Source organism: Paenisporosarcina sp. P4_D4 (genome assembly GCF_056401835.1).
Window position 1 is genome coordinate 1 of sequence record NZ_JBFUIO010000006.1, and the last position, 57,671, is coordinate 57,671.

54 protein-coding genes and 1 pseudogene (1 of these 55 running past the window's edge) are annotated in these 57,671 nt (G+C 38.6%); 16 read left to right on the top strand and 39 right to left on the bottom strand.

Annotated features, from left to right (window positions below):
- Positions 1–567: 567 nt before the first annotated feature.
- A complete protein-coding gene (locus AC1DSL_RS03140; protein WP_477531134.1) occupies positions 568–1,599 on the bottom strand; it encodes a phosphotransferase enzyme family protein in 1,032 nt (343 codons plus the stop codon).
- A gap of 56 nt (positions 1,600–1,655) precedes the next feature.
- Complete coding sequence (locus tag AC1DSL_RS03145) at positions 1,656–2,084, bottom strand: DUF1801 domain-containing protein (RefSeq protein ID WP_477531135.1); 429 nt, start codon at positions 2,082–2,084, stop codon at positions 1,656–1,658.
- Between the two features lie 271 nt (positions 2,085–2,355).
- On the opposite strand from AC1DSL_RS03145, the gene AC1DSL_RS03150 reads away from it, so the two are divergent.
- Entirely contained in the window at positions 2,356–2,589 is a 234-nt protein-coding gene (locus AC1DSL_RS03150) for a hypothetical protein (RefSeq protein WP_342542565.1), read from the top strand.
- A 72-nt stretch (positions 2,590–2,661) separates the two neighbouring features.
- Here AC1DSL_RS03150 and AC1DSL_RS03155 read toward each other — a convergent pair whose 3' ends face one another.
- The 6 genes from AC1DSL_RS03155 to AC1DSL_RS03180 all read right to left on the bottom strand — a co-directional run bounded on the left by AC1DSL_RS03155 (position 2,662) and on the right by AC1DSL_RS03180 (position 10,140).
- Entirely contained in the window at positions 2,662–3,534 is an 873-nt protein-coding gene (locus AC1DSL_RS03155) for a proline iminopeptidase-family hydrolase (protein ID WP_477531136.1), read from the bottom strand.
- A gap of 396 nt (positions 3,535–3,930) precedes the next feature.
- Positions 3,931–4,710 carry a hypothetical protein gene (locus AC1DSL_RS03160; protein WP_477531137.1) on the bottom strand — a complete coding sequence of 260 codons (780 nt, stop codon included), beginning with the start codon at positions 4,708–4,710 and terminating at the stop codon, positions 3,931–3,933.
- A gap of 138 nt (positions 4,711–4,848) precedes the next feature.
- Entirely contained in the window at positions 4,849–6,231 is a 1,383-nt protein-coding gene (locus tag AC1DSL_RS03165; protein ID WP_477531138.1) for an MATE family efflux transporter, read from the bottom strand.
- 129 nt (positions 6,232–6,360) lie between these two features.
- A complete protein-coding gene (locus AC1DSL_RS03170) occupies positions 6,361–7,548 on the bottom strand; it encodes a NupC/NupG family nucleoside CNT transporter (RefSeq protein WP_477531139.1) in 1,188 nt (395 codons plus the stop codon).
- 1,183 nt (positions 7,549–8,731) lie between these two features.
- Positions 8,732–8,857 (bottom strand): hypothetical protein, encoded by a 126-nt coding sequence (locus AC1DSL_RS03175; protein ID WP_477531140.1) that lies wholly within the window; start codon positions 8,855–8,857, stop codon positions 8,732–8,734.
- A gap of 233 nt (positions 8,858–9,090) precedes the next feature.
- Positions 9,091–10,140: an LLM class flavin-dependent oxidoreductase gene (locus AC1DSL_RS03180; RefSeq protein ID WP_477531141.1), complete on the bottom strand. Its 1,050-nt coding sequence runs from the start codon at positions 10,138–10,140 to the stop codon at positions 9,091–9,093.
- 205 nt (positions 10,141–10,345) lie between these two features.
- Here AC1DSL_RS03180 and pgeF point away from each other — a divergent pair, with 205 nt between their 5' ends.
- The 3 genes from pgeF (at position 10,346) to AC1DSL_RS03195 (ending at position 13,092) form a co-directional block, all read left to right on the top strand.
- A complete protein-coding gene (pgeF, locus tag AC1DSL_RS03185; protein WP_477531142.1) occupies positions 10,346–11,119 on the top strand; it encodes a peptidoglycan editing factor PgeF in 774 nt (257 codons plus the stop codon).
- Positions 11,120–11,813: 694 nt separating this feature from the next.
- On the top strand, positions 11,814–12,305 hold the full coding sequence (locus AC1DSL_RS03190; RefSeq protein ID WP_477531143.1) for a hypothetical protein: 492 nt from the start codon (positions 11,814–11,816) through the stop codon (positions 12,303–12,305).
- A gap of 232 nt (positions 12,306–12,537) precedes the next feature.
- Positions 12,538–13,092 (top strand): ECF transporter S component, encoded by a 555-nt coding sequence (locus AC1DSL_RS03195; RefSeq protein WP_477531144.1) that lies wholly within the window; start codon positions 12,538–12,540, stop codon positions 13,090–13,092.
- A gap of 103 nt (positions 13,093–13,195) precedes the next feature.
- Here the strand turns inward: AC1DSL_RS03195 and AC1DSL_RS03200 are convergent, their stop codons facing one another.
- The 3 genes from AC1DSL_RS03200 to AC1DSL_RS03210 form a co-directional block, all read right to left on the bottom strand.
- The gene (locus AC1DSL_RS03200; protein ID WP_477531145.1) at positions 13,196–14,587 is read right to left on the bottom strand and encodes an amino acid permease; all 1,392 of its coding nucleotides are present in this window, start codon (positions 14,585–14,587) and stop codon (positions 13,196–13,198) included.
- A gap of 516 nt (positions 14,588–15,103) precedes the next feature.
- The gene (locus tag AC1DSL_RS03205; RefSeq protein ID WP_477531146.1) at positions 15,104–16,597 is read right to left on the bottom strand and encodes a malate:quinone oxidoreductase; all 1,494 of its coding nucleotides are present in this window, start codon (positions 16,595–16,597) and stop codon (positions 15,104–15,106) included.
- Between the two features lie 396 nt (positions 16,598–16,993).
- A complete protein-coding gene (locus AC1DSL_RS03210; RefSeq protein ID WP_477531147.1) occupies positions 16,994–20,167 on the bottom strand; it encodes an ATP-binding cassette domain-containing protein in 3,174 nt (1,057 codons plus the stop codon).
- Between the two features lie 279 nt (positions 20,168–20,446).
- Here AC1DSL_RS03210 and AC1DSL_RS03215 point away from each other — a divergent pair.
- From AC1DSL_RS03215 to AC1DSL_RS03225, 3 genes and pseudogenes are all read left to right on the top strand, one after another.
- A pseudogene (locus AC1DSL_RS03215) lies at positions 20,447–20,730 on the top strand (DUF421 domain-containing protein); the annotation flags it as partial.
- A gap of 78 nt (positions 20,731–20,808) precedes the next feature.
- The gene (locus tag AC1DSL_RS03220; RefSeq protein ID WP_477531148.1) at positions 20,809–21,261 is read left to right on the top strand and encodes a helix-turn-helix transcriptional regulator; all 453 of its coding nucleotides are present in this window, start codon (positions 20,809–20,811) and stop codon (positions 21,259–21,261) included.
- A gap of 24 nt (positions 21,262–21,285) precedes the next feature.
- On the top strand, positions 21,286–21,681 hold the full coding sequence (locus AC1DSL_RS03225; protein ID WP_477531149.1) for a hypothetical protein: 396 nt from the start codon (positions 21,286–21,288) through the stop codon (positions 21,679–21,681).
- Positions 21,682–22,294: 613 nt separating this feature from the next.
- Here the strand turns inward: AC1DSL_RS03225 and AC1DSL_RS03230 are convergent.
- Complete coding sequence (locus tag AC1DSL_RS03230) at positions 22,295–22,741, bottom strand: ATP-binding protein (protein WP_477531150.1); 447 nt, start codon at positions 22,739–22,741, stop codon at positions 22,295–22,297.
- A gap of 527 nt (positions 22,742–23,268) precedes the next feature.
- Complete coding sequence (locus AC1DSL_RS03235; RefSeq protein ID WP_477531151.1) at positions 23,269–25,347, bottom strand: GAF domain-containing protein; 2,079 nt, start codon at positions 25,345–25,347, stop codon at positions 23,269–23,271.
- Positions 25,348–25,597: 250 nt separating this feature from the next.
- Between AC1DSL_RS03235 and AC1DSL_RS03240 the strand changes: the two genes are divergently transcribed.
- The 3 genes from AC1DSL_RS03240 (at position 25,598) to AC1DSL_RS03250 (ending at position 26,987) form a co-directional block, all read left to right on the top strand.
- Positions 25,598–25,792 (top strand): MBL fold metallo-hydrolase, encoded by a 195-nt coding sequence (locus tag AC1DSL_RS03240; protein WP_477531152.1) that lies wholly within the window; start codon positions 25,598–25,600, stop codon positions 25,790–25,792.
- A gap of 411 nt (positions 25,793–26,203) precedes the next feature.
- On the top strand, positions 26,204–26,806 hold the full coding sequence (locus AC1DSL_RS03245) for an SET domain-containing protein (RefSeq protein WP_477531153.1): 603 nt from the start codon (positions 26,204–26,206) through the stop codon (positions 26,804–26,806).
- Positions 26,796–26,987 (top strand): ATP-binding protein, encoded by a 192-nt coding sequence (locus AC1DSL_RS03250; RefSeq protein WP_477531175.1) that lies wholly within the window; start codon positions 26,796–26,798, stop codon positions 26,985–26,987. The genes AC1DSL_RS03245 and AC1DSL_RS03250 overlap by 11 nt, the downstream gene beginning before the upstream one ends.
- Before the next feature lie 250 nt (positions 26,988–27,237).
- Here AC1DSL_RS03250 and AC1DSL_RS03255 read toward each other — a convergent pair whose 3' ends face one another.
- Entirely contained in the window at positions 27,238–28,431 is a 1,194-nt protein-coding gene (locus AC1DSL_RS03255) for a DUF4317 domain-containing protein (RefSeq protein ID WP_477531154.1), read from the bottom strand.
- Between the two features lie 1,046 nt (positions 28,432–29,477).
- Here AC1DSL_RS03255 and AC1DSL_RS03260 point away from each other — a divergent pair.
- The 3 genes from AC1DSL_RS03260 (at position 29,478) to AC1DSL_RS03270 (ending at position 31,509) form a co-directional block, all read left to right on the top strand.
- A complete protein-coding gene (locus AC1DSL_RS03260) occupies positions 29,478–29,957 on the top strand; it encodes a DUF2975 domain-containing protein (RefSeq protein ID WP_016428901.1) in 480 nt (159 codons plus the stop codon).
- A 10-nt stretch (positions 29,958–29,967) separates the two neighbouring features.
- Positions 29,968–30,189, top strand: coding sequence for a helix-turn-helix domain-containing protein (locus AC1DSL_RS03265; RefSeq protein WP_477531155.1), 222 nt, complete (start codon positions 29,968–29,970; stop codon positions 30,187–30,189).
- A 72-nt stretch (positions 30,190–30,261) separates the two neighbouring features.
- Positions 30,262–31,509, top strand: a complete 1,248-nt coding sequence (locus AC1DSL_RS03270; protein WP_477531156.1) for a DUF4153 domain-containing protein — start codon at positions 30,262–30,264, stop codon at positions 31,507–31,509.
- A gap of 113 nt (positions 31,510–31,622) precedes the next feature.
- Here the strand turns inward: AC1DSL_RS03270 and rlmH are convergent, their stop codons facing one another.
- The 9 genes from rlmH to AC1DSL_RS03315 form a co-directional block, all read right to left on the bottom strand.
- On the bottom strand, positions 31,623–32,102 hold the full coding sequence (rlmH, locus tag AC1DSL_RS03275) for a 23S rRNA (pseudouridine(1915)-N(3))-methyltransferase RlmH (protein WP_477531157.1): 480 nt from the start codon (positions 32,100–32,102) through the stop codon (positions 31,623–31,625).
- A 90-nt stretch (positions 32,103–32,192) separates the two neighbouring features.
- Entirely contained in the window at positions 32,193–32,357 is a 165-nt protein-coding gene (locus AC1DSL_RS03280; protein ID WP_016428905.1) for a CxxH/CxxC protein, read from the bottom strand.
- A 201-nt stretch (positions 32,358–32,558) separates the two neighbouring features.
- Entirely contained in the window at positions 32,559–33,782 is a 1,224-nt protein-coding gene (locus AC1DSL_RS03285) for a S1C family serine protease (protein ID WP_477531158.1), read from the bottom strand.
- 368 nt (positions 33,783–34,150) lie between these two features.
- On the bottom strand, positions 34,151–34,939 hold the full coding sequence (locus tag AC1DSL_RS03290; protein ID WP_342542582.1) for an MBL fold metallo-hydrolase: 789 nt from the start codon (positions 34,937–34,939) through the stop codon (positions 34,151–34,153).
- A 12-nt stretch (positions 34,940–34,951) separates the two neighbouring features.
- Positions 34,952–35,767, bottom strand: a complete 816-nt coding sequence (locus AC1DSL_RS03295; protein ID WP_342542583.1) for a two-component system regulatory protein YycI — start codon at positions 35,765–35,767, stop codon at positions 34,952–34,954.
- On the bottom strand, positions 35,754–37,085 hold the full coding sequence (locus AC1DSL_RS03300) for a YycH family regulatory protein (protein ID WP_342542584.1): 1,332 nt from the start codon (positions 37,083–37,085) through the stop codon (positions 35,754–35,756). The genes AC1DSL_RS03295 and AC1DSL_RS03300 overlap by 14 nt, the downstream gene beginning before the upstream one ends.
- The gene (gene walK, locus AC1DSL_RS03305) at positions 37,076–38,893 is read right to left on the bottom strand and encodes a cell wall metabolism sensor histidine kinase WalK (RefSeq protein WP_477531159.1); all 1,818 of its coding nucleotides are present in this window, start codon (positions 38,891–38,893) and stop codon (positions 37,076–37,078) included. Before walK ends, AC1DSL_RS03300 begins: the two co-directional genes overlap by 10 nt.
- 5 nt (positions 38,894–38,898) lie before the next feature.
- Positions 38,899–39,606, bottom strand: coding sequence for a response regulator YycF (gene yycF / locus AC1DSL_RS03310; protein WP_016428911.1), 708 nt, complete (start codon positions 39,604–39,606; stop codon positions 38,899–38,901).
- A gap of 227 nt (positions 39,607–39,833) precedes the next feature.
- Complete coding sequence (locus tag AC1DSL_RS03315; RefSeq protein WP_477531160.1) at positions 39,834–41,309, bottom strand: peptidoglycan DD-metalloendopeptidase family protein; 1,476 nt, start codon at positions 41,307–41,309, stop codon at positions 39,834–39,836.
- Between the two features lie 355 nt (positions 41,310–41,664).
- Between AC1DSL_RS03315 and AC1DSL_RS03320 the strand changes: the two genes are divergently transcribed.
- Positions 41,665–42,570 (top strand): YitT family protein, encoded by a 906-nt coding sequence (locus AC1DSL_RS03320; protein WP_477531161.1) that lies wholly within the window; start codon positions 41,665–41,667, stop codon positions 42,568–42,570.
- Positions 42,571–42,629: 59 nt separating this feature from the next.
- On the opposite strand, the gene AC1DSL_RS03325 is transcribed toward AC1DSL_RS03320, so the two are convergent.
- The 10 genes from AC1DSL_RS03325 to rpsF all read right to left on the bottom strand — a co-directional run bounded on the left by AC1DSL_RS03325 (position 42,630) and on the right by rpsF (position 52,280).
- Positions 42,630–43,214 (bottom strand): hypothetical protein, encoded by a 585-nt coding sequence (locus tag AC1DSL_RS03325; protein WP_477531162.1) that lies wholly within the window; start codon positions 43,212–43,214, stop codon positions 42,630–42,632.
- Positions 43,204–44,127, bottom strand: a complete 924-nt coding sequence (locus tag AC1DSL_RS03330) for a hypothetical protein (RefSeq protein ID WP_477531163.1) — start codon at positions 44,125–44,127, stop codon at positions 43,204–43,206. The genes AC1DSL_RS03325 and AC1DSL_RS03330 overlap by 11 nt, the downstream gene beginning before the upstream one ends.
- 90 nt (positions 44,128–44,217) lie before the next feature.
- Complete coding sequence (locus AC1DSL_RS03335; RefSeq protein WP_477531164.1) at positions 44,218–45,504, bottom strand: adenylosuccinate synthase; 1,287 nt, start codon at positions 45,502–45,504, stop codon at positions 44,218–44,220.
- A 333-nt stretch (positions 45,505–45,837) separates the two neighbouring features.
- Positions 45,838–47,199 (bottom strand): replicative DNA helicase, encoded by a 1,362-nt coding sequence (gene dnaB, locus AC1DSL_RS03340; protein ID WP_477531165.1) that lies wholly within the window; start codon positions 47,197–47,199, stop codon positions 45,838–45,840.
- A gap of 12 nt (positions 47,200–47,211) precedes the next feature.
- The gene (gene rplI / locus AC1DSL_RS03345) at positions 47,212–47,661 is read right to left on the bottom strand and encodes a 50S ribosomal protein L9 (RefSeq protein ID WP_016428918.1); all 450 of its coding nucleotides are present in this window, start codon (positions 47,659–47,661) and stop codon (positions 47,212–47,214) included.
- On the bottom strand, positions 47,658–49,634 hold the full coding sequence (locus AC1DSL_RS03350) for a DHH family phosphoesterase (protein WP_016428919.1): 1,977 nt from the start codon (positions 49,632–49,634) through the stop codon (positions 47,658–47,660). Before AC1DSL_RS03350 ends, rplI begins: the two co-directional genes overlap by 4 nt.
- A gap of 12 nt (positions 49,635–49,646) precedes the next feature.
- Positions 49,647–50,588: a YybS family protein gene (locus AC1DSL_RS03355; RefSeq protein ID WP_342542590.1), complete on the bottom strand. Its 942-nt coding sequence runs from the start codon at positions 50,586–50,588 to the stop codon at positions 49,647–49,649.
- Positions 50,589–51,003: 415 nt separating this feature from the next.
- Positions 51,004–51,240, bottom strand: a complete 237-nt coding sequence (rpsR, locus tag AC1DSL_RS03360) for a 30S ribosomal protein S18 (RefSeq protein ID WP_016428921.1) — start codon at positions 51,238–51,240, stop codon at positions 51,004–51,006.
- A 186-nt stretch (positions 51,241–51,426) separates the two neighbouring features.
- Entirely contained in the window at positions 51,427–51,933 is a 507-nt protein-coding gene (gene ssb / locus AC1DSL_RS03365) for a single-stranded DNA-binding protein (RefSeq protein WP_016428922.1), read from the bottom strand.
- 56 nt (positions 51,934–51,989) lie between these two features.
- Complete coding sequence (gene rpsF / locus AC1DSL_RS03370) at positions 51,990–52,280, bottom strand: 30S ribosomal protein S6 (RefSeq protein ID WP_016428923.1); 291 nt, start codon at positions 52,278–52,280, stop codon at positions 51,990–51,992.
- Positions 52,281–52,452: 172 nt separating this feature from the next.
- Here rpsF and AC1DSL_RS03375 point away from each other — a divergent pair, with 172 nt between their 5' ends.
- Positions 52,453–53,001 (top strand): metalloprotease family protein, encoded by a 549-nt coding sequence (locus AC1DSL_RS03375; protein WP_477531166.1) that lies wholly within the window; start codon positions 52,453–52,455, stop codon positions 52,999–53,001.
- 28 nt (positions 53,002–53,029) lie between these two features.
- Here AC1DSL_RS03375 and AC1DSL_RS03380 read toward each other — a convergent pair whose 3' ends face one another.
- The 4 genes from AC1DSL_RS03380 to AC1DSL_RS03395 all read right to left on the bottom strand — a co-directional run bounded on the left by AC1DSL_RS03380 (position 53,030) and on the right by AC1DSL_RS03395 (position 55,879).
- On the bottom strand, positions 53,030–53,419 hold the full coding sequence (locus AC1DSL_RS03380) for a gamma-glutamylcyclotransferase family protein (protein ID WP_477531167.1): 390 nt from the start codon (positions 53,417–53,419) through the stop codon (positions 53,030–53,032).
- A gap of 70 nt (positions 53,420–53,489) precedes the next feature.
- Positions 53,490–54,590: a redox-regulated ATPase YchF gene (gene ychF, locus AC1DSL_RS03385; protein WP_342543801.1), complete on the bottom strand. Its 1,101-nt coding sequence runs from the start codon at positions 54,588–54,590 to the stop codon at positions 53,490–53,492.
- 126 nt (positions 54,591–54,716) lie between these two features.
- Positions 54,717–54,926, bottom strand: coding sequence for a DUF951 domain-containing protein (locus AC1DSL_RS03390; RefSeq protein ID WP_016428927.1), 210 nt, complete (start codon positions 54,924–54,926; stop codon positions 54,717–54,719).
- On the bottom strand, positions 54,926–55,879 hold the full coding sequence (locus AC1DSL_RS03395; protein ID WP_477531168.1) for a mechanosensitive ion channel family protein: 954 nt from the start codon (positions 55,877–55,879) through the stop codon (positions 54,926–54,928). Before AC1DSL_RS03395 ends, AC1DSL_RS03390 begins: the two co-directional genes overlap by 1 nt.
- Positions 55,880–55,920: 41 nt before the next feature.
- Between AC1DSL_RS03395 and yyaC the strand changes: the two genes are divergently transcribed.
- Positions 55,921–56,529, top strand: a complete 609-nt coding sequence (gene yyaC / locus AC1DSL_RS03400) for a spore protease YyaC (RefSeq protein ID WP_016428929.1) — start codon at positions 55,921–55,923, stop codon at positions 56,527–56,529.
- On the opposite strand, the gene AC1DSL_RS03405 is transcribed toward yyaC, so the two are convergent.
- Both AC1DSL_RS03405 and AC1DSL_RS03410 read right to left on the bottom strand, forming a co-directional pair.
- Positions 56,449–57,183 carry a DUF554 domain-containing protein gene (locus AC1DSL_RS03405; RefSeq protein ID WP_477531169.1) on the bottom strand — a complete coding sequence of 245 codons (735 nt, stop codon included), beginning with the start codon at positions 57,181–57,183 and terminating at the stop codon, positions 56,449–56,451. The two genes, yyaC and AC1DSL_RS03405, sit on opposite strands and share 81 nt — an antisense overlap.
- A gap of 72 nt (positions 57,184–57,255) precedes the next feature.
- Positions 57,256–57,671, bottom strand: the 3' end of a protein-coding gene (locus AC1DSL_RS03410; RefSeq protein WP_016428931.1) for a ParB/RepB/Spo0J family partition protein. 424 nt of this gene lie beyond the right edge of the window; only the last 416 of its 840 coding nucleotides appear in the window; its start codon lies beyond the right edge, outside the window — the gene reads right to left on this strand; it ends in the stop codon at positions 57,256–57,258.

A 57,671-nucleotide genomic window follows, 5' to 3' on the forward strand; every position in this document is an offset into this window, starting at 1 on the left:
GTATGAAAGGAGGAAATAGTATGAAAGGAGGAAATAAATAGATTCGTTATTGTTTCAAGCGGATAGTAGTTGGAACAGAAGAACTTTTGAAAATTCTGCACCCCTTTATCAGCTGTTCAAAAAGAACGATCGTAAATGTAATCGATATAAGAAGGACCGTCTTAGATATTCTAATGTAGCTTTGAAATAAAGATTGATCAAAATGGATTCTTTTCTGGTGATTTAGTATACAGTTTTTATAAAACAGTTTGATTTTTTTAGTGATTCTTATAGAACTAAACATGCTTCTACAAGTAGGGGGTGAACAGTTTAGTTCACGGGATCATCGTCCCACGCACCCGTATATCCTACCCTGGCTACTGATATCTTAAATCCTATAAAAATAAGGTCAACCAGTAAAAACTGGTTGACCTTATAATACGAACGCACCCGTTAGCATGTTATTTATTAAATTCTTCTAATTCCTTTTCTATTTCTTCGTTAGAATACTCATGCTCAGCTTCAAATGGCGACACCACACACCAGATACACCCGCCCGCAAACGTAGCGAGTTTCGTATATTAGTTTCTATTTGTTTAATTGGGCCTGTAATGATTGTTCCCAAATCGCCCGGTAATCCAAGTCGACAATCGGTTCGTCCTTAATTAGACGATTGCGGATACCGACTACGAGCTCATTTACACGTTCATTATTGGCTAGGTCGACCTTCTTGTGGAAAACGCCATACAATGTATAGTCGCGCATCTTCAAGAATAAAGGCAAACGCTCAATCCATTCTAGCGGTATGGCTCTTACATTCATATAACCTTTAAGGAAATGAGTCAATACTTCAGTCCCAAAAGCTGAACGTGTTTCAAGCGATTCTTCTCCGTACTTCCCCCACGTTGTGTAATAGACCGGTATGGCAATATCGCTCACAAAATAAAAATACATCGCATCATCAAAATCAAATACGTGAATGTCGCCGTCATGGTAGAAGAAGTTGCCAGGATGTATGTCCGAGTGAATCAAACCAAATGTTTCCTTTGTTTGTGGCAATTGTTGAATCTCCGCGACAAGATTGCGATTGCCTTCAACAATTGCTTGATCTTTTACGGGATCAATATATTTGTCGAGCTCAATTAAATCATCCTGTTCCCAACTTAAACGCTCTGTCCCCGACGCTTCATAATCTTCGGTGACTAAGTGCATTTTCGCTGTAATAGCTCCCCATTTTTCAAAAAGTTCCGGCCCAAATTGAGGATCCTTCATTTTAACTGGAGTTCCAGGTGCCTTATCAAACAAGCAGACATAGAAATAAGAATCACCAACCGATAATTCTTCGACGAGTTCACCTTTTACAGACTTATGTACAAGTGACACGTTGATTCCGTGACCGTTTAGAAAGTTAATCCACGTCAGTTCGCCTTCTACTTCCGATTTTGAACGATGCGAGGAGTGTGTCAGCCTCAATATAAATGGCTTGCCATCCCTTTTCACCTCATACACATAATTCTCGAAATCCCCTAGCTTCTTGGCGTCCGTTGCATCCGCTCCGTATCGTGTTGCCGCATCCTCCAAAACCTCTTTTGTAAAAAGATTTTCCACCCATTGTTCCATAATTATTCCCCCGTTAATCTTTATTTATTGTTGTGATGAACCATCACAATAACCATTCATGAATTTTCAGGATACATGTTTTGCAAAAATGTGATGGATTGATAGATCAACTCTTTCATTACGTCCACGTCAATATCGTCTAGTTTATTAATATACACGCAAGCTTTTCCTGACGTGTGTTTGCCAAACTTTTCGAGCAGCTGCTCACGTTCGGTATCACCCGTCGCAAAGTACAAGCTGATTTTCGCTTTGCGTGGTGAAAATCCTACGAGAGGGGCATCACCTTCATGTCCTGTCGGATATTTATAATGGTAACTACCGAATCCAATTATGCTTGGTCCCCACATTTTCGCCTCATAGCCTGAAGCTTCTGTGAAGATGTCGAGCAATTTGTATGCATCTTCCCGCTTTTTCGGATGATCCACTCCTTCAATGAACTCAATTACACTGCGGTCAGTTTCCTTCGTTTTCAATTCATATGTCATCTATGTTCGTCCTTCCTTTTCACTAAAAACATGCGCCTTCAAATCTGGTTATGTACTTCCTTTTCGATTTTACAAGTATGAAATCCTTTATTTTTGAAACATACCTTTCAGAAATCTGACAAAAGATTTCTTCTTATTGTATTTTCACGAAAACCTTTGCTACTAGAATTTCAAATGCTCTGAAGTTGGATATGGGTTATACTTTTTAATATTAAAGTGTTGAATCTTTTCTGAGATTCACCGAATTCGGCAAAGGAAGGATGATGTTGAAATGGAAGATAAAAAAAATCCGAACGACAAAGGATTAAGATTACTGTTAATCGGACCGAACATTCTTATGTGGGTGTTATTTTTAGGACTGTTATTGTGGTTTGGACTACATTTGGAAGAAATCAAAGAAAACAATCGCTTAATTGTTTATTTAATTTTGCTTGGCGCACTGTTATTCGTTTCGATATTTGGTGCCTTTCGTAATTGGCTTTGGATTAAAGAAGGCAAAATGTAAGATTTTCTGTATCAAACGATAGAAAATATTAAATCCCTCCAATCATTTACTGATTGGAGGGATTTTTTGTGCTTATTTTGCCTGACTGTTTAAAAACGCTCTTACTACTTTTGAATATTCTTGAGGCTCTTCAACTCCTGGCATATGAGAGCTGTTTTCGAATACATGAAACTCGGAATCTGGAACTAATCTCGAATAGTATTCCGTTGTATTCGGTGTTGCTTCATCATAGCGTCCACACGTAAAGAGGCTTGGCATGTAGATTTCATGCAATCTATCGGTGACATCAAAGCTTTTTAATGTTCCTGTCACTGTAAATTCTGACGCGCCCCACATGTAGCCATAGATTTGATGATTGCTTTTCGACATATTTGCCAGAAGTTCTTCAGGCCAAGGCAACAATCTGCAGACATGTCCCTCATAAAATTGAATCATCGCTTGATGGTACTCTGCTGAATCAGTTGTATTCTCCCGTTCGCTTCTTTCGATGATATCCTGTAATTCTTGAGGTAACTGTTTCAAGTATTCGCGCTGGTCGCGTTCCCACATGCTTGAATTAAGACACGGGCTTGAGAAAATAACACTTTTAACGCCTTTCGGTTGTTCAAGAAGGTATGCAGCGGCAAGCATGGTTCCCCATGAATGTCCGAGAATATGCACTTCATCCAATCCAAGAGCTTCTCTCACTTGAGCTAATTCTTCCACATAGCGTTCAACCGTCCATAATGAAAGATCTTCCGGACGATCTGAATTTCCACATCCCAATTGGTCATAATGAATGACCGGTCTGTCGTCACCCAGTTCTCTAAGCGGATCAGATTCCCGGCTCATTCCGCCTGGTCCCCCATGTAAAACCAGCAGTGGAACTCCAGGTCCATCCCCTGTCTTTCGATAATAAACATTTCCTCCTGTAACAGGAACGAATCCTTCTGAGAGATGCTTCATGTGATAACCCCTTTTGTATTTGTTTCTGTTAAGTTACTACTATTTTTAGTATAGAACAATAGCTGCAAACGTTTTATAAGGTCTTCATGAAAAATTAACCATCAACAGTAATACGCCAAGACCCGCAACCCATAGCATTGGAATCAAATTGATGATAATGGCGGTTCGTTTTCTCTGTATATGCAGAATCCAGGAAAAAATGGAACAGAGGATAACGGCTATCGGGTAAAATCCAATCGCGAGAACAAATGAAACGTTCCATACGCTAAACCCATTATCAAAACTCATAAACGACAAGCCCCAAATCACGAACCAAGGAATCAGACACAGCACATAAAAAATCTGACTGCCAATTAAAAACCCCTTCATTCTACTCTCCTTACCTATTTGAAATCTTCACTCAGCTACACATAAATTGGCCAAACGTCTAATTTCTTCACCCATCCTCTGATTGATAGGAAAAACATCTTCTAAATACTTTAATATATGCAACGCTGATTCAGGGACATGGTGATACCCTTGCATCATGTCACCAATCGTCTGTGCAAAACGTGGAAATCTTTTTTCCAAGCGTCTTTCATTGCTAAATACGTCTGGAAAGTACTCTACCTCTGGTTCAATCAAATGCAGCACATTCAGAATATTATCGATGGCCTCACCTTGAACAAACTTCAAAGCAGATAGTTTCTCCCCTCTTGCATAACGGCACAATCCCACATACAAATTAGTTAGCGCCTCATTCAATGAATAGTTCAGTGAGTGATCTTTTTTTGGCGAAACATTTTGAACGATAGGTATGTGCAAACCTTTATTAATGAAATGTGCCTCTTGCCAAACAATTCGTCCCTCTGAAAACGAAAAATGGTCCATTTCTTTTTCTTCAAAAATGGCAAACTCTGCATAAATCCCGTCTTCAAATAAGATTTTATGCCCGTCTTTCGTATTCTTAAAAGAAAACGCTAACGGATGAACCGCTTCTAACCAATCCAAACGGTCAATAAATCTGGATTTTAACTCGGGTCTTGCAATCACGAAGAAATCCAAATCCGAATAGTCATCGAGCCGCTCAAGCTCAATCCCCACTGAACCGAGTCCAAGCAGTAACAACGCACCTCCCGTTGATTCCAAACTCTGACCAATTTCATCTAATCTGCTTAACAATTTCTGTTTTCTCAATCGCGCACTCCTCCTATTTGAATAGAAAAAGGGTCCAACCACCGTATTTGCGAGGTTGAACCCAATTGTTACATTGCCTTTAGTTTTCTTAACTTGAAATTATCATTGTGCGTAAAGTCTGTCAACTTCATAAATATATTACGTTTGTGTTGTCTCTGAAACTTCAGGAGGAACAAGGGCATATTTCTCCCAAGCCCTGCTCTTCCATCGGAAATACATAATGATGCCTCGTGTCCATTCATCTGCAGCAATGGCCAACCAAATTCCTGGCAGCCCCATATTCAAATGAAAAACGAAGAAATAGCCTAAAGGCAAACTCATCAACACCATTGAAAAGACTCCTATTAGTACTGGGAATTTAGCATCTCCTGCAGCGCGCAAGGAATTGATGATGACGATATTCATTGTCCGTCCCGTTTCCAGAAGGATACTGAGCAACAGAACAGTGGACGCTATTTTGATGACTTCTGGATTATCCGTAAACAACCCGATCAGCTGATTGCGGAAAATCATAACAAGAATGACCATACATAGCGTAAAGATAAGAGCTGATTTTAAACTCTTCCATAATCGCGAATAAGCTTCTTCTTTTTCATTCGCCCCGACCAATCGCCCAACGATGATGGCAGTTCCCATACCAATCGCGATGGCAAATAAGAATGTAAACATGGAAATATTCATCGCATATTGTCTGGCAGCTAAAGCTTCCGCTCCTAGATAAGTCGCATAATACAAGAAGACAATTTGACACGCTTGATACATGACTTGCTCAAACGCTGCCGGAATCCCGATGTGCAGGATTTTGCCAATGTATTCTTTGGACAGGTTAATGTAATAGTGAAATTTCACTCGATATTCCATGACTTGATAGAGTAACCAGAAGAACACAATGAGTGCAAGGAATCGACTGATGACTGACGAGATGGCGGCACCTTGAACCCCCAATTCTGGGAATCCGAATTTCCCGAAAATCAGCAAATAGTTACCGATTACGTGAATGATGTTCATGCCCAACGACACATACATCGTTTGTTTGGTCCACCCGTGTACACGTATAATGGCCGCTAACGAATTAATGATGGCCTGAAGAAAGATTGCGCCTCCTACAATGGACAAATATTGTTCTGCATACACCAATACCTCGCCTTGTAAATTCATGGCCGACATCATGCTTCGCGCAAACAACAAGTATCCCGCGCTTATTACAAGACCAATCCCAAGATTTAATGTAACGGCTAGCCCGGATATTTTTGATGCTTCGATATACCTCTTGGAACCGAGATATTGTGAAACCACAATCGCAGCACCTGTTCCGACAACTTCGAGTACTAAAATGGCAATGTGTATATATTGGTTTGCTGCACCGACTCCCGATACGGCATCATCCGAAAGGGCACTCAGCATGAACGTATCTACAATTCCCATTAACATAAAAAGAAAGATTTCTAAAAAAATAGGCCATGTCAGGCTGAATAATTTCAACTTCTCCATTGGCTTGTTCTCTGCTTTAATTGTTGCCATTTTTTCACCTACTTCCCAAGTAACAATATGTTATCTTATCAATTACTAGGACAAAAAGAAAGACAAGTAACACAGTGGTTACTTGTCTCAACTATTTTTCAGATAGGTCATTTCTTCAGCAAAGTTGTGTTAGAGGAATAGTCCAACGACGGTAGCTGTTAGTACCGATGCCATTGTAGCAACTAACAACATCTTGAGGCCAAACTTGGCTACAACCCCTGATTGTTTTTCATCAATTGCCTGTACTGTTCCGATGATGATTCCAATGGAACTAAAGTTAGCAAATGAGATTAAGAATGCTGATACAACGCCTACAGTTTTAGCAGACAAGTTAGGGATCATTTCTTGGAAGCCCAACATGGCAACAAACTCATTAGAGATGATCTTTGTTCCCATTACACCGCCTGCTTGTACCATTTCATTAGCTGGTACACCCATTAACCAAGCTACAGGTGATAATACAAACCCCATAATTGTAGTCAAGTCTATACCAATAGTTGATGTAAGAACAAAGTTAACCATTGCAATAAGAGAGATGTATGCAATAAGCATAGCTCCTACAATTCCTGCAACTTTCATCCCATCGATGGCACCATTGCCAATTGCCTCGAATAGAGACTTATCATTAATCATATCTTTAACTCTTATTTCTTCACCTTCAACTGATTGAGCCGGAGCCACCATAGAGGCAAGTAGTAATCCTGACATTATATTAAGAGGTAGAGCTACCAGTACGTATTCAGAAGGTATCATCGTCATATAAGCTCCTACAATGGATGCTGATACACTTGTCAGAGACGCTGTTGTAGCAATAAATAATCTGTTCTTATTCATTTTAGGAATATGGTTTTTTACTGCGATTAAAGCTCCTGTATCTCCAAAGATTGAAGAGGCCACAGTAGAGAAAGATTCAATTACAGGAAGACCTGTTAATTTAGAAACTGCTCCTCCAAGATACTTAATCATAAGAGGTAAAATTCTGATGTAAGTCAATACACTTAGCAAAGTGGATGTAAATACTATCAGCAATAAAACCGAGATAAAGAATACTGGTCTGTCATTCTCAAACACAAAGCCACCAAAGACAAAAGCGATCCCTTCATTACCAAATACCATCAACTTAGCGAAAAAGTCAGTGACTGCTTTTACTACCTGTCCACCAATTGCTGTATTAAGCATGGCATAAGCTGTAACAAGCTGAGCTACAAACAAGATTACTACTGCTCTATAGTTGATGTTTTTCTTATCATTCGACATTAAGAACGCCGCTCCAAGTAATACAATAACTGATAAGATTGCTGTTAATATTCCTGTCATGTTGATTACTCCCCGTTTCATCAGTTTATTATTTTACATCCTCTGATTTGTTAAACAATGTGTGACATTATTCAAAAACTGTATATCCAATGTAGATTATCCATGTCACCATGGAATTTTCAATTCCTATGATATCCCTTAAAATTTAGCTTTTCCCATACTTTTAACTAAATACATTGATAAATGAAATCGTTTTCTTAAAACGGTACACGATTGAAAATGCACAATTTTTTAAAAAAAAATTAAGTGTTGGTACAGAGCATTTTACACACTCGTTAGGATTACGACGAATCGCTGAATAGAGTTATGTTTAACATAATCAAGAGGTTTTATATACGTGCTCCAAAAACCAAAGCTACGGACGATAATAAAAAAGTGACAACAAAAAAAGCATCTCTAGAGAGACACTTAAACAATATACTATATCAAATTGGATTCTCTTTAATTTTGAAAACTTATACTTAACTGATTTTAATTGCCGTTTCAATTAGGAAATGGACATATTGACAACAACCGAGCAGAAAGAACAGGTGCCAGAACACTGTTTCTCTTTAAAAACCCAATGCCTCATCTTTTACTTTGATTGTTGACATTTTTCCATATATTTCTTAGTTAACAAGATTTTACCTTTAAATTACTCGGTTTTTTTTATGATTTTAACTTTTTAACAATCAAACTTTCTTCCTTAACGATCGAGCAATCGAAGAAGACACAACCAATTATTTTCAGTATATGATCCTCATCCAGAACTCAGAGGAAGCAACTCCTTATTAGGCGTTCGAACGATTTCGCATAACTCCCCATACTTTGTCATAACGTGAAGATATGGGGGGAATAAAATTACAAAGGTACAGAAAACTGCAGATGTCGTAAAGAAAGGAATCGGTTTTGGAACTTGCCTTTCGATGGTTATCTCGTACACAGCTTATAAGTCTATTGGTTGGGCCATTGTACACGGGTTTTTTAGTTGGTTTTATGTCCTTTATTATTTAATAAAGAATTAAACAGATTTATTTTATAAAACCAAAGACAGACTTCTGCAAACGAAGTCTGTCTAGACTGTAGACAAAAAATAAAAAGAGTGAATATAACTGTATACTAATGAAAAAGAGCGTATGCAAGACAATGTTGATTTCCTTTGCGACGGACGCGTTTCGCGGGCACGGCTTYAGTCTCCTCGTCACTACGTTCCTGCGGGGYCTTCAGCTCGTGCTGTTCCCGCTGAAGTCGCCGCCTCCACTCCAATCAACGGATTTCGCTTCTGTTTGCGTATCTCTTCATATGATTTCATTAGTAAGATGGTCGGCAATTTCTGAAGACTCCTGCGAAAAAACGAAATAAGAAGAAAATTCGACACTAATCCATAATGCAAAAGCGGTTAGACTTTCAAAGTGAATTTAGGCAACTTTTTAAGGCCGTAATATACAAGGATTGTTCTGAATCCTGTATATTACTGCCTTTTTAATTTATTTATATGATGATTTCGTACACAAAGGACATAAACAAATATTCTCTAGACCATGAATCTGTAGCAATAGATGCTTACTGTGTGTCTTCCCATTTGGTGACTTCTTCCCGAACGATCGGTGCCACTTCCGTTCCTAACAGTTCAATGGCCTTCATCACATCAGCATGAGGCATCGTCCCAACGGGTACATGTAGCATAAAGCGTGTAATCCCTACATTTTTACGCAGGTGTATGATCTTTTGGGCAACGGTTTCCGAATCCCCTACATACAATGCCCCTTTAAAACTCCTGGCTGCATCGAATGCCGCACGGTCGTAATGACCCCAGCCTCTCTCCCGTCCAAGGACGTTCATGACTTGCTGGGTCGGTGGGAAAAATTTATCTGCTGCCGTCTCATTATCCTCTGCAATAAACCCGTGTGAATGGGAGGCAATCGGTAATTTTGATACGTCATGACCTGCCTTAGCCGCCGCTTGTTTATAGAGCTGAACAAGTGGGGCAAACTGCACGGGGCGTCCTCCTATTATTGCCAAAACCAGTGGCAGTCCCAAAAGTCCTGCGCGGACGACTGATTCACTATTACCCCCACTGCCAATCCATATAGGCAAAGGATCTTGAACAGGACGCGGATATATACCAACATTATCAATGGCTGGGCGATGCTTTCCAGACCATGACACGATTTCGGACTTCTGTAATTTCAGCAGCAAGTCCAACTTTTCTTCAAACAGTTCGTGATAGTCCTCTAAATCATAGCCAAACAGCGGAAAGGATTCGATAAAAGAACCCCGTCCAGCCATAATTTCCGCACGCCCATTCGAGATACCATCAAGTGTGGCAAAGTCCTGGAATACCCGGACTGGATCTGCAGATGAAAGCACAGTGACCGCACTCGTCAATCGGATTCTCTTTGTCTGTGATGCTGCAGCTGCCAACACTACTGCTGGAGAAGAGGCCGCAAAATCATGACGATGATGCTCTCCAACCCCAAATACATCCAATCCAACTTGATCGGCAAACACAATTTCCTCCACGACTTCACGCAACCGTTGTGCGTGGCTGATTACTTTACCGGTTTTAACATCAGGTGTTGTTTCTACAAACGTGCTGATTCCTATCTCCATTAACAAGACCTCCTATATAATTCACCGTTTTCTCAAATGAATAAATTTTATATTTTCTTTAATATACTTCATTTTCGAGATATTTTCCTTTCGAGGAATTTCTTTCAGATACACGTAAATGTCAATATCCTACTTAGGAAAAACCATACTTATACTGTCCTATACATTAGTAATTCACTGCTATATAGTAAAATCAGGTGATGATATGAAATCAAACATATACTTAAACAATGAAAAATTCATTGCAGGAATGACCATGAAAAATGAAGTCGAACTGGAATACAACAATATGGCTCTCCACGCCTGTGAATCCACGGCTGATATAGTAGAAAACCGCAAGAAATTAGCTGCCTTCTTACATTGCGAACTGGATAATTTCGTTTGTGCGAATCAGACACATAGTGCGAATTTCCATCGGGTAACGCTTGATGATAAAGGACGCGGCGCGAAACAGGTTGATACAGCCATTGCGGATACAGATGCCCTGTATACGTATGAGCCTAATATCTTGCTAAGTAGCTTCACAGCTGATTGTGTCCCTGTGATTTTTTACAATGAAGTGACTGGCCTGATAGGCGTTATTCATTCCGGCTGGCAAGGTACCGTCAAAGAAATCTCATTAAAACTTTTTGAGCATTTAAATCAAGTTGAACGTTGTAACCCAAGTGATTTACATGTCCAGATTGGTGCAGCGCTGAGCCAGGAAAAATTTGAAGTTGATGAAAATGTGTATGTAAAATTCAAAGACCTTGGCTACGCCGATGATTTTATGTATTACAATGATCAAACTCACAAGTATCACATTGACAATCAGTTGACCGTGAAAAAACAATGTGAATTAGCTGGCATCCCGTCAGAGCAAATTACGATTGACCGTACGTGCACGTTTGTTAGTCCGGATGGCTTCTCTTATCGCCAAGACAAACAAAGCGGAAGACATTTGAGCTTTATTATGAAAAAAGGGAATGACCCGGAATAATTTTAAAAGCACATCAACATTAAAAAGTTGATGTGCTCAGCTTGTTGACAAAAGAATATTGATCAATATAAAAGTATAAAAATTGAGTTCTTATTTTTTGCACTCTATCGAAAAAGATTGTGGTCGGCTATTTCTTTCGCTTTCCGCGGACGAAACGCTAGCCTCCTCGGCTTAGCTGTCTATGACAGCTGAGCCTGCGGGGTCTAGCTTGTTTCGTTTTTCCGCAGGTGTCTTCAGAAATAGCCAACCACCTTCCAACTTAAATATTTTGCAGAAACACGCTTACAGAAGCTATATCTGTTGATTGGAGTGGAGGCGGCGACTTCAGCGGGAACAGCACGAGCTGAAGRCCCCGCAGGAACGTAGTGACGAGGAGACTRAAGCCGTGCCCGCGAAACGCGTCCGCCGCAATGGAAATCAATATTTTCTTGCATAGGCACTTTTTCATTAGTATACAGTTATATTCACTCTTTTTATTTTTTGTCTACATTCTAAGCACATCAACATTAAAAAGTTGATGTGCTTTCTTATTGTTACAGCTCAACCTTGCTTAATACTCCTATTTCAATGGAAATTCATCTTGTTTGACAGTCATTTAATTCCCATTTTTCAAAATGGAATAAAAATACATTTCACACACCGACAAGTGTACGCATAGCATAAGAGATAATTTCATAACGACGGAGGTACAAATTTGGTCAATTTTTTATCTTTCCAGGGAACGGTCACGGAAATCAGTGATTTCATGATAGGAGCAAATGGTGAAGGAGAAGGTTGCTATACGTTGATGTCAGTAGATAATGGTGCTGGAGCTTCAGTAAATTTCGTGGTATCGCCGACCACTTATTTTGTTAACTCGGAGATGGTCGCTGTGGGAGACCGGGTAACCGGGTACTATGATGGAAATGCCCCTGTTCCTCTCATTTATCCACCGCAATACCGGGCACTTATCATCGTGAAAGATAATCCTTATCAAGATGTGAAAGTCGATTACTTCAATAGCCAATTGGAAAGCAAGGATGGACAATTAAAATTAAATCTTACTCCTTATACTCCGATTATATCTAGGAATGGGCAACCATTCACACGGAGTATTACGAACCGAAACCTGATTGTCATCTATGGTCCAACTACGAGAAGCATTCCGGCACAGACCACGCCATATGGAATTATTGTTTGGTGTTGAATTTAAAGGAATCCGCATGGAACTTGCGATTTTTATTTTATCGTTTATGGTAGGGTTCATCGAAATAATATAAGAGGTAAAAAAGACGGGAGATTTTTTCTTCCGTTTTTTTGTATGCCGGTAGTACCTTAATCTGACCCCTACATTTTGCTATAAACTGATACTTTTAAATAGTCCAGCCCTTTGCTACTGTTATCAGTGAATTCAAAAAAACGCAAAGAAGGGTTAAACTATGCAAAATACACAAAGTTATTCAAGCTCAATCTCACGCACACGCACATTTGATTTAATTTTAACGTCTATGTTAATTGCACTTGTATTCGTTGCTACACTCTTATTAAATATCAAACTACCGATTACGGCGAATGGCGGTTTAGTTCATCTTGGAACAGCTATGCTCTTCATTGCCTCCATCTTATTTGGTCCTAAAAAAGCAGCCATCGCTGGTGCTGTTGGGATGGGGTTATTCGATTTAGTCTCTAGTTATACATTGTGGGCACCCTTCACCATTGTGGCTCGCGGATTACAAGGATATATAGTTGGAAAAATCGCTTGGTCGAATGGCCGCAATGGCAGCAATGGCAGCAGCGTTGCTTTCAATCTACTCGCTACTATTGTTTCTATTCCTGTGATGTTAGCGGTTTATTACCTTTGTGAAGGGGTTCTATATGGTAACTGGATTGCACCTGTGGCCTCTATTCCTGGAAACATCGTTCAAAATGTTGTCGGGATCATTGTAGCCATTCCTGTAGCTATTGCACTGAAAAAGGTTCCTTTTTTTAAGTAGTACTATTGTTAAACACCATATACCAATTTTTATATAACCTAAAAAAAGGGGAAGGCTAAGTATATCAAGCCTTCCCCTTTACTATTGTTTTTTAGAAAGTGAATTATCGGTTAGTCACTTGATCATCATTTTGAGTATCTATTGGAACACGCTTGCCGATTCGAAAAGCGTAAAAACTAATGACAACAAGAAATAAGAACACAATACCTGCAATAAGCGACATCCGTGTGTCCTCATTAAACCACATGCCAACTAAAACTATAATTAAAAAGGCGATGGTAATGTAGTTTGTCACCGGTGCAAAAGGCATTTTGAATGGATGATTATCCATTTCAGCCCCTTTTCTTTTTCGGAATTGAATTTGACTAATTAGAATGACAAACCACGGAATCATACCAGGCAGTACACTTGCACTGTATACATATACAAATAAATTTTCTGGTGCAATGTAACTTAGCACAACGCCAACTATTAAACCAAGCATTACACCAAGCAAACTAAATATAGGCACTCCATTACGAGTTAGTTTTGTAAAGAACTTTGGTGCTTGTCCATTTATCCCTAATGTATAAAGCATACGTCCTGCACTATAAATACCACTGTTACAGCCTGACAACGCCGCTGTGATGACGACAAAGTTAATAAGTCCGGCGGCGGCTGTAATACCCACTTTCGCAAAAGTTGCTACAAATGGGCTACCAATCGAACTCAGCTGATCCCAAGGATAAACTGTTACTATAACAAAAATCGCACCAATGTAGAAAATTAAAATACGCCAAATAAGACTTTGAATGGCTCTCGTTAATGTTTTTTGCGGATTTTTCGCTTCACCAGCTGTAATCCCAATTAGTTCGACACCTTGATAAGCCCCAATAACTAGTGATAGCGCAAAGAAGAAGCCTGTCCAGCCACCTGTAAAGAAGCCGCCATGTTCCCAAAGGTTAGATAATCCGATTGCATTTCCTCCATTACCAAATCCGAAGAAAATAAGGCCAAACCCAGCAATAATCATCAATACAATTGTAACGATTTTAATCATCGCAAACCAAAATTCAAATTCACCAAATACTTTAACAGAAACTAAGTTAGCTGCACCCAGAATCACTATTGCGATAAGACCTGGTATCCAAGCAGGCAGGTCTGGGAACCAGTACTTCATGTATGCCCCAACAGCTATAATTTCTGACATCCCAACAATTACCCACTGGAACCAGTTACTCCATGCCGTCATATACCCCGCTAAGGGATGAATGTATTTATGGCCAAATGTCGCATATGAACCTGTACTTGGCTCTAAATATAACATTTCTCCCATTGCACGCATTATGAAAAAGATAAAAATTCCTGTGATTGCATAAGCAAGCATTACAGACGGACCCGTCCATTTAATTGTGCTGGCTGAACCCATAAATAAACCAACACCAATTGTACCGCCCAAAGCAATCATCTGAATATGACGCGCTTCCAAGCCTCTCTTTAATTCTTTGTTTGACATTTCATTTCCTCCTCTTAGACTATAAAATTGCTTCAATTACCAGCAAGCTACTAATATCTATATTCGGTATTAAAATGATGAAGGGAGCGTCACTTTCAATATATTTTAAAAGTAATTTACTTGTCTTATAATAATAAATTATCCGACAGAATACAAATGTATTTTTCAGGAAAACACTGGTATAATCAGTATTTTTCGATTATTTATACAACAGTAACTATGTTAGAATTAAAATAATTTTTATTTCGAAATAGTAATAATATTATAGGGATTCTTTCTATTGTATTCTTTCCCTCGATATATATCTTTTCTTTATTGGATAAAAAATCAAACTGAAAAACTATATTGAATTTCACTTTCAGTAAACAGACATAGCTCCAGAGTTGTCGGAATCATTGTAGTTATTTTAGCTAAAATAAAAAAGGGGAAGGCTTAGTATATCAAGCCTTCCCCTTTTTTATTGTTTTTAAATGCTATTTTAAAGAAAGTATGAAAATTCCATATCTAAAATTAACTTTAGACTTGTTCTTTTTCACTTAGACCAAGCTTCTCTGCTATTGAAATATTTATTTCGTTCAGAAGCTCTGGATTTTCCATTAGTGACACGCCATAAGAAGGAATCATTTCTTTGATTTTTGGTTCCCATTCTTCCATATGTTGCGGGAAGCATTTTTTAATTACTTCGAGCATAACGTGAACTGCCGTAGAAGCACCGGGAGAAGCCCCTAGTAATGCTGCAATCGAGCCATCAGCAGCACTAACAACTTCCGTACCAAATTGAAGCGTTCCTTTGCCTTCAGAAGTATCTTTGATCACTTGTACACGTTGACCAGCTACAACTAAATCCCAATCCTCGCTCTTGGCGTTCGGGATAAACTCTCGTAACTCATCCATACGCTGTTCTTTCGATAACATAACTTGCTGAATCAGGTATTTTGTCAATGACATTTCTTTTGCGCCTGCCGCCAACATGGTTAAGATATTATTCGGTTTTACAGAGGTCACTAGATCCAAATTTGAACCGGTTTTTAAGAACTTAGGTGAGAAGCCGGCAAATGGTCCAAATAGCAACGATTTTTTATTGTCAATAAATCGTGTATCAAGATGCGGAACAGACATTGGTGGAGCACCAACTTTAGCTTTTCCGTATACTTTTGCATGATTTTGAGCAATAACTTCTGGATTATTACACACCATGAAGATTCCGCTTACTGGGAATCCTCCAATTTGTCTTCCTTCAGGAATGCCGGATTTTTGCAGTAAATGCACGCTTCCGCCTCCGCCTCCGATAAAGACAAATTTTGCAGTATGGTGTTCCACGATACCGCTGTAGACATTACTCACTTTTAATTCCCATGAACCATCGCCATTTTGGTACAAATTATCAACATTGTGGTTATATTTGATACGGACGTTCTTATTCTGTAAGTGGTCAAACAACATGCGCGTTAAAGCACCAAAGTTAACATCCGTTCCAGAGTCGATTTTTGTTGCAGCTATGACTTCATTCGAAGGACGGTCTTGCATAATGAGCGGAATCCATTCCATCAGTTTTGCTGGGTCATCAGAAAATTCCATTCCTTGGAACAGCGGATTTTTTGATAGCGCTTCAAACCGTTTCTTTAAGAACGCCACATTTTGTTCCCCTTGTACCATACTCATATGAGGCAATGGCATGATAAAGTCTTCTGGATTATTTATCAACCCGTTTTTTACAAGATGTGACCAAAACTGCGTGGACAGCCGAAACTGTTCATTTATTTTAATCGCTTTGCTAATATCAATAGATCCGTCTGGTTTTTCAGTTGTATAGTTAAGCTCACACAGGGCCGCATGACCTGTTCCTGCATTATTCCATTCGTTCGAGCTTTCTTCTCCTGCATTGTCGAGCTTCTCAATCACTGTAATTTTCAATTCCGGCGCTAATTCTTTCAAAAGTGTCCCTAAAGTGGCACTCATGACTCCGGCACCAATTAAGATAACGTCTGTATTAGTTTCTCTCATGTTCATTTTTACCATCCTTAGTCCCTAAAATTGCAGAAAGAATGTAGGCGCTCTTGCTTAGAAAGCATAATAAGCCAAGGCGAGACCTAGTCACACACCTTTTCTGTTTAAAATATATCCATATTATAGTGTAATACAATTATTTAAACATTAATATATCAACTCAACTATTACCTAATAATTATAAGCTAAATAAAAGCAGGTTAACAGTGAGAAGTCCTTCCATAAGGCTACGGAACATTCCAGTGTGTGCTGCACTGAAAAAAATCTATTTTATATAGTTAATTATAGTGATTTACAGCGACTTAAATCTTTTCATTCTATATGACACAAAAAAGGGAGAACGCTTCGTATAACAAGCATTCTCCTTCTTTTTTGATTTAACTTCAAGTTTAAGTTACCTCATTTTGAAAGATTATTTTGCTCAAGACTTTGATAAACGGAAATCATATCTTGTTTATCCAACTCACGAATACGATTGAAAATGGGTATATCTGCAACACCCTCTGTAAGCAATCCAGCCACTACATCCCTTACTTTACCGGTCAGCCAGGTTTGTACGTCGAAGCCTTCGATGATTTCCTTCCGACCTTCATTATTGATACCACTAGCATGGCAACTCACACAGGGCACCGACAATTTATACACGCCGTCATGAAGACCATCTTCGGAAATGACTTTCTTCCCTGCACAGAATGGACATTTATGACTTGCTTTAACTTTATTGATTTGGGTAACAATTTTTTTGTATCCAAACGCTTCGTACACATAAGTTAGCTTTTTATATTTTCCATTGGTGAAATACTTATCGATAATGGTTTCTCTCGTTTCGGTAATATTGGCGAAATCACAGATTGTGATCTGGTTTTTACAGCTTATTGCTTCGATTTTGCTTCCAATACTGTCCCAGAATGGGAAAGCATTCTGTAAAACGATCTCGTAGTCAATAAAGCTTGCCTGTTCCAGTTCCAGCATTTTCAGTGCCACTTGCGTTCCCCTAGAAAGGAGGGAAACATCTTCAGTAAGCGCCATATCGCCGCCAACAACCGCTTTTAGTTTTTCCAGTTCCGGCAACTTCCCTACTGTTTTTATGACTTGATCGATCGGTTGTTGAATGAGTTCACGAATATCGATCCCACCAAATGTCAGTTTTTTATGATGGTTTAACACTGTTCCCTGACAAACAGGACAGGCAATCATCTCTTTCGATTCCTTCATATGATCTTTAATGATGGATTTCGAAATAAACATATAACGGCCAATAATTATATTAAAGCCTTCCCATGTTCTCGAAGCCTTGCCTGCTTTATCGTAAAACGACTTTTCCCAATAACCATATAAAAAGGTGTGCTTTTCCGCTTCAGTCATCTCATTGAAGCTCTTGCTGATATCTTGTCCGAGTTCATTCTTTATCTCATCAAACAGGAATTGCAACTTTGGATATTGATAATATTTCAATACCTCCATGACGTCTGGATGTAATAAGCCATCCCAGAATGGCACAGTTTTGTCCTGAATGACCACATCAAAATTGAATTTCTCAATGACCCGACGGCCGGAACAACATGGACAATGGTTTTCTTGATTATAGAAATCGAAGTTTCTTGTATCTTTATTGGTCGGATGGGCAGCAACGATATGGTTGATCAGCCCTCCCATTTCATAGAGGAAGCTATATTGACTATACAAGTGCCTTTCAAGATCAATAGCGATAACGGGTGCGATGGTGTCGGATTCATATTCACCATAAATCAACCGAGCCATAGGTGAAAGGCTTTTTAGAATGCCGCCCTTATAGATATTTTCTGCATTTTTAAAGTAGACCAAATGATTTTCTTCTAAGTAGTGAATACCGTTTCGCTGCTTGAGTGTCGAAGAAATGTGCAATGGAGCAACTTCTTCACTATTTTTTTGACGGTAATACTCTTCATGACTGACAACATCAAGATGTTGAACAGGTGCAAGCTGTCTTTTACCGAAATCAACAATAAAATCAGAGCTTTCCAGCATATATGCATTATGTTCAATCATCATGATGGAGACAGATTCATTCTCTAGAATGACCCTAACACTATCAATAAATTGGTTTAAAATATTTTGTGATAACCCTTTTGAAGGCTCGTCAAAAATAAACAACGTATGTGGATTTTTGGCGTTGGTAAACAACTCAGAAACTAAATGAACACATTGAAATTCACCTGTTGATAAAGTTTGTGTTTTTCTTTCCAACGTCAAATAACCAAGTCCAAGTTTGATCAATAAGCTCAAGCGTTTATGAGCGATGTCTTCCTTAGGGAGTTCATCAATAATATCTTCAATTGAACGTAGAAAAATATCATCTATCTCGTCACTATATTTAGTGAGTTTCTTCTTAATATCAAGAAACGTCGCAACGGTTGACCGGCTCGTAATCGATTGATTCCGATCTTGCCCAACCATGACTAGTTTATCTTTTGGATATCGCTTCATAAAATCTTTGGTGATACACTCATTGACGAGAGTGGATTTACCACATCCAGACTCACCAGTAAAAGTGACAAGTCTATTTTTGGGAATTTGGATTTCATCTATTTGAATATTTCGGCAGTAAAGATCCTGGAATTGATAGTATTCTGTTGGCATAGCCTGATTTCGTTTCCAGATGATTGGTTTTGGACGTGGGGATTCTTCTACAATTTTGCCGCCATACTTGCCACTTCCTGGTCCAAAGAACAATTGCTCATCTGTTGCATCGAGTACCGTGTCAGAATGATCGATGAGCCAGATTTGATTCTTATACCCTAATTGTTTTATCTGTTCTAAAATTTTCAATAGTGTTTCGTGATCAAGGCCAACCGAGATTTCATCAATAATAATAACGGTATTTTCACTGGCTGCCATGAACTCGGCCAAGTAAAGCCGTGTTAATTCCCCGCCTGATAAAGTCCCCATTATCCGATTCAATGTTAAATAACCAATATTCATATTAATTATATTTTGGAGAATATGCTGCTTCGCTTCACTAATGTGCAAAACTTCAGCTAATGAGAGAATGGTTTCTATGCTTAAGTCGTTGAGTTCGGAAATACTATGTGGTTTTCCAAGTAATTCAATCGTATATTGCTCAACTTCTTGGTTATAACGACTGCCCTTGCACTTTTTACATTCCACATTTTTGGTCGTGCCACGTCCTTTACAATCCCGACACCAGCCTAATTCATTATTAAATGAAAAAACTTCTGGAGAAAGATTAAATTTTTCAGCAAGACGAACACGAATCTCTTTAAAAACGCCCGTATGGGTGCCAATGGTAGACCGCGGATTAGAAGAAATCGATGCTCTTCCAAGAAAAAGCACTAAAGGCATGTCTTCCATTTTGATGGCACTGAAATTTGTTTCCATAATTTTAGAAAACAAATACTGATATTCTGCCTTAGGCAATAATGAAACGAGACGCTTCTTGGACTCTTCACCAATGGTTTGACTAAAAGTGGTTTTTCCGGACCCAGACAAACCTGCAATTCCTAACGATTGATTTACTGGCAGTACGGCATCTAATTGATTAATGTTATTAGCAATTAATCGATTTATTTTCATATGTACATCCTCTCTATTTATGTAAATTCAGTCTTTCCACGTTAGAACATCGACAAACTCTTTTGTGATACGGATTTACCGTGATACTCCAAAATGAGGTTTTACCAATCAAATATTTTTGTTACTTGCAACTACAAACTGAAGCCCCTGTAAGTATTTTTCATTTGATTTATAAAACCTACTTAAAAATCTCTGGAAAATACAAATGTAAACCACGCTCTATTAATCAGTTACTTCCTTCATTTAAATTTATCACTAATTATGGATTATTTAAATAATATCAGAGTTAAACTATGTGATAGCTATTTTGATAAAGGATGTGTATTATATGGATTTTTTCAAGGCCAAGAAACACTTACTACCTTTGAGTGGATTCTTCGAGCTATTGTTGCTTTTTTCTTCTTATTAACTGTTACTAGAGTATTAAGTCAGCGTGTCATCTCTCAATTAAGACTCTTGATTTCGCTATTGCTTTAGTCATTGGAAACATTATTGCCCATCCACTATCAGATGAACATCTTGGGCTTAAAGGGTCTATCGTTACAACCATTGTATTGGATGTACCATTTACAAAAGGCTAATAGCGGTGTAATATTACACTATTAGTGGAATTTAACACTGTTACATGGAGGTGATGTTATTTGAATAAAGAAACTGTAATTGATTTGATTTCTAAGAATGTTCGACTAATTCGTCTTGAAAAAGGATATTCTCAAGAAAAAATGGCTACTGTTCTAGGGATTTCCAAAAAGACACTGGTTCAAGTTGAAAAAGAAAGAACATCAATTGGTTGGACGAATGCAGTCGTAGTTTGTGCCTTATTTAAGGATAGTCAAATCCTAGAACACATTTTAGGAGAAGAACCTTTTGAAGTAATTGAAACTCTAGCTCACGATGGTATGAATACTCCAAAAGTAAAAACATTAGGAGGAAAAATGTTTTGGAATGAGATTGCGAAAAAAGGAAAATTTCGAGTACAACAAAATGTGATCAGCCAACATTATCGTATTTTAGATGGTAGTGATTATAGGTGGTATAGCACGTTTGAAGAGGAAGAAGTTATGAATCGTTTTTACGAATTAACTAAGGAGTAATTAAATTTTAAAGGAGAAATTACAATGGATAAAAACAAGAGAGTCATTATATTAAACAGTATATTAGTAGGAACTATCGTACTAAATCTGTTTATTTTCACTTCACGTATGCGCTTTTTCCCTTGGTTTATTGAAGATGCATGGGGATATTTAGGATTATTCCTTACTGCACCAATTTTAATAGGTATTTTTTTCATACTAAGACATTTTCACAAGCAACAACTAGTCACAAATATAAATAAGGCAATTCCATTGTTTGTCGCAATAACATCATTGATTATTGTGTTTGGGCCGACAACTGACTTTTTAAATATTGTTGCCCTTGTAATTAACGTAGCTTCAGTATTTTTAGCAACAAATTTCCTATTCAATCAAAATGGTGGGAAAAATAATTATGGATTTAGTAGTCTAAAAAATTAGAGTCGAATCTCTAACAAAGCAGGAAATTAGACCCATTTTATATCGAAATTTGTTTAGCGTATATTTTCGTTAAAATGTGGGCGGGACTCCATCTCCATCAACTTAAAATTTAATAGCCCCCCAGAACCAAATAATCTCTTATATATAAAAACACCCCGTAAAAGCTGGATTTGTGTCTAACTTTTACGGGGCAGTTCATTGTTCCATTTGATTGGATATGTCTCAAATTCCATCATGTTGGTAGATTCATAAAAATAAACCCATTTAATAGAACTGTGTAGAATAGAGTACTGCAATAAGCTAAAAAGCATATCTCCCACATTATAGAAATTCACTGATTCAATTTCAGAAAAACCCCTATTTACTTATGATACGGTTCCCCGTGATGTATCTAAATGAGGTGTTATTTTGAATCAAGGCCCAATAATTAAGTAGGAATTAGGAAAAGTTTGTTTCTTTTCAATACTAGTTATCATTAAAACTTTAAAGTATTGTCTACTTTTCTAGCCTTTTGAATTATATCTTATTCTTTATAATTCGTAATTGCCTGAAGAACAAGATGTATACCTCTCCGTCCCTTCCAAACGATCCTAATCATAAAATCAGACTATCCCTACGAATTGTTTCTGTACGGCAGACACTCTTTTCCTTGCCTAATGGTTGCTGTACCCTTCGTTGTTGTATAAGGCGGTGTTTTCGGCAAAACGTTCATGACCAAGAGCCGGATTGAATGATCTTTATAAAATATTTCATCAAACGAAGGGGTTATGTGTGGATCCGTATTTTCAAATATCCTTTTTTGTAATTCTTTTATGTCTATATCAAATGGAATCCCTATTAAAACATTGTCTATTCCCTGCATTTTGTCGGCCACGCCGAAAACAACGCTGCCCCCGCCGCCATTTGCCATACAAACAGCGTATTTAATCATTTTATTGACGTTTTCCTCCACAGCACTAAAATTCCATTGTTTAAAGTCTAGGTCCTGTGCCTCAAAATCATCTGCAATATGATGATCCAATTGCTGAATGATCTCCATGATTTCGCTTTTATTCTTCATAAGAATATCCTCCTTTCCAGCAAAATCGATCTATATACCTTGCAAATATGTTAACCAATACTTATACAAAAAAGGCAGTCCCTTATTACAAATACACTTGTAGGAACTACCTCTTATTATATTTATATGTTTGTTTCGTCATGGCTGTTTATAAAGCTTTTTGAAATTGCACGCCGGCTCCATACTTGCATAAAGCCCCCGTGGTTCATTGATCCATTCAATCGACTTCATCATACATTTTTCAACACACACAATTCCTTTATCCAAATTAACACCTACATTTTTCTCTAAAGTAATACTTTTGAATAGACTAATCCTTTGCTAACGTTATCAATAAATGTGAAAACGGATTTATTATGTAAGGATTTCAAAGGAAGGCTTACGAGCCACTCCTCAATATCTATAAAAGAAAAAAGTTGATGAACAAACATGGAAACTTAAACATTTATCAATACTCCTTGAACAGGTACCTGAAATTTTGTTAAACAAATTAGAACCTCATTTACTTATGATACGGTTCTCCGTGACTAATCTAAATGAGGATTATTCAAATTGTTTTTAGAATAGAATTTAACAAAAAAAGTAGTGCCATCTAATCCAGTTTGAATTTCAATTTTCGCATTATGACGGGCAGCAATGGCGTAACAAATGCCTAACCCCAAGCCAGTGCCATTATCTTTGGTTGTATAGAATGGAGTACCCAGTTTCTCTAATATTTCTTGCCTGATACCTTCTCCTTGATCCCGCACTGCAAGAACCACACAATTTTCATCTTCTATGTAGGTACTGATGGATAGCACTTTCCCTGTGCTCATCGCTTCTAAGCCGTTACGGTATAGGTTTATTACTAATTGCCGTATCTCATTACGATTTAAAAGCAATTCTGGGATGTCTTTAGTATCGAATTGAATAAGTTTATTTTGATTAAATGTATCAATCTTTATTAAAGGTGAAATATCATAGATAATTGAATTTAAATCTAACATCTGTAAATCAGATGTCCTTGTATTTCCCATTGAAAGAAATTCAGTAATAATGGCATTGGCACGGTCAAGTTCTTCAATCATTAAATTAAAGTGGTCATTATGTTTTTCTAATTCGTCCTCTTTTTTTAATAACTGTAAGAATCCTCGTACCGTTGTCATTGGATTTCTAATCTCATGGCTGATACCTGCTGCCATTTGCCCTATTAATTCTAAGTTGGAAAACCTTCTCAGTTCATTTTCATATTTCTTTTTTTCCGTTACATTTTTAAATAGGCAACAGATACCCTCGTCATACGGGTAAGCCACTACTTCGTAACAATAATCTTCAGAGGTTGCGGGAATATCGAAATGTACAGGAACTCTCTCTAACATCGCACGATGAAATTCTTTATACATGACGGTATCTATACTTTTCGGGAAGATCTCCCATATATTTTTGCCTAATACATCATTTGCCGCTTTCTTTTGTGGTAGATATTGATGTTTATTTATGTAAATAAATTCCCATTCTTTATTCAAAGCGAAGAACCCATCCGTAATACTTTCAATAACACTTGTAACTTTTTCATTAGCAGCGGCTAGTTCCCTTGTTCGCTCTTCCACCATGTTTTCAAGTTGGTCCATATATAACAAGTTTGAAAACGTAGGGGCTGTGGCATCAACTATAGATTGTGCCAGCTGAATTTGGGATTCATCGTAACTGTGAGTTTTTCTCACCAAATCCACAACTGTTATTACCCCTAATACTTCTCCCATTGAAACCAATGGAATCATAAGCAGCCCCTTTGTATCCTCACTTGGGATGTGAATTATATTTTTTGTTATAATAGCCTCTTGGATCATGGCTTCATAGCTATGGTCCATTTTTATGTTATTAAGGGTTTCACTCCACTCTGCTTCCGTCCAATCACAGTCTTTACTTAACTTCGTTAATCTAATTGTTTTTTTTTCTAACGGTTCTAGGAGGTGGGCAGCAATATTTTTGCTATCTAAAATCTTTCCTAAGTAGAAAAAGCATTTATCGAGACTTTCCTGTATCGAGGTACACATCGATAAATCACGTGTAACATTAAGCAACAACTGCTTTTCGGCAATAAGGTTTTCCTTTTGTGTTAAATTATTCACGTTTTGAATTGCGACTGCAGCCATATTCACATAAGCTTCAACACTTTGAATTTCCGACTCTGTCAAGTTCATTGGTGTTCCATAATCAAATAAAAAAACTAGACCAAATAACTCTTTCTCAAATGAAATAGGCAGAACTAATAAGGATTTAATTTTGAAGGCTTCAACTGTTTTCGGATCCGGTCGATTATCTTTTGAGGTATCCGGGATGTGGATGGTTTTTTTAGTTTCAATCACTTCTTTKGCTAGTAAGTCTATATCAGGATCAATTAGTTGCGTATCGAGCGCCATGCCATTCATGAGTTCAGGTTTTCCTGCAAATCCTCTAAATGTTCCATCTTTTTGAGGTAAATAAATACCAACGGAATTACATTGAACAATCTCTTCAGATATTGCACTTGTTACACGCTGTAATACTTCACGTAGTTCTAACTTTGTATTTATTATTTTTGTTATATTTGCAAGCCTAGAATATCTTGTTTGTTCCATTAACATTCACACAGTCTCCAATCAATTGGGTTAGCGTTTATTATTTACGTCTTAGTGATCTTTCAAAGGACGGTATCCAAATAGAAATAAAGAATACTATATTATTAATAAAAAAGATTCCATACTGAATATCTTTTTACATGGGGTAGGAATTTGGATTACTTATTTGAACCGATTAATGAAAAAGTATATGTACTAGCAATATGGGACACAAGTTGGAAATCTTATAACAACTCTTACTTTATTGTACAGGAAGTTGATAGATTTAGGTAAAAAGGAGCATTCCATATACCTTGAACAAGCTCTAAATAGAATAGGCAAATCACCAGAAGATGTTACTCTCATCTTAGCAACCCACGGTCATAAGGATCATGTACAAGAAGCTACTATTTTTAAAAATGCTTCTTTTGAAGAACAAGATGTATTCCTCTCCATCCCTTCCAAACGATAGCCTTATCCTGAAAACATTATCGAATTGCATGAATAATAGCCTTGTTTTTTGTTCGATAAAACTCTTTATTTGAAATTGGTGTTGTTCCCTACGACCACATTAATTGGTAATTTCCAAACCAATATCGATTTCTTTAACATAGTAACTACTTCTTGGAGCCCTCCACATTCTCATTAAATATATATTCTTATTATTTCTTTTGATAAAAAAGTATTTATTAGAACAAGTGTCTACTCAAAACGAAATATATGAGCATATACATATTGAAATATCCAATAATTTGTTACGTTTTCGATGTTAAGAAGATAAGTGTAATTTTATTACGCGAGACCATCATTTTCTTCCCTACTGAAGTTTAACCTCTCATTTTTTTGGAGAATAAAATGAATTCGATAAAGGAGGAATAGAAAAATGATGCATCCGAATACCGAAATTCGGTATGTAAATGAGAAAGTAGGAATTGGAGTTTTTGCAACAAAATTAATTCCTAAAGGAACCATTGTCTGGATTAAAGATGATTTAGATATTGTTCTTGATGAGTCATATATTGAAAGTCTTGATGATGTTCGAAAAGAGTATATATATAAATACTCATATTTAGATAATGACGGCGAATATGTTCTCTCTTGTGATCACGCAAAGTATATTAACCATAGCTTCAATCCAAATATAGTAGATACAGTATATGATTTTGAGTTAGCTGCGAGAGACATTCAACCTGGCGAACAAATAACATGTGATTATGCTGCGTTGGGTGAAGATGAAGATTTTGAATGTATCCCTGAAGAAGGCACTTCAAGAACAAAAGTGACAGCAGATGACTATCTAGTTTTATACGAAGAATGGGATAAAATGGCAATGGAGGCATTTAAGTATTTCAACAAGGTGGAACAACCTCTAAAACATATGATCAGTGAGCAATATACTGATAAAGTAAATGCGGTTGCTAATGGAACCGAACCACTAGATTCAATCCTTACTTTATTTATCGATGATGATAATGATGAAGACTGAGATTGAATTTTCGAACTTTAGAATAACAGTTTTAAAGGCTTTAACAAAACACGACCTAAAACAAATTTTTGAACGCTACTATCGAGGTACAAATACCAAAAACGTTCGCGGCACAGGTCTCGGCATGRCTTTTTCTAGAGATATTATTGAGGCACACGGTGGATGTTATATTGTCGAGTAAAGTTGGCATCGGCACAACCGTGGAAATTCGTTTAAGTGAGTAAAAGATAAAAGGGCTATCTTAGTTGGAAAAATAACTAGAAAAGCCCTTTCTTATTGAAAAAAACAGTCCAAGTAAAATAATTAAACTGTTTCCTTTATTACTTCCTAAACCTCATTTACTTATGGTAAGGTTCACCGTAGCAGGGCTAAATGAGGTTTATTCTCTTTTCCATTTTAGATAGCCGGCTGAAGGACCCCCCAACTCTCTCCTACTCCAACAGCTCTTCCGGAAGCAGCTTAAATCCTTCAATCATCGTGTCTTCTTCCACCTCGATCAATAGACAGCGTTTGCCATTGTAATTGATTTGTTTGACATATCTCAAGTCTTGCGGGCTGATCGCAATATTCGCTACTTTCGTGCTGATTTTGATTGACTTGGACGCGTAGCTTGGAACGACATGGCTTGCTTTCATTTCATAGTTTTTGTCTTCAACCACCTGCTGAAAGGCCATTTCCACTTTTTCCGTACTCACATCTTTTACGCCGCTCGCCTTCAACACACGTGCAACCTCTATAGAATCCAAAGTAGGAGTACTCCCTTCTTCGTCCTCACTCTCTTTTTCCACCAATAACATATTATTGATTTCATCATATACACCGGCGAGGGTTTTCGAATTTACTTCATCACCAATTACTGCTTTTACAATTTCTTCAAACACCGCTTTATCTTCCTCGGCAGTCATGATTTCATTGCCGTTCAACACATTCTCGATAAACTGGAAATCTGGTTTATTCGCTTTGCTCGCAGCATAAAGGACGTGATTGATGTCTGCGGCGTTGTCCGTGAAGCTAGGGAACAGAAATCCACCAATTGGAGTGGCAAGTTTAATGACGGGATCAGCCAGCAGACTGGACTTAAACTCTTTCTCGACAAAATCAAACACCAGTGAACGTTTCGGCAGTTCGGTTTGATTCATGCTACTGAGGATAAATGGAGTGGTATACACTTCATCTCGAGCGTCTATTTCCGTTTCATCGGGATGACGTTTCGTCGTTTTATAATAGTTTCCACGAATGAATGTGATGACTATGTCCTTTTCATATTGGCTATCCTGAACCATCTTCAAGGCGATGCGTTGCATACCCGCTTTCCATTCCCCGACATCATCTGCATGAAGCCCCTCAAATAAAAGTCGCTGCGTATGGTCCGTTTGCCCCTCTCCTTGACGCTGGAACTTCACCTCAAACAGCTTCACATCTAGTTTCCCACCTAAAACCTTTTTAAAGTTGGCAAGGAACAGCTCTTGTTGCTCCCGGTCCAGCAAGGAAAATGAGCGGCTCTCCTCATGATAGATTTCACTGCTTTCCTGCTTGATATAAACGTTATAAATATCAGCTATTTTAAGCAAATCAGTATCCATCTTAAAGTGTTTGCGAATCTCTGCTATATCCTTATTATTCATCTCTAATTCCAACTCCCTGGCAAGTAAGATCCGTGTTATCTACAAAAAAAGAGCATCCAAAGCTACAGTTTAGCTTCTGACACCCCTTTATTATAACAATATTTAAAATGAAGAAAGGAACACAGTCAATTTTGGATTGAGTGACTCCTGTGGGAGCAGCGTAGCGACGTGTCCAGTGAGGCCCCGCGGAAAGCGTTCGCCTGTTTCTGTCTCTACATCGCTGTGCTAGCTTCGAAACCTAACGAGAACCATCCCCTGTTTCATTAGCATTCTTGCTTCATCAAACACAAGAAATGTCCCCGTGTCTCAGTCGTAATAATATCAAATATTTAAAAGGAATTTTATAGTATATAATGGACATATAATAAAAAAGAGAGAAGTGTTGTAAGCACTTCTCCCCATGCAACCTCTGCCGTCAGGGTGGTGGTTGTCATTGTGGATTATTTATGAGAACCACCCTTTTGCTTGCGACGGCGCAGGTGGTTTTCTTGTCTTCTAGAACATTCTTCCGAAAAAAATATGCGCTTACTTCACGCAGAACTCCCTTCAGAACTTCTCTGAGAATTTCAAGAAATGTTTCCGTGATTATCACCTCCTTTCCTAACAAAGGAAAAGAAGATTGACAATCCGGCCACCCCAACAATATACAGCTAACAACTCCATTCTATCATTTACTACCTATCTAAAAACCTATCAATCTTCGACAAATATCAGGGAGTGCCAGGCGCGAATATTAGAACTTTCTAATTTCATCGACTGTCTTTCGATCTAATCGTTTAATAACTGATATTTTACGCTCTCCCGTTATACGATACGGAGGCAAAAAGAAAATAAAAAAGTTAGCTTTTTTTAGTGATTAACAGTAATTCAATTGAGGCTCATGAGATACACCCTATAGAGCATTTCTTTGTAAAGAGGAATGTTTTTACTTTTGCCTTATTAACTTATTAACAATAAAAATATCATAAAAATTAATAAAAATTTATTGTTTATCAATAAATAACATGTTAATATCTAAAAAACAATACTTATGAGAGGTGCTTTTCATGAAACCTGAAACACTATTTTTAAAGTTAGCAGTTGTTCTTATGGGCTTTCCAGTTCTTGCTTTATGCATCTTTTTGGTACCTGAGTTAGGTAATATTGCAGCAAAATTGCTTCCAGAGTTTGATTTGATCAAATACCTCGTTACTATCGTTTTTGATGCATCGGCGATTCCCTTTTACTTTGCTTTGTATCAGGCTTTTAAACTTTTACGCTATATTGATAAAAATAAAGCTTTCTCGCAACTATCTGTATATTCTTTGCGGAATATCAAATTCTGTGCCATCACAATCAGTACCTTGCATGTGCTAGTCTTGCCACTCTTCTATCTCTTTGCGGATAAAGACGACGCCCCAGGTGTCATCTTTATCGGATTGTTTGTTCCTTTTGCTTCAATGATGATTGCAGTCTTTGCTGCTGTTCTTCAAAAGCTATTAAAAAATGCCATCGATATAAAATCAGAAAATGATTTAACGATATGAGGTGAAACCAATGGCTATTGTAATCAATATTGATGTGATGTTGGCTAAAAGGAAAATGAGCGTAACGGTACTTTCGGAGAAGGTTGGCATCACGATGGCGAATCTTTCTATATTGAAAAATGGAAAGGCAAAAGCGATTCGATTATCAACTCTAGAGGCGATTTGTAAATCATTAGAATGTCAGCCTGAAGATATTTTAGAATACAAAAGTGACGAAGACAGTCAAAGGTAAGAGAGTTTGATTAATAAACATTGTTGAGGAAAGTAGGACTTAATATGACAATTATTAAGGGAGGGTATAATCATGGACAGTAACAATTTAATTATTGAAAATATTGCTAATCCCCATGAGCTGGAGAGAATGTTTAGAAATGACCCCAAAGCCTTTAAAAAGTCATTCTCAGACGCATGGGAACAACATCCTGATTCTCAGGTTCTTGGCATTTGGTATGAAAGATTGCATTTCAAGGAGACGGCACATTCAGAAAAATCTTCCTTGATTCAAAAAGATTTCTTATTCATGGGCATTTTAGCCATTCTGGCCGGGATAAGCACCAGAATCATTTTCCATTTTGTCGAACAGGAAGCAATTGCTCCAATTAACCTGGCTTTTGGTGTAATTCCCTTTATTGCTGCCTATTTTGTTTACAATAATACTCCGAAAAAAAGTGTTATTTATTCCCTTGCAGCGTTGTTCCTAATTTCCGGGTTTTATCTTAATATGCTACCATTAAATTATAAAGACAGTATTATCCTTGCTTATTTACATCTTCCCATATTCTTATGGGTATTGGTAGGGCTTGCATTTACAGGAAATGAATATTCAAAAGGCAGTACAAGATTAGCCTATATTAAATTTAATTTGGAATATTGTATTCTCTACGCCAGCATGGCAGTTAGCGGAATGGTGCTAGCGGCATTAACCATGCAGTTATTTAGCTTTGTTGGCTTGGATATAGAAGAATTCTATTTTAGTAATATCGTTTTATTTGGTGCTGCCGCTCTCGCTATTGTGGCTGCATACCTGGTATCAATGAATCTTAAACTTGCTAAGAATATTACACCATATATAGCTAAAATTTTTAGTCCTCTTGTCCTGGTCACATTGTTGGTCTATCTTATAACGGTTATATGGGTCGGAAAAAATCCATTCTTGGACCGCAATTTCCTGATAGCCTTCAACGGAATACTCCTTGGTGTATTGGCCGTTACCATATTTTCTATTACCGAAAGCGACTCAGACGAGAAAAAGAACATTTCAGATTATATAAATTTTTCCTTAATTGTTCTTGCGCTTATCATTGACAGTGTGGCTTTGTCAGCCATCGTGTTCAGACTTTCTTCTTATGGGATTACACCAAACAGACTTGCTGTTTTAGGTGTAAACATACTTATCTGGGGAAATCTTATTTGGATTATGGTCTCATATATGCGTTTTCTACAAAACAAGACCGGACCTTCACCCATCCAAGATGCGGTCACTAAGTATTTGCCAGTTTACGGACTTTGGGCGGCTTTCGTTACATTTACTTTTCCTTTCTTTTTTAATTAGAAAGGCTATATTAATGTAACGGATGTTGATCTTCCTTATAAACACCAAAAATGAAAAAGTTATACTCATAACTTTTTCATTTTTGGCTTTTTATTTTTCTAAAAAAACCTCTTTTACTTATGGTAAGGTTCACCTTTAATAATCCGAAAAGCTCGATATACTTGCTCCACCAACACCAATTTCATCAATTGGTGTGGCAAGGTCATTTTTGAGAATGACAGCTTTTCATCAGAGCGCTTCATCACGTCTTCATGCAGACCGAGTGATCCTCCGATGACGAACGAGATTTTGCTGCGACCGTATGTCATGAGTGACTGTAAATCATCCGCCAGTTGTTCAGACGATTTCATTTTGCCCTCGATTGCCAATGCGATGACATAAGTGTCCGCTCCGATTTTTGCCAAAATGCGTTCGCCTTCTTTTTTCTTGACGATTTCCATGTCAGCATCACTTAAATTTTCCGGTGCTTTTTCGTCTGCCACTTCAATTAAATCTATTTTTGCGTAACTCCCCAATCGTTTTGTGTATTCTTCAATGCCCATTTTTAAGTACTTTTCTTTTAACTTCCCAACGGAAATTATTGTGATATTCACAGGTTATCCACCTTTACACTTTATTTACAAACACGCTATCCACAGAAGTTATACACATATCCACAACCACAAACTATATATAGTAGGCAATCATTCGTTCGCCACTAAATATATTGCAGCGACATCACAGTAATCGCATTTTGTGGATATCTTTTCTTCATCTGTGAGTTCCGTTAAAATCGGGAAGGTATTTTGCTCAGCCACAAACATGTCCAATGCATGTTCTATATGGGTTTGACAGCATTTAATTTTCATATTTCTTCATCCTTTCGATTTTCGAACAATTCAATTAGTTATACACAATTCACACAACTTTATCCACAATCTATTTTAACAAACAAAAAGCGAGTAGGAAAGGTACGGGTTCGCACCTTCTACTCGCTGTGTAAATGTTTTGTTAATATAAAATTGTTATCCACAATTCTTTTTGGTCATCCACAACATTGACGAACCTTTTTATAGAGCTGAATTGTCTTTCAATTCTAAGGTCGCTTCTATCAGTTGACCTTTACGATACACTTTCAATTTCAAATCGTCACCGATTTCTTTTTCATTGTATAAGTGTTTACGTAAATCGACCATGTTCTCGATTTTTTTTCCATCCATTTCAACGATTACATCATATTGTTTCAATTTCGCTTTTTCCGCTGCTGATCCTTCTATTACTTGGTCAATGACCACTCCTGTTGAAACTTCTTCCGGTAAACGAAGTGTATCTCTCTGGTGGTAAGCAGAAACGTTGGTCACATCGACTAATGTTACACCCATTGAAGGACGTTTCATTTCGCCGTATTTTTCAAGATCTTCAATGACAGGGATGGCAGAGTTAATTGGAATCGCAAGGCCAATTCCTTCGACTGTCGCCTGAGATATTTTCATGGAATTGATTCCTATCAATTGACCAGCTAAATTGACAAGTGCCCCACCACTATTTCCTGGGTTGATGGCTGCATCCGTTTGCAATACTTCAGCCTGCCAATCAATTTGGTTATCTCCATTTAAATCAACCGGAATTGCACGGTCTTTACCGGAAACAACACCTGTCGTTACGGATCCTGAAAAATCCAGACCAAGTGGATTACCGATTGCAATGACCGTTTCCCCTTGTTTCAACGAATCTGAATTTCCAAATTCCGCAACTGTTGTCACTTTTGAAGCATCCATTTCTAAAACAGCTAAGTCTGTCCAAATATCGGCCCCAAGTAATTTGGCATCCACTTTGGCTCCGTCTGCCAATGTCACTTCTATTTGAGTTGCACCTTCAATAACATGATTGTTGGTAACAACGTATGCTTTATCTCCTGATTTTTTATAGATGACACCTGAACCTGTTCCCGCTTCTTGTTCTTCACTGGTTGGTCTCAAGAAATCTGACGTGGATTGAATGTTCGTCACGCCTACAACTGCGTTCGCTGCCTTGTCGACTGCAGATGTGACATCAGTAGTTATATCCGCAGATAATTGCTGAGTAGTTGAAGACACAGCTGAGTCTTTGCCACTTACCTCGGTTCCACCAGGCATCATGCCAACGAGCGAAGGAAGCATCAACCAAACGACTAATGCCCCAATCATAACCCCGATAAGACCACTGAAAAAGTAGCCACCTTTACTTCCTTTTCTAATAATCCTCGTTTGTTGTTCTTTTTGTGGATCTGATGGTATTTGATCGTAGTAACCCATAGATAATCTCCCTTTCTGTTATTCGATACCTTTACTTTACCTAATCAACATTAAAATTAGATGAAAATGAATTTAAAACTTGCTCAAAATGAAGAAAAGCGTAAAGGGCAACTCAAGCTCGACGCCATGAAACGTGGAACAGGCCACCCTAACCCTAATTCGGTGCTGGAGTATCTGAATCGAAAACTTGCTTTCGAACGAAGGTACGGAGCTTAGAAGCTGGTTGGCCTGTGAAACTGGACAATGCGCTGGAAGGATGAATGGCACTTATGCCTTCCTGACCCCTAAATGTGCCCGCGAGCTAGCACTTGGTCCTAGACACTACTTAGTAAAAAAAGTATCAAAAAAACCCCACAAAATTGTGGGGTTTAGATAGTCACTAATTCAGTGGCTTTATTGGCATCTGTATCAAAAAGATTCAAATATTCACCGGTAATAATTCCGCATGATTCAAGTGTTTGAGTAACACTCATTCGTGCGAGGTCTTTCATGTTATTATCTTTACTCAAATGAGAAAGATAGATACGTGTTGGTTTTTCTTCGACAACTTCGCTCATTGCGACAGCGGCATCTTCGTTTGACACATGTCCTACGTCGCTTAAAATCCGGCGTTTGACCGACCACGGGTAACGACCCATTTGCAGCATTCCTACGTCATGATTGCTTTCGAACACAAATGAATCTGCACCTTTGATATGACCCTTCATCCGGTCACTGACATATCCAGTATCCGTGATTAACACCAGTTTACGTCCATTTTCATGAAATACGTAAAACATTGGATCCGCAGCATCATGGGAAACGGCGAACGATTGAATGTCTAGTGAGCCGAATGTTTTTACAGTCTCCATATCAAAATGAAAACGTTGCTCGAGTGGAATGTTTCCGACAAGATGTTCCATTGCCATCCAGGTCTTGGCATTGGCATATATGGGAACTTTATATTTACGGGCGAGAATTCCAAGCCCTTTTATGTGATCACTATGTTCATGCGTAACCAAAATTCCGCTCAAGTTTTTCACATTGCGGTCAACAGAGGCGAACAACTCCTCCATTTTACGTCCACTAAGACCAGCATCCACTAAAAATGAATGTTCTTCGGTTTCAACGTAAATGGCATTTCCGCTACTGCCGCTTGCTAGAACACTAAAACGCATGATGAAAACTCCTTACTCTACTTCTTTTTTCTCGGACTCTTTGTTAAATTCGATAATCTTTCCTTCTACGGCATTTACAAAATAGTCTTCCTTCGAGCCATCTTGTAATTCTACACGAACTCGCCAAGTCGGTGCAAACACTTGTGTTTCCGTCAATTGAACGAGTGTGGAATATCCTAAACTAATTTTTGTAATCGTCGAATTTGGTTTCAATAAATTCCGTGTATATAATACTTCAACTGCTTTCTCATCTGGCAATAAGTTTTCGGTTTGCTCAAAATCATCTTCCAACTTTTCGAAGGCCGTTTGTTCATATCTATATACTTCATTATCTTCATTCCAATAAATTGTGAGAAGCGCATTTTGGTTAAAGAAGATTTGGCGATTATTGATAGTTTGGAAAAACACTGCTTTTTTAGCTTTTGCATCAACCTCATACAAGTCGTATGACGAGCCTTCGAATACATGCGTATTAACAAAGTCCTTGAGTGTTGCCGGGTCTTCTAAACTTGCTAATACCACTGGTTTTTTAAATGTGGCTACAAGTTCAGTACGATCAAATATTTCAAAGGTTTGATTATCCAATGTTTTTAACTCTTCAGGAGAGTAGACACGAATGTTGCCGGAAACATATGATTCTTTCAGTGTATTTTCAGGCGCACTCTCATAACGAATGTTATCCGCTTGCAAACGTTCTTCAATTGTTGTTTCACCCAGCACTTCGACTTCCTGTGCTTCATTGTAACGATTTATATATAGTAAATACAAAAATACGTTTAAAATAGAAAACACGATAATGAAGATGGTTTTTGTTTTATTCCAATCCAAACTTCCCACCTCCTAAAACATCAGGTGAAATGCGAGACCACTGATTGTTTGATAAATAAAACCAGGATGGTTCCAATGTCAATAATCGTCTTTCGTCATCGCGTGTTAAATAGTAGCCCGTGGTAATTTCATCGATATTGTTAAAATCAAGTTCTTTCACGGTTTTCATGACACGTGAAGCTTTCTCACCTGAAGGCAACGTTGAAATCACGGTATCAAATGCCAACGACAGATCAAGCGTATAGTAAGGTCTCCGATAGCGATAAATCCCGGGGTCTCCCCAAAACGCCGTTATTTTTGTAGATGTTTCATCACTGAATACGGGATATCCCAACAAATACAATTGGTAATCTATTTGCTGCTTTTCCGGGTTGATACTTGCAAAACGAAATTCATCTGTCCAGCCCCCGTGTTCATTTACATAATCCAAGCTATCAAAAATCAACTTAGATGGCTCGGCTGGTACAAAAGTTTCAGCAGAAGGATTCACAAAACTTAATGTGCGTTCAAGCAAGTTCACATTCATTAATGAGGTTCCATCCGAATATTCTTCATTTGTTGCGCCTACAGGACTTTGACGAACTAGATTTGGGTCACTGAACAGGGCGTCCCTGAAGCGATTGGGATCTATTTCTTGCAGGTAATATGTGTAACGGATACTTTCCACATCTTTTGCTGTAACAAAAAGTGAAGACCTTCCTTTTCGTTCAATTTCCGTGAACTGTGTAAAATTAGCCGTCGGTGATACTACTTCTTGCTTCAATAAATTCATATCAACATTACCTGCAATTGCTGAATACAGTTTTTTGGATTTTGAACTGGCAAAGTAGATTTTCAGTTCATTATTATCAATACTATTCCAATTGACAATTAAGCGATCAAATTCATTTTCAGGTATGTTTGTCATCGAAAATGGCAAAATGATATCATATACCGGAAACGGCACATCATCCGGGAAGAATAGGGTAAAGCGATCAGGCGCATGAATCAGTTCATTTAAATCCATTTCACTTAAATTATTGTTCTCTAATTTCAACTCACTGACTTCCCAGCCCTTCATGACATTAATAACACGATCCAAGTCAAACGGAGACATAGAACCAGTCATTTTGTTTTCCCGACTCGCTATTATTTTATATGGTTTGATTACATCATCTACACGTTTTTGATCTGCAATTGATATATTGAGTACCGGTGCTTGTTTAATGGTTTCATAGTTCGGTGTATAGGTCCATATTGTAAACGTCAGTGTCACACTTAAAACGACAAGCAAGGTGAGGACAATCGATTTAATTTGCTCTACATACTTCAATCCCATTCACCTGCCTCATCCAACTCAAATGGCAACGTAAAGAATATCGTCGTCCCATGTCCTTCTTCACTCTCTGCCCAAATGGCTCCACCGTGTGCTTCAATCATTTCCCGGGCAATAGCTAGTCCAAGTCCTGAGCCCCCCATTGACCTTGCCCGCGCGCGGTCCACACGATAAAAACGGTCAAAAATTCGTTCTACATTTTCTTTTGGAATTCCCATGCCATCATCCGATACCATCACTTTTAAGAATCCTTCTTGCACAATAATGCCAAAACGAATATTACCGCCATCCGGCGAATATTTTAAAGCATTCGAAATGATATTATCAATGACTTGTGTTAATTTATCAGCATCGATTTCCACAAAGAATTGTGAATCTGGCAATAATCGTTGGAAATGAACTTGTTGTGATTTCGACATTTCAAAACGATCGATGATTCGATTGAAGAATTTAATGAACTCAACAAACTCTTTATTCAAATCGTAAGAACGGCTGTCCATTTTCGATAACTGTAACAGGTCATTAACCAAACGAATCATACGCTCAGTTTCCGTCTGCGTAACATTCAGGAATGAAGGTGCTAATTCCTGGTCTTGCCACGCGCCATCCGCAAGGGCTTCTAAGTAGCTGCGCATCGTCGTTAATGGTGTCCTTAGTTCGTGTGATACGTTGGCTACGAATTCACGACGCTCCATATCAATTTTCTCTTGTTCGGTATTGTCATGAAGAACTGTAATCAGGCCATTTACGAATCCTGTTTCTTTCTGAATGACCGAGAAATTTGCGCGCAGAATATACGGACGTTCTGGTGAACTGAAATCCAAGTTAATGGACTCTTTCATATGAATTAAATCTTCAAATGTATATTCCGCTTCTATTCCAAGAACGGATGAAATGGGACGATGCAATACCAGTTCTCTTGATACTCTCAACAGTCTCAGAGCTGGATCATTGATTAAAATAATACGCCCTTTTCGATCCGTTGCAATTACGCCATCCGTCATGTTAGAAAGGACTGACGCTAGTTTGCGTCGTTCACCTTCCGTAGTGGACTGGGCTTCTTGCAGACGGTTGGTCAAGTGATTGAAGGCAATTGCCAATTGCCCAATTTCATCATTTCCGTAAACGCGCACTTTACGGGAGAAGTTCCCTTTTGCCATAGCCTGTGCTTGTCTACGCATATCTGAAATCGGCCGTGTGATGGTCTGGGCAATCAAAATCCCCAAAATGATGGTGATGGCAAGTGACATCGCTGTACCACCAGCAAGAATTCGGTTAATTTCATTCATCTGCTCAAAAACTGTTTCGATATTTGATTCCAAGTAAATCGTACCGAGTACTTCACCTTGATCTATTATAGGTGAAGTGAGAACCCAAATACGATCGCCTTTTTTTAATGAAATTTTATTGTCTGGTGTTTCAGAAGATATGGATCGACGGACCATCGCATCTGTTGAACGTTGACCAACAATGGATTGATTGGTCGTTTCGGATGTTGCTAGAATACGAAAATTGGGATCAATCACACTAATTTCATTAATATCTTCCGAACGGATACTGAATAGAACAGAACGTAAACTTTGCTCTAAAGTAGGGTCTTCTTCTCCCCGCTTCTTTATAATTTCTTCACGCACACTAAACTCCACCAAATCCACTCGTTCTTCAATGGATTTGGTGAAGCTTGCTTTAAGCGTTTGTTCTAATTCGCGCGCAAAATATATTCCTATGATTTCCATTGCCAATATAATAAGCAATATATAAACAAGGACAATTTTGACGTGAATTGATTTAAAAAAGCYAACCTTTTGCATTCTGTCTACTCCTGTTCAGGATTACGCAAATAATACCCTACGCCGCGACGTGTCACAATCCATGCAGGGTGACTTGGGTTATCCTCAATTTTTTCACGAAGGCGACGAATGGTTACGTCTACAGTACGAACATCTCCAAAATAATCATAACCCCATACAGTTTGCAGTAAATGTTCGCGTGTCATCACTTGACCGATATGTTTTGCCAAGTAATGTAGCAATTCAAACTCACGGTGTGTCAGTTCAATTGATTCCTCTCTTTTCAAAACTAAATACGCATCCGGCTGAATAATTAATGAGCCAACCGCAATATCATTTGACGCATCTTCTGCATCTTCAGATTGTACGGTTTGATGGCGACGCATATTGGCTTTCACACGGGCAATCAATTCACGCGTACTGAACGGTTTAGTTACATAATCATCTGCACCTAATTCCAAACCAAGTACTTTATCAATTTCCGAGTCTTTCGCTGTCAGCATGATAATAGGAAAATCGTGTTTTTTACGAATCTCACGACAGACTTCCATTCCATCCCGGTTTGGTAACATAATATCTAGTAACATCAAATCGGGTTTGATTTCTTCTGCTTTTGCTAAAGCTTCATCCCCGTCATAAGCACAAACGACATTGTAGCCTTCTTTCTTTAAATTGAATTGTAGAATGTCCGCAATCGGCTTCTCGTCATCTACTACTAAAATTGTTTTACTCATTGTTCGTCATCCTCTCTTGCCATCTATCTATTTAAATATGAATTGACCTCTTTATACTACTTACTCTATCACGCTTTACTATGTTACGCACCTATCGACTAGAGGAATCAGAATGTTGAATATTTCCCGGGTAATATTTCGACAAGATTCTTAGATAAACTAACACTCTATTGTCGATGAATATAAAAAAACGGCCAACTCTGTCGAATTGACCGCTTCCGCGTATATTATTTGTTTAAAAACTTAAGAGGATTTACGTTTACACCATTATGTTCTACTTCAAAGTGTAAATGTGTTCCAGTAGATCTACCTGTTGACCCCATTACACCTATTTTTGAACCGACAGGAACAGTTTGTCCTACGTTAACATTAATTGATGCTAAGTGAGCATATGTTGTTTCATAACCATTTTGATGATCAATAACTACTTTGTTACCGAATGTACCATCTGCTCCAGCAAATTTCACAACGCCGTTATCAGCTGCTTTAATTGCAAAGCCGTCAGGACGTGCAATATCGATTCCACGGTGCATTCGTCCCCACCGTTGACCCATCCCGCTAGATATGTAGCCACCTTCTGCCGGCCATGCGAACATACCTGACCCACGAGATGGAACGACTTTAGTACCTTTTAAGATAATATTGTTTGTCACTTCTTTTACTACTGCTTCATCTTTAATTGATTTGCCCACGCGTGTCCCGTTATTCTCACGGATAACGTATGTCATTTCTTTGGCACCATTGCTGCCTTCTTGAATGACTTTGGAATCCCCTTTAAGCATATCTTTCGATTCGCGTACTTGGTTTTCAAATTGAATGGCTTCTGTCACTCTTTTCTCGCGAACAACTTCAATGTTCACTAAAGGTTTTAAAGCTGTTACCTTCAATTTTTCTCCAATTTGAAGAACGCTATTTTCGTTGACACTTTTGTTCAGCTTTGTTAAATCCGCTGTAGTTAAATCATGTTTTGCTGCTATTTTGCTGAATACATCTCCAGATTGTACGGTATATGTTTTCTCTTCCAAAGTACCTTTTTGAAGGTAATCTACTGCTTGATCAACAGTTAAAACCTTTTCTGGTTTTGCTTGTTTCGTAACACCTGAAATTGATTCTTTTAAATTAATATCCAAAACACGTGTTTCATTGTTCTTTAATGGGGGTAAAGAATTGTTAGAATCTTTTCGATTTTCCAATTCGGTGAGTTCTTTTTCAGAAACGGTCTGAAGTTTCAGTTTGCGGACTACTTCATGATATGCTTCCAAGTCTTTGACGTAGACGGCAATCTCGTCATTGACCGACAAGGCAAAAGCATCTGCTGTGACAGTTACCATCTTGTCCAGCTTGTCTAATGTTTCCTTATCATTTGTTTCTGCATTAAAAACTTGTTCTGAGATGATGGATAAATTGGATCCACTTAGATTTAGATCTTTGTATTGGGAGCTTGACTCAGTAATTTTTTCATTAACAAGCTCTTTTACTGCTTTTTCATCTGAAACCGTACCTACATATTCGTCACTTGCATATATATGAAAAATTTCCTGTAATTGACTGTCCTCTTTATCTTTTGCAAAACTGATATTAAATGTGAAGCTTGAAGCAAGCACTGCTGTTATGGCTGCTTTTTTCATTATATTTGATGTGCGGTTTGGCTTCCGGTCGGATGAAATCTTATCCCCATCACCAGTATTCCTTTTCAAATGCATGATAAAGCCCCTCTCAAAATTTCATCCGTAAAACGAATGGTTCTTTTATTGTGAAAAATTTCACGCCCCTTTAATTTAACATATCCTTTTAAACACTGGTAAAGAAATGTCATTTTGTAAAGAAAATGACTCATTCTTACCATCAATTGCATTTAATTGTTTTAATTTGTAAGTTTACACAGGCTTTTCTCTTAAATCAATTGAAGATTCAACATATTTTTTCTATCTTTCGACCCTTCTCATTCATATTTCATGTACTTTTTTGTCATTTTTGTAATAATAATAGCGTTCTTCTATCGAATATCCTTAATATAGGGTAAAATAAGAGTATTCAAGGCGAAATGAGGTATCCCATTTGACAGACGAACAACAAGAGAGAAATGCCAAAATAAAAACCGCATACGTACATCGTCGGGCTTCCAAAACCGTAATAACGAAGCGCATCTTCATGATTATTATTGGTGCCGTATTTATGGCAATGGGAATCGAGTTGTTTTTGGTACCAAATCATTTATTGGATGGTGGAATTGTCGGTATATCCATTATCTTGTCTCACCTGACTGGAATTCAAATTGGATTATTTATTTTCCTATTAAACATCCCCTTCTTTTTTTTCGGGTATAAACAAATTGGGAAAACATTTGCACTTTCTACTGTATTAGGAATTACGGTTCTTTCTATTTGTACATACTTTTTACATCCAGTTGCACGTTTTACTGATGACTTGTTACTTGCTACCGTCTTTGGCGGCATTGTACTTGGCATTGGTGTCGGTCTTGTCATTCGCTACGGTGGCTCATTGGACGGAACTGAAATTTTAGCTATTTTGTTCAGCACTAAAAGCGTTTTTTCCGTCGGGGAAATCATTATGTTCTTCAATTTGATAATCTTTACTGTCGCTGGTTTTGTATTTACTTGGGAGCAAGCTATGTATTCCGTACTCGCTTATTTCATCGCTTATAAAATGATCGATATTGTCATTCAAGGCTTTGATGAATCCAAATCGGTTTATATTATTAGTGATCTTGTAGATGAAGTCGGCGAAGCGATTATGGATCGTCTCGGTCGTGGAGTCACTTATTTACATGGAGAAGGCGCATACACAGGTGATGATAAAAAAGTTATTTTCACCGTTATTACACGTCTGGAAGAAGCAAAATTAAAAACAATCGTGGAAGATATTGATCAACAAGCGTTCGTCGCCATTGGCAATATTGCTGAAGTACGCGGTGGACGATTCAAGAAACGTAATATTCACTAATTTGCACTCTATATAAAAATGCRCTGCCCAATATTGGGACAGCGCATTTTTTAATTGGGTCATTCCATTGGATATACCCGTCCCTGGTCGGGTGGGAAGGTTTTCTGTAGATTACGGAGAGTGATAATAAACGCGACATGAACACTGAGCGTCAACACAATAATAGCTACCGCAACTGTAGACTGAACATCCTGTTTCATATTAATTAAAAACGACTGAATAAACGTTGAAGTGAGTGTTATGGTCATATAGACAATCATAATTTTTTTAATGCCATTCTGTTTTTCAGCCGCTTCAATTGGATAATCCACTTCATGCATCAGCATTCTGAATACATAATACATCAAAATTAAGTCAATCAGCGTGACACTAAAGCCATATACCAGCCAAGATGTACTGTTAACTTGCATTTGAGTGAGTACTTCCCCTGATAAAAACAGTGTAGGAATGGATAGAGCCATCAGGACAAAAGCAGTTATTACAGCTTTTTTAGCATTCGCCTTTCCTGCGGCAAGTTGATGAATGCCTGATGTGATCAACATATATCCCAGTGGGTCAGGAAGAAAATCGAAAAAAATATGAACGTCCAGCAAAACCAATAAAAACCCTGCAATCATATACTTGAACGCTCTTCTATTTGCCATCTTTCACCACTTTCTCCACCATGCTCCGTAGTTCTTCATCTGTCAGCTGTGGAACATGATGCAAGGGAAATGAAGCCGTAAAAGACTGTCCAGCAGCCGTTTCCCCTTCCCATGGAATCCATACATCGATTGCCTTATTATTAGTCGGCTCTATTTGTATGTATAAGCCGACACTACCTTGTGATTCCAATACGATGGGCCAATTGACGTCTTTTGCAAGAGGTTGTTTTACATCGCTCCAATTAGGCATAACTTCTGCTTGATAGATAGGATCGGGAATTCGGGCTTCTTCTCCTTCATAATGTACTTTCACTTGAACATCCTTCGCAATATTTTCAGGCACAACGAATTCTTTCATTTTTAACTGTTCTTCTGCAGAATATATGCTGGAATGAAGTCCGTCTGAAGTACTTCCAGTCGACATGCCCTTCAATTTAGGATCTTGTCTGAGCGTTGACGGCGTGATTCGAATTTCTCCGATGTCAAAATGTCCAGCCGTTCCGTCACTGAATTGTAGGAATACATTGGTCCCTATATATGACTTATCTTCTTCGCCTTCAAGAGGCAGTATGGATGGGTCAAATTCAGCTTTCAGTAGAAGATGTTGATTGAACTCCTGGACGACATTTGGTGAGTTGTATATCGAATTCTGGTTTCCATGTAACCACATGTCATTGCTCGGTGAGACGTTTTGGAGCGAGAATCCATCCACTTCAATTGTTTGGAGAATTGCCGGATTGTTTTTATTGGTCAAATAGTAAATGTTGAATAGGTGTGTCTGGTCCATTGGTCGTTCGATATAATGTTCCAGAACAATGGGTTCATCCAAAAATTTCGCCTCGTAAGTGGTTATATTAATCGTCCAAGCCACAATGATTGCCAGCAGTGCTCCCCAAAACCAAAATCTCTTCATTTATTTTCAACCCCAAATCGTATGAAAATTCACATTACTCTTACATACGAAAAAGAACGGGAAAAGATTCCTTTTCCCGTTCAATAAAATTTAGCGCCAAACGCTCGCAATGATATTTGTTTGATTTCGATCTGGTCCTACTGAGAAAATCGAAATTGGAACACCAGTTAATTGTGAAATGCGTTCCAGGTAGTGTCGTGCATTTTCCGGAAGCTCATCGAGTGATTTACAAGATGTCACATCTTCGCTCCAACCTGGCAATTCTTCATAGACAGGTTTACAGTCAGCCAGCATACGTAAGTTTGCTGGGTATTCCGTAATCAGTTCCCCGTTGTAACTGTAAGCTGTACAAATCTTCACTGTTTCCAAACCAGTTAACACATCAATCGAATTGACCGTTAGATCTGTTAAACCACTCACACGACGTGCATGACGTACAACTACACTGTCGAACCAACCGATGCGACGTGGACGACCAGTTGTTGTCCCATACTCTTTACCGACTTCACGAATTTGATTGCCGACTTCGTCAAACAATTCCGTTGGGAACGGACCGTCTCCAACACGAGAAGTATATGCTTTACATACACCAACCACATGGTGAATTTTCGTTGGTCCGACTCCGGCACCGATTGTAACGCCACCCGCTACTGGGTTAGATGATGTTACAAAAGGATAAGTACCTTGGTCGATATCAAGCATAACGCCTTGTGCACCTTCAAACAGTACGCGGCGGCCATCATCCAATGCATCGTTCAATACTTTAGATGTATCTGTTACGTACTTCGCAATTTCTTGCCCGTAGCCGTAATACTCTTCAAGAATTTCTTCTTTTGTAAAACCTTCTGTCTCATAGAACTTATCGAACAAACGATTTTTCTCTTCTAGATTACGTTCAAGTTTTTCTTCAAATACTACTTTATCAAGTAAGTCGGCCATACGAATACCTACACGTGCTGCTTTATCCATGTAAGCCGGTCCGATTCCTTTACCTGTAGTTCCAATCTTGTTTTCACCACGACGAGCTTCTTCCACTTCGTCTTGCTTCAAGTGGTAAGGTAAAATGACGTGTGCGCGGTTAGAAATACGTAAGTTTTCTGTCGTTACCCCACGTTCATGTAATCCTTTTAACTCTTTCACTAATGCTTTAGGATCGACAACCATACCGTTACCGATTACTGAGATTTTGTCTTTATAAAAAATACCTGATGGAATCAAGTGAAGCTTATACGTTTCTCCACCGAAAATAATGGTGTGTCCAGCATTATTCCCACCTTGATAACGTGCAATTACTTCTGAATTCTCGGATAGGAAGTCGGTAATTTTCCCTTTACCTTCGTCTCCCCATTGTGTTCCTACTACTACAACTGATGTCATAATCAGCACCTCCGTCAGACGCTGTCACGCGTCCTGAATCAAACAGTGTTATTGTATCAACTGAAACGGCTGAAGTCAACCAAAAACAAGAAAAAACACGAACGGAAAAATGTTTTCAGACATTTATCGTTCGTGTTTTTGCATCAATCACAATTTAGAGATATTTGCTGCTAGGCTTTTCTTGATGTCTAGCTCCGCAGGCCAGACCGCACCTCAGTTTCACAAATTCATTCGAAAACAGGTTTTCGATTCAGTGTGCTCCTGCGGTTACTCGTCGCAAAGGATGCTTTGTTCCAACGTCGGAGTCGATCTATCTCGGACTGCTAGGCTTTTCTAGTAATCCGGGGTAGGTTGTTGGTGCTGGCTCCAGTCTATGTTAACGAATTTGTTGAACTCTTTAACAAAAGCCAGGGTTACCGTCCCTGTCGGACCATTACGTTGTTTTGCGATGATGATTTCAATCATGTTTTGATTCTCGGTTTCTTTATCGTAGTAATCCTCACGATATAGGAACGAAACAATATCGGCATCTTGCTCAATACTTCCGGATTCACGTAAATCGGACATCATTGGACGCTTGTCCTGACGTTGTTCTACACCACGGGAAAGCTGTGACAAGGCGATAACTGGAACTTGGAGCTCACGAGCAAGGGATTTTAATGAACGGGAAATTTCCGATACTTCTTGCTGACGGTTTTCTTTACCATTCCCGCTTCCTACGATCAGTTGCAAGTAATCAATCAAAATCATGCCAAGTCCATACTCTTGTTTCAAACGACGGCACTTCGAGCGGATTTCATTAATCCGAATACCTGGTGTATCGTCAATAAAAATACCTGCGTTGGATAAACTCCCCATCGCCATTGTTAGTTTGYGCCAATCTTCAGCAGTTAATGCACCTGTACGTAAAACTTGTGCATCAATATTTCCTTCTGCACACAGCATACGCATGACAAGCTGCTCAGCACCCATCTCCAAACTGAAGATGGCTACGTTCTCTTCTGTCTTCGTTGCAACGTTTTGTGCTACGTTTAACGCAAACGCTGTTTTACCAACAGACGGACGTGCGGCTACAATAATTAAATCGTTCCGTTGGAAACCGGCTGTTATACGGTCTAAATCACGGAATCCTGTGGGAACCCCTGTTATATCGCCCTTACGTGAATGGAGAAGTTCAATGTTGTCATACGTTTGAACAAGTACATCTTTAATGTGCCTGAAATCACCCGCATTTTTTCGATTGGAAACTTCCATCATTTTCTTTTCGGCTTCAGATAACAAGGCTTCGACCTCGTCTTCACGCGTAAAGCCATCTTCAACGATATTGGTCGCTACGCGAATTAATCGTCGCAGTAACGCCTTTTCTTCAACAATCCGTGCATAATGTGCGATGTTTGCGGCAGTTGGTACTGAATTTGCAATTTCCGATAAATACGAAAGTCCACCGACATCTTCAAGTTCTTTTTTCGATGCCAACTCTTCCGTCACTGTTACAACGTCAATTGGTTTTCCTTGATCACTGAGGCGATTCATCGTTTGGAAAATCTTCTGATGTGCCACGCGATAAAAGTCTTCGTATTGTAGAATTTCTGCTGCCGTAATGAGCGCTTGAGGCTCTAAAAAGATGGCCCCTATCACGGACTGCTCGGCTTCTTGGTTGTGAGGGGGTATCCGGTCCATCATGGGCTCGCTCATTAACGTCACTCCTTACGCTTCTTCTGTTACGTGTACTTTCAATGTTGCTGTTACTTCTTGATGTAATTTAACTGGAATGTTTGTATATCCAAGTCCACGAATGGCATCGTCCAATTCCATTTTACGTTTGTCGATTTTAATACCTGTTGTTTTCTGAAGTTGTTCCGCGACTTGTTTCGTTGTTATCGAACCAAACAAACGGCCACCTTCACCTGATTTTGCTTTTAGTTCTACCGTAATTTGCTCTAACTTCTCTTTTAACTTTTTCGCTTCTTCATGCACTTGTTCTGCATGTTTATCTTCTTTACGTTTTTGACCATCTAATGCGCTGATTGTCGCTTGATTAGCTTCAGTCGCCAAATTGTTTTTCAATAAAAAGTTATGCGCATAGCCATCTGCTACATTTTTGATTTCGCCTTTTTTCCCTTTGCCTTTAACATCTTTCAAGAAAATTACTTTCATGTTATTTGGCCTCCTTCGACAATTTCAATGATTGCTAATTTTAGTTGTTCAATGGCACTTTCAATCTCTTTATCATGAATCTGACAAGCAGCATTGGTTAAATGACCACCGCCACCGAGCTTCTCCATAATTAATTGGACATTGATTTCACCCATAGAACGGGCGCTGATGCCAACGTCTCCATTATTTTTTCTTGCGACCACAAATGATGCTGAAACATCCTTCATTGTCAGTAAAATATCTGCGGTTTGTGCTATAAGCACCTGGCTATAGGAATTTGTTTCTTCCCCATGTGCTATCGCAATGCCTTCTCGGAAAAACTCAACTGTCTGAACAATTTTAGAACGTTCAATATATGTTGCAATATCTTCTTTTAGTAAGCGCTGAACTAGCACCGTGTCCGCTCCGTTTGTACGTAAATACGAGGCCGCTTCAAACGTTCGTGCACCCGTTCGAAGGGTAAAGCTCTTCGTATCGACAATTATACCGGCAAGCATTGCAGTTGCTTCTAGCATCGTTATTTTATCATGTTTCGGTTGATATTCGAGCAATTCCGTTACAAGCTCTGCTGTTGATGATGCATATGGCTCCATGTAAACAAGCATTGTATTCGAAATAAATTCTTCTCCACGGCGATGATGATCAATCACTACTACTTTTTCAGCTCGATTCAACAGTTTTTCATCAATGACCATACTTGGTTTATGCGTGTCCACGACCACAAGCAATGTACGATCGGTTAATTTAGATAAAGCTTCTTCAGGTGAAATAAAGCGTTCAAATAATTGTGGCTTGTTTTTCACTTCTTCCATCAACCTGGTCACACTTTGGTCGAGTTCATCAAAATTGATGACGACATAGCCATTGATCTGATTCATCTCTGCCATTTTCCGTACGCCGACAGCTGCACCGATTGCATCCATATCGGGCAATTGATGCCCCATGACAAACACTTGGTCACTATCCTGAATTAAATCACGCAGCGCATGTGAAATGACGCGTGCCCTAACTCTCGTTCTTTTTTCAACCGGGTTGGTTTTTCCGCCGTAAAATTTCACTTTTCCACTTGGTTGTTTAATGGCTACTTGATCTCCGCCACGTCCCAATACCAAATCCAGACCCGACTGCGCAAGTTGGCCAAGTTCTACCAATGAGGATGACCCGGCACCCACACCGATACTCAGTGTTAATGCCAAATTCAATTTGGAGGTTGCTTCTCTAATATCATCCAAAATAGAAAACTTCGTTTTTTCAAGTTCCAGTAATATGGATTCATTCAATACAGCTAGGAATCGGTCAGATGAAATTCTTTTGACATAAATGCCGTGTCCCGCTCCCCAATTATTGACGAGCGACGTTACCAAACTATTTAACTGACCGCGCGTCTGGTCATCCATTCCTTGTGCCAGCTCATCGTAATTATCAATGAACAGCACACCAATTACGCTGCGATCTGAATAGTAAAGCGTCTCAATTTCTGTTTGCTCGGTGATATCAAAGAAATAAAGAAGTTTTTCTTCTTGTTTGTAAAATACTTTAAATTTCTTACCGGACAAGCTGACGGTCTGCTCTTTATTATCTTCTTGCTTTACAAGTGAATGGAATTCATCTGACAACGTAAATAAATCTTCACCAATGAGTGAATCAAATTCAAGCTCTCTCGACATGTACGGGTTCGCCCATTCAATGGTCCAATTTTCATTGACCAATATTATTCCTATGGGCATTTCAAGTAATGCTTCTTCGCCAACCCGTTTCATGCGATATGAAAGTGTTTCAATATGTTTTTCGGTCTCTTCGTATAAACGTTTCTCCATTTGCCAGCCAATAACCAAGACAATGAGGAAAAGAGCAGCAACAATGCTTCCTATCCACATTTGCCAGTATAGGAGCAAAAAAGCGCTTATTAGGCCGAGCACTGATAGAAAAAATAAAGGGACACGAATGGGTCTTTTTCTAAAGAATGCTGACATTTGTTCAGCTCCTTACTTTTTGTTCTTGTCTTTGACAAATGAACGAATGTTGAAACCTAAATCGAATATGCCTAATAACACCGTTAACGATTGTAAAGGGAACGCTAAAAATGTTGCAACAATTGCAACCCATTTCGGCCATCCTTTTTCATGGATGTAAAAATGGATGAAAGATATTCCCTGTAAAGTAAGCATTACACGGAGCATCATAGTTACGTTGGCTAATACCATAAAAGCAAATGTTCCCTGAGTTAATTCAACAAATAAAGTTACGACCATGACAATCATGTAGTACCATAATATGGATTTCGGTAACCGCATGTGTCTAATTGCCGGAAACTTTGGTACGTCCAAGCCTAATTTTCGCAAAACTGGCAACTGGATATTGATGAATACAAATACAAAGCAGAAAATTCCAAGTATCAGGAGAGTTGGCATGACAGTTTCGAACATGAATAAAACATCCGAAATGGTCTGATCGTAATTTTTAGGTAAAGTATTATATTGTTCCAGGAACGTACCCAATTGATCATATTGATCTTTCGTGTATACTAACATTTCTTTCACAGGATTGAATTTGAAGAGCAGTACAAGGATTACATATTCAATGACGATGCTTACTATCAAGACAATCGCCGAAGCCATTAACATGAACAGCTTACTTTTCTTCAAACGAATCGTATCTCCGATAATAAAACCGAGCAAGACATGAATCAGAGCAAAAGGTATGGCCATTAACCCTCCAACGAAATAGGAAATACCCATACTTAGTACAACAACATAAATAGAAGCAGCCCGACTAAATTTCGCACTATACCAAGCTATTGGCAGAGCGAGAAAAAGTATTGTAATCAAATTCAGCACAGGCACATAAAAAGAAACAGCCAACAAAATAGAAAACAGCGCAATTATCATTGCACCTAATGTCAGCTGTTTCGCTTGTTCATTCGGCATTCAAGATCCTTCCTAACTTAAAAAACATGTATTCACTATCAGATGTCCCAATCACATAGTCATTATCAAAGCTGTTTTACTACTTATCTAATTTTTCAAGAGAATGGACAACTATATCTTCCTATTGTATCATGTCGGTCCAGTTGCAACAAAAGTTCCAAATGAAATGATTTTGGCACATAAGAAAAGCTCAAAGCGCCATGTCGTTGTGCTCCTGCGGTTACTCGTCGCAAAAAGCTTCTTTTCGCAACGCCTTTATGTCGCCCCACCTGTGCCCAAGCTTAGGTGCGAGATAGCGACTGGAGCTAGACATAACATATCTCGAAAGAATAAGAAATATTGTCTAAAATTCATACTTTCTTATAATATAAAAAAAGACCGGTTTCCCGGTCTTTTAAGCGTTCAAAAGCATTTCTTATCTCTCTTCAGTAGAGAATGGAAGTAATGCCATGATACGTGATAATTTGATTGCTGAAGTCAGTTTGCGTTGGTATTTCGCGCTTGTTCCAGTAACTCGACGTGGAAGAATTTTTCCGCGTTCTGATACGAACTTTTTAAGCAAATCAACATCTTTATAGTCGATATGCGTAATATTGTTAGACGTGAAATAGCAAACCTTTTTGCGTCTTTTGCCTCCGCGACGTGGTGCCATATCGTTTCGCCTCCTTAGTGTTTGGTTTTATTTTGGGTGTGCGTTAAAGTCAATTCGCTATCTGGTAATGTCTAGCTCCGAAGGCCAGACCGCACCTCCGTTTCACCATCTCATTCGAAAACGGGTTTTCGATTCGTTGGTTCCAACGTCGGAGTCGGTCTATCATGGCCTTCTACGCTTTTCTAATTAGAATGGTAAATCGTCGTCTGATACTTCGATTGGGCCGCTTCCAGAAGAGAAAGGATCTTCATCTACACGTGTATAGTTTTGCTGATTTGGTGATTGATTCTGTTGATAAGATGGATATTGATTGTTTTGGTTTGAACCGCCACCATAAGGTTGTCCTTGTTGTGGACGATCTCCGCCAGAACTATTACGTGGTTCAAGGAATTGAACACTATCAGCTACAACTTCAGTCGTGTAAACACGCTTTCCATCTTGGCCTTCATAGCTCCCAGTTTGAATACGCCCTTCTACACCTGCCAAACTACCTTTTTTAAGGAAGTTTGCTGTGTTTTCAGCTGGCTTTCTCCAAACAGTACAGTTAATAAAATCCGCTTCCTTTTCACCTGACTGGTTAGAGAATGAACGATTTACAGCTAGTGTAAAACGCGCAACTGCTACACCACTTGGTGTATAACGAAGCTCCGGATCTTTTGTCAGTCTTCCGACTAATACGACTCGGTTAATCATCAGAATACAACCTCCCTCGTCTGCAAGTTGTTTCGAGTATACTCGATGCTAAATTCTTATTTATCTTCTACGTTGACAGCTACAAAACGAATAATATCTTCGTTAATGTTAGCAAGACGGATGTATTCATCGATTGCTCTTGAATCAGCGTTTGCTTTCACGATTTGGTAGAAACCTTCGCGGAAGTCATTGATTTCGTAAGCTAAGCGGCGTTTGCCCCACTCTTTAGACTCGATGATTTCAGCACCATTCGTAGTCAAGATTTCGTCGAAACGAGCTGTAAGAGCTTTTTTCGCGTCATCTTCGATTGTTGGTCGAATGATGTACATTAATTCGTACTTTTTCATCTTTTTGCACCTCCTTATGGACTTAGGCCTGACTGTTGACAGTAGGCAAGGAGCAAGTAACATTCATTACTCACATCAATTGATTGTAACACACACAATGACCACGTGCAACTACTGATTTGGTAGACAACTTAGGCTTTTCAGCTATACTACCTATTATGAGGTGAGAATAATGAATGATTTCGATACACCAACTAAAATCATTGATTTGGACATTCAAAAAATCGGCAAAACAAGCTTAGTATTAACGGTCGTCTTAAGCGTGGTACTTTTGCTATTAACTAGTATTGTGCATCAAGATTTTGCATTTGAACCATCCTGGCTCGGATTGCTCCTATTCATCATTGGCTATATCCTATTAATCGTTTTGCATGAAGCAGCACATCTAGTCGGCTTTGTCATATTCGCTAAAGTTCCATGGCGTTCGCTTGACTATGGCTTTAATTTGAAACTGGGTGTTGCCTACGCGACAACTACTGAACCTGTTCAAAATAAAGCGATGAAAAGAGTGTTAATCCTGCCATTTTGGACAACAGGCGTATTACCGGCCGTCATTGCTATTTTCCTTAATAGTCCGCTTCTCGCATTACTAGGTGCCTGGCTGATTGCTGGTGCCGCTGGTGATTTTGCCATGATTAAAAAATTACGGACTGTACGCGATGATGCTTGGATCAAGGATGACCCAGAACGACCAAAATTATATGTGTTTGAACAACAATAAAGCTGCTTCCATTTGAAATGGAGCAGCTTTACTTTATTTCTTGAGATTTACGATAAGTAATCCAGTCTCCGGATGAAATTACAACTTTCTTCATCGTTTCATCACATACAGTGTACACAATGGATTCTAAGATGCTATCTTTTGTTTTTATATTCACCATTTGTTTCGTATAAAGATCCATTTCAGGGTCCCCTGTATAACCTTCAAGCTCATCTAAATCCACCCACATATGATCGGGTACTTCGTAAACATCCCCTATTACTATTGATTCCTGAGTTAGCTCGATTGCAGGATAACCATCTCCTGTATCATACATAATCGCCGGAAGCGTAACCTTCTCATATAAAAGTTGTGCACCTTCGAGAACATGATGATTCTTTTCTCCATAAAGCAACGTCCCATATGCAAATAACTTCATACGACATTCCCCTTTTGTCTCTATAATTCAAAAAAGGGTCAGCCGACAAGTCGACTAACCCGAAAATATTTTATACGTTGAAACGGAATAACATAACGTCGCCGTCTTGTACGATGTATTCTTTACCTTCCAAACGCACTTTCCCTGCTTCTTTTGCAGAAGCCATTGAACCGTTTGTAACCAAGTCATCATAAGAAACAGTCTCGGCACGGATGAAACCACGTTCGAAGTCTGTATGGATGACGCCTGCACATTGAGGTGCTTTCATGCCTTTACGGAATGTCCAAGCACGAACTTCCTGCACGCCTGCTGTAAAGTATGTTGCAAGTCCCAATAATTGATATGCGGCTTTTACAAGCTGATCCAGACCTGATTCTTTAATCCCCAACTCGTCAAGGAACATCGCTTTCTCTTCCTCGTCAAGCTCAGCCATTTCTTCTTCAATCTTCGCACACACAACAATAACTTGTGCATTATCTACTTTAGCGAATTCACGAACTTTTTGAACATATTCATTTTCATCTGCATTCGCAATTTCGTCTTCTGCCACATTTGCTACATACAGCATAGGTTTGATTGTTAATAAATGAAGACCTTTAACAACGCGTAATTCTTCTTCTGTAAATTCAACAGAACGAGCTGGTTTCTCTTCTTCAAAAGCATCACGAAGTTTGACCAATACTGGCTCTTCAACCATAGCATCTTTGTCTTTTTGTTTCGCCATTTTGCCTACACGTTGCAAACGTTTTTCAACGCTTTCCAAGTCAGCCAAAATTAACTCAAGATTGATTACTTCGATATCTGAAATCGGATCTACTTTCCCTGCTACGTGTGTAACGTTCTCATCAGCAAAACAACGTACCACTTGGCAAATTGCATCTACTTCACGAATGTGAGCCAAGAATTTATTTCCTAGTCCTTCACCTTTACTGGCACCTTTTACAATCCCGGCAATATCAGTGAACTCAAAAGCTGTAGGAACAGTTTTCTTTGGAACAACAAGTTCTGTTAATTTATTTAGACGCTCATCCGGCACTTCTACAATTCCAACGTTTGGATCAATTGTACAGAATGGATAGTTTGCAGCTTCTGCGCCTGCTTTAGTTATTGCATTAAATAGAGTAGATTTACCGACATTCGGCAAGCCCACGATTCCCGCTGTTAACGCCATATTAGTTCCCAACCTTTCATAACTTACGAGTTCTATATTCATGTGTGTATAGTCATTTTCAACGCTTGATTGAAGCTTTTACTTTTCATTTAACTAATCTATTATAAATTTTTGTCAACCAAAAGTCTATTCCTCTGTGGAAGGCTCAGCTGCTTTAATCACTTTTTTCATCTTTTTCTCGAATTCTCTTCTTGGAATCATCACACTATGCTGGCAACCTTCACATTTTATCCGCACATCTGCGCCTGTGCGAATGATTTTCCATTCGTTCGTTCCACAAGGGTGCTGCTTTTTCATTTCAACAATATCACCCAGCTCAAAGGATTTCGTGTTCATCAGACTTTCCCCTTATCTTCAGACTTCACAGGATCTCCAGTACCCGAATCAACCGATCCCGTTTTCTTTTGGTACATCACCATTTTTGGATATGGAATTTCGATTCCATGTTCGTCCATGAATATTTTCAGGTCACGACGGATTATTCGCGCTACTGCGAAATGTTGCATCGGCTTTGTTTCCGCAGTAATACGCATGACCACTTCAGAAGCAGCTAGATTTTGAACACCCAGTAACTCAGGTTCTTTAACCAATTGCTCGTATTTTTCAGGAAGACTCGATAAAAACTCTCCAATAAGCTCTTCCGCTTTTGGAATATCCGTTTCAAGTGCAACACTCACGTCGACAATCGCAATTGAATTGTTTAATGAGTAATTGATAACTTCCACAATCGTTCCGTTAGGGAAAATGTGAATCTCCCCGTTTAATCCTTTTAATTTAGTTGTTCGCAAACCAATCTCTTGTACAGACCCTTCTGATGCACCGATTCGCACATAGTCTCCGACAGAAAATTGATCCTCAAAAATAATAAAGAATCCCGTGATGACATCACGAACTAAGTTTTGTGCGCCAAAACCAACCGCCAAACCGAGTACCCCTGCCCCAGCCAGCAAGCCTCTCACATCAATCTTCAATGCAGAAAGGACTGCCAGAAGCGCAGCAAAGTATACAACATACGCAACTACATTTTCGAGTAATTTGAGTAATGTATTCTGTCTGCGTTCCGAGTAGCGCAAGGGTGATTTCATACGGACTTCAAATACTTTACGAATGACCACTTTAAATATTTTCACAAAAATTCCTGCTAAGAACATAATGAATATTACTTTTAGCGTAATAACGCCAGCAGTAATCCATATTTTCTCATCTAATAGAAAATCTTTGACACTTTCAAACGTCTTGTTAATGTGAATGTCCACTTGATAACTACCACCTTTTTGAATAAAGCCCATTTCTAATACGTATACTACGAAAAAAGAGAGTGAGCTAACCTATGTTTGCATTTTCGTCTCAATTACATTCGGAAGATTTTTCCTATCAAGATTCAGGTGTTGCCTGGCGCTTAAGCTCGCTTTTTCTTCAACTTATACCATTTGATAAACCGAATCTCACTTTTTGTTGCATAGGCACCGACCGGTCTACTGGAGACTCTCTAGGACCATTAATCGGAACTTGGCTTCGCGACCATCCTACATTTCCGTATGAAGTAATTGGTACTTTGCAGCAACCTTTGCACGCTTTGAATTTACAACAAACAGTCGAGTCACTTCAAGCGAGAACATTAACTCCTTATGTAGTTGCCATAGATGCTTGCTTAGGGAAAGTTGAAAAAATTGGACATATTGTTATCGAAAAAGGTCCTCTTTTCCCCGGCAAAGCAGTAAAAAAGGAATTGCCGCCTATTGGAGACCTTTCCATTAAAGGCATTGTAAATGTTGGTGGTTATCAGGAATATACCGTCTTGCAAAACACTAGACTTCAATTACCTTATGATATGGGCAAAGTTTTGTCCCGTGCTCTTCTACTCGCTTGGCAAAGGCACCAAATGAAAATAGTACGCAATAGCCACGACGATAGCTACCACGAGAATGCCTGGCAGTAAATTGGCTACTCTTATCTTGGTCAAACCAATCATATTTAAACCAATTGCCACGATCATGATTCCGCCGGTTGCAGTCATTTCCTGAATATATAAAGCGAGTGCTTCTTGTGGAATAACACGGCTGATTTGAGTGGCAAAAAGTGCGATCGTGCCTTGATATAAAATAACCGGAACAGCTGACAAAAGAACACCAATTCCCAGAGTGGTAGCCAATATGATCGAAGTAAACCCATCTATCAACCCTTTTACAATTAATAAATCATGATCATTTCGCAGTCCACTATCTAAGGATCCAATGATTGCCATCGATCCAATAACGAAAATCAATGTAGCTGATACAAAACCCTGTGCAATACTTATATTTTCGCCTTTTTTGTTTTTGCCAACTTTCGATTCCAACCAATGGCCAAATCGATTGAGTTGATGATCTAAATCAATCCACTCTCCAATGACTGCACCAACAACCAAACTAATAATAACGATTAAGAACTGACCGCTTTCAAAACCCATTTGAAGTCCTATAACAGTAACAGCAAGCCCAATGGCATACATCACTGTTTGCTTCATATTTTCCGGGATGTTTTTCAACAATCTTCCAATGATTGTTCCCACAATGATGAGAAGCGCGTTAATCAATGTCCCTAATAACACCATACGGAACTCCTCATTTCAGCTAAAAATAGAACCTATCCCCTCAAAGTTAAATCCTTTAAGGGAATAGGCAGTTTAGTCTTCTAATAATTCTAAAATACGTTCAAGATCATCTTCAGAGAAAAACTCAATTTCGATTTTCCCTTTGTTTTTCGATTTCTTGATTGAAACGGTTGTGCCGAAATATTCACGCAGTTGTGATTCTTTTTCTTTAATAAAGATATCTTTGTTTGGAACTTTTGATGTTTCACGTGAAACATCTTCATTCATTCTTTGAACGAGTGATTCAAGTTGACGAACATTCAAGTTTTCTTTCATCACTTTTTCAGCAATTGAAGGTATCAGCTTTTTACGCTTTAATCCAAGCAATGCTCGCCCATGTCCCATTGATAGTTTATTAGATGAAATTAGCTCTCGCACAACATCAGGTAATGAAAGCAGACGGATATGATTGGCAATATGAGGACGACTTTTCCCTAAACGAAAAGCTA

Coding starts and splice junctions, on each gene's coding strand:
- AC1DSL_RS03140 (WP_477531134.1), bottom strand. CDS start 1,599: ATGGAACAATGGGTGGAAAATCTTTTTACAAAAGAGGTTTTGGAGGAT.
- AC1DSL_RS03145 (WP_477531135.1), bottom strand. CDS start 2,084: ATGACATATGAATTGAAAACGAAGGAAACTGACCGCAGTGTAATTGAG.
- AC1DSL_RS03150 (WP_342542565.1), top strand. CDS start 2,356: ATGGAAGATAAAAAAAATCCGAACGACAAAGGATTAAGATTACTGTTA.
- AC1DSL_RS03155 (WP_477531136.1), bottom strand. CDS start 3,534: ATGAAGCATCTCTCAGAAGGATTCGTTCCTGTTACAGGAGGAAATGTT.
- AC1DSL_RS03165 (WP_477531138.1), bottom strand. CDS start 6,231: ATGGCAACAATTAAAGCAGAGAACAAGCCAATGGAGAAGTTGAAATTA.
- AC1DSL_RS03170 (WP_477531139.1), bottom strand. CDS start 7,548: ATGACAGGAATATTAACAGCAATCTTATCAGTTATTGTATTACTTGGA.
- AC1DSL_RS03180 (WP_477531141.1), bottom strand. CDS start 10,140: ATGGAGATAGGAATCAGCACGTTTGTAGAAACAACACCTGATGTTAAA.
- pgeF (WP_477531142.1), top strand. CDS start 10,346: ATGAAATCAAACATATACTTAAACAATGAAAAATTCATTGCAGGAATG.
- AC1DSL_RS03195 (WP_477531144.1), top strand. CDS start 12,538: ATGCAAAATACACAAAGTTATTCAAGCTCAATCTCACGCACACGCACA.
- AC1DSL_RS03200 (WP_477531145.1), bottom strand. CDS start 14,587: ATGTCAAACAAAGAATTAAAGAGAGGCTTGGAAGCGCGTCATATTCAG.
- AC1DSL_RS03205 (WP_477531146.1), bottom strand. CDS start 16,597: ATGAACATGAGAGAAACTAATACAGACGTTATCTTAATTGGTGCCGGA.
- AC1DSL_RS03210 (WP_477531147.1), bottom strand. CDS start 20,167: ATGAAAATAAATCGATTAATTGCTAATAACATTAATCAATTAGATGCC.
- AC1DSL_RS03225 (WP_477531149.1), top strand. CDS start 21,286: ATGGATAAAAACAAGAGAGTCATTATATTAAACAGTATATTAGTAGGA.
- AC1DSL_RS03230 (WP_477531150.1), bottom strand. CDS start 22,741: ATGAAGAATAAAAGCGAAATCATGGAGATCATTCAGCAATTGGATCAT.
- AC1DSL_RS03245 (WP_477531153.1), top strand. CDS start 26,204: ATGATGCATCCGAATACCGAAATTCGGTATGTAAATGAGAAAGTAGGA.
- AC1DSL_RS03255 (WP_477531154.1), bottom strand. CDS start 28,431: ATGAATAATAAGGATATAGCAGAGATTCGCAAACACTTTAAGATGGAT.
- AC1DSL_RS03260 (WP_016428901.1), top strand. CDS start 29,478: ATGAAACCTGAAACACTATTTTTAAAGTTAGCAGTTGTTCTTATGGGC.
- AC1DSL_RS03265 (WP_477531155.1), top strand. CDS start 29,968: ATGGCTATTGTAATCAATATTGATGTGATGTTGGCTAAAAGGAAAATG.
- AC1DSL_RS03270 (WP_477531156.1), top strand. CDS start 30,262: ATGGACAGTAACAATTTAATTATTGAAAATATTGCTAATCCCCATGAG.
- AC1DSL_RS03280 (WP_016428905.1), bottom strand. CDS start 32,357: ATGAAAATTAAATGCTGTCAAACCCATATAGAACATGCATTGGACATG.
- AC1DSL_RS03285 (WP_477531158.1), bottom strand. CDS start 33,782: ATGGGTTACTACGATCAAATACCATCAGATCCACAAAAAGAACAACAA.
- AC1DSL_RS03290 (WP_342542582.1), bottom strand. CDS start 34,939: ATGCGTTTTAGTGTTCTAGCAAGCGGCAGTAGCGGAAATGCCATTTAC.
- AC1DSL_RS03300 (WP_342542584.1), bottom strand. CDS start 37,085: ATGGGATTGAAGTATGTAGAGCAAATTAAATCGATTGTCCTCACCTTG.
- yycF (WP_016428911.1), bottom strand. CDS start 39,606: ATGAGTAAAACAATTTTAGTAGTAGATGACGAGAAGCCGATTGCGGAC.
- AC1DSL_RS03315 (WP_477531160.1), bottom strand. CDS start 41,309: ATGCATTTGAAAAGGAATACTGGTGATGGGGATAAGATTTCATCCGAC.
- AC1DSL_RS03325 (WP_477531162.1), bottom strand. CDS start 43,214: ATGGCAAATAGAAGAGCGTTCAAGTATATGATTGCAGGGTTTTTATTG.
- AC1DSL_RS03330 (WP_477531163.1), bottom strand. CDS start 44,127: ATGAAGAGATTTTGGTTTTGGGGAGCACTGCTGGCAATCATTGTGGCT.
- AC1DSL_RS03335 (WP_477531164.1), bottom strand. CDS start 45,504: ATGACATCAGTTGTAGTAGTAGGAACACAATGGGGAGACGAAGGTAAA.
- rplI (WP_016428918.1), bottom strand. CDS start 47,661: ATGAAAGTAATTTTCTTGAAAGATGTTAAAGGCAAAGGGAAAAAAGGC.
- AC1DSL_RS03350 (WP_016428919.1), bottom strand. CDS start 49,634: ATGTCAGCATTCTTTAGAAAAAGACCCATTCGTGTCCCTTTATTTTTT.
- AC1DSL_RS03355 (WP_342542590.1), bottom strand. CDS start 50,588: ATGCCGAATGAACAAGCGAAACAGCTGACATTAGGTGCAATGATAATT.
- rpsR (WP_016428921.1), bottom strand. CDS start 51,240: ATGGCACCACGTCGCGGAGGCAAAAGACGCAAAAAGGTTTGCTATTTC.
- ssb (WP_016428922.1), bottom strand. CDS start 51,933: ATGATTAACCGAGTCGTATTAGTCGGAAGACTGACAAAAGATCCGGAG.
- rpsF (WP_016428923.1), bottom strand. CDS start 52,280: ATGAAAAAGTACGAATTAATGTACATCATTCGACCAACAATCGAAGAT.
- AC1DSL_RS03375 (WP_477531166.1), top strand. CDS start 52,453: ATGAATGATTTCGATACACCAACTAAAATCATTGATTTGGACATTCAA.
- AC1DSL_RS03380 (WP_477531167.1), bottom strand. CDS start 53,419: ATGAAGTTATTTGCATATGGGACGTTGCTTTATGGAGAAAAGAATCAT.
- ychF (WP_342543801.1), bottom strand. CDS start 54,590: ATGGCGTTAACAGCGGGAATCGTGGGCTTGCCGAATGTCGGTAAATCT.
- AC1DSL_RS03390 (WP_016428927.1), bottom strand. CDS start 54,926: ATGAACACGAAATCCTTTGAGCTGGGTGATATTGTTGAAATGAAAAAG.
- AC1DSL_RS03395 (WP_477531168.1), bottom strand. CDS start 55,879: ATGGGCTTTATTCAAAAAGGTGGTAGTTATCAAGTGGACATTCACATT.
- yyaC (WP_016428929.1), top strand. CDS start 55,921: ATGTTTGCATTTTCGTCTCAATTACATTCGGAAGATTTTTCCTATCAA.
- AC1DSL_RS03405 (WP_477531169.1), bottom strand. CDS start 57,183: ATGGTGTTATTAGGGACATTGATTAACGCGCTTCTCATCATTGTGGGA.